At 68.1% G+C, this 56,741-nt stretch carries 49 protein-coding genes (1 of these 49 running past the window's edge); 21 read left to right on the top strand and 28 right to left on the bottom strand.

Annotated features, from left to right (window positions below):
• From rnr to rlmB, 3 genes are all read left to right on the top strand, one after another.
• Positions 1-1,734, top strand: the 3' portion of a protein-coding gene (rnr, locus tag LRM18_RS17135) for a ribonuclease R (RefSeq protein ID WP_064237995.1). The gene continues 732 nt to the left of window position 1, outside the view; the window shows 1,734 of its 2,466 coding nt (coding positions 733-2,466); the start codon falls outside the window, past its left edge; its stop codon occupies positions 1,732-1,734.
• A gap of 94 nt (positions 1,735-1,828) precedes the next feature.
• Positions 1,829-2,311, top strand: a complete 483-nt coding sequence (locus LRM18_RS17130; RefSeq protein ID WP_053463544.1) for a GFA family protein — start codon at positions 1,829-1,831, stop codon at positions 2,309-2,311.
• A gap of 159 nt (positions 2,312-2,470) precedes the next feature.
• Positions 2,471-3,214: a 23S rRNA (guanosine(2251)-2'-O)-methyltransferase RlmB gene (gene rlmB, locus LRM18_RS17125; protein WP_103282636.1), complete on the top strand. Its 744-nt coding sequence runs from the start codon at positions 2,471-2,473 to the stop codon at positions 3,212-3,214.
• Positions 3,215-3,280: 66 nt separating this feature from the next.
• On the opposite strand, the gene LRM18_RS17120 is transcribed toward rlmB, so the two are convergent.
• The 3 genes from LRM18_RS17120 to LRM18_RS17110 are packed head-to-tail and all read right to left on the bottom strand — an operon-like array spanning position 3,281 to position 7,925.
• The gene (locus tag LRM18_RS17120) at positions 3,281-4,732 is read right to left on the bottom strand and encodes a TolC family protein (RefSeq protein ID WP_270955119.1); all 1,452 of its coding nucleotides are present in this window, start codon (positions 4,730-4,732) and stop codon (positions 3,281-3,283) included.
• Complete coding sequence (locus LRM18_RS17115; protein ID WP_270955118.1) at positions 4,729-6,687, bottom strand: MacB family efflux pump subunit; 1,959 nt, start codon at positions 6,685-6,687, stop codon at positions 4,729-4,731. The genes LRM18_RS17120 and LRM18_RS17115 overlap by 4 nt, the downstream gene beginning before the upstream one ends.
• Positions 6,684-7,925, bottom strand: a complete 1,242-nt coding sequence (locus tag LRM18_RS17110; RefSeq protein WP_270955117.1) for an efflux RND transporter periplasmic adaptor subunit — start codon at positions 7,923-7,925, stop codon at positions 6,684-6,686. The genes LRM18_RS17115 and LRM18_RS17110 overlap by 4 nt, the downstream gene beginning before the upstream one ends.
• Positions 7,926-8,129: 204 nt before the next feature.
• Between LRM18_RS17110 and LRM18_RS17105 the strand changes: the two genes are divergently transcribed.
• The 3 genes from LRM18_RS17105 (at position 8,130) to LRM18_RS17095 (ending at position 13,477) form a co-directional block, all read left to right on the top strand.
• Complete coding sequence (locus LRM18_RS17105; protein ID WP_005408779.1) at positions 8,130-8,858, top strand: response regulator; 729 nt, start codon at positions 8,130-8,132, stop codon at positions 8,856-8,858.
• A 6-nt stretch (positions 8,859-8,864) separates the two neighbouring features.
• Entirely contained in the window at positions 8,865-10,274 is a 1,410-nt protein-coding gene (locus tag LRM18_RS17100) for an ATP-binding protein (RefSeq protein WP_049467003.1), read from the top strand.
• Positions 10,275-10,450: 176 nt separating this feature from the next.
• Positions 10,451-13,477, top strand: coding sequence for a ligand-binding sensor domain-containing diguanylate cyclase (locus LRM18_RS17095; RefSeq protein WP_270955116.1), 3,027 nt, complete (start codon positions 10,451-10,453; stop codon positions 13,475-13,477).
• Positions 13,478-13,794: 317 nt separating this feature from the next.
• Here the strand turns inward: LRM18_RS17095 and rnt are convergent, their stop codons facing one another.
• From rnt to pstS (LRM18_RS17040), 11 genes are all read right to left on the bottom strand, one after another.
• Complete coding sequence (rnt, locus tag LRM18_RS17090; RefSeq protein WP_005408782.1) at positions 13,795-14,379, bottom strand: ribonuclease T; 585 nt, start codon at positions 14,377-14,379, stop codon at positions 13,795-13,797.
• Positions 14,380-14,589: 210 nt separating this feature from the next.
• On the bottom strand, positions 14,590-15,111 hold the full coding sequence (locus LRM18_RS17085; protein ID WP_270955115.1) for a DoxX family protein: 522 nt from the start codon (positions 15,109-15,111) through the stop codon (positions 14,590-14,592).
• A 23-nt stretch (positions 15,112-15,134) separates the two neighbouring features.
• Positions 15,135-15,890: a putative DNA-binding domain-containing protein gene (locus tag LRM18_RS17080; protein WP_049466999.1), complete on the bottom strand. Its 756-nt coding sequence runs from the start codon at positions 15,888-15,890 to the stop codon at positions 15,135-15,137.
• Entirely contained in the window at positions 15,883-16,758 is an 876-nt protein-coding gene (locus LRM18_RS17075) for a DUF692 domain-containing protein (protein WP_270955114.1), read from the bottom strand. The genes LRM18_RS17080 and LRM18_RS17075 overlap by 8 nt, the downstream gene beginning before the upstream one ends.
• Positions 16,745-17,098: a hypothetical protein gene (locus LRM18_RS17070; protein WP_270955113.1), complete on the bottom strand. Its 354-nt coding sequence runs from the start codon at positions 17,096-17,098 to the stop codon at positions 16,745-16,747. Before LRM18_RS17070 ends, LRM18_RS17075 begins: the two co-directional genes overlap by 14 nt.
• A gap of 236 nt (positions 17,099-17,334) precedes the next feature.
• On the bottom strand, positions 17,335-18,042 hold the full coding sequence (phoU, locus tag LRM18_RS17065) for a phosphate signaling complex protein PhoU (protein WP_005408787.1): 708 nt from the start codon (positions 18,040-18,042) through the stop codon (positions 17,335-17,337).
• Positions 18,043-18,107: 65 nt separating this feature from the next.
• Entirely contained in the window at positions 18,108-18,938 is an 831-nt protein-coding gene (gene pstB, locus LRM18_RS17060) for a phosphate ABC transporter ATP-binding protein PstB (protein ID WP_005408788.1), read from the bottom strand.
• A gap of 19 nt (positions 18,939-18,957) precedes the next feature.
• Entirely contained in the window at positions 18,958-19,821 is an 864-nt protein-coding gene (pstA, locus tag LRM18_RS17055; protein WP_049466993.1) for a phosphate ABC transporter permease PstA, read from the bottom strand.
• Positions 19,821-20,789: a phosphate ABC transporter permease subunit PstC gene (gene pstC / locus LRM18_RS17050; RefSeq protein WP_049466991.1), complete on the bottom strand. Its 969-nt coding sequence runs from the start codon at positions 20,787-20,789 to the stop codon at positions 19,821-19,823. Before pstC ends, pstA begins: the two co-directional genes overlap by 1 nt.
• 82 nt (positions 20,790-20,871) lie before the next feature.
• The gene (gene pstS, locus LRM18_RS17045; RefSeq protein WP_057493509.1) at positions 20,872-21,960 is read right to left on the bottom strand and encodes a phosphate ABC transporter substrate-binding protein PstS; all 1,089 of its coding nucleotides are present in this window, start codon (positions 21,958-21,960) and stop codon (positions 20,872-20,874) included.
• A gap of 339 nt (positions 21,961-22,299) precedes the next feature.
• A complete protein-coding gene (gene pstS / locus LRM18_RS17040) occupies positions 22,300-23,316 on the bottom strand; it encodes a phosphate ABC transporter substrate-binding protein PstS (RefSeq protein ID WP_053463535.1) in 1,017 nt (338 codons plus the stop codon).
• Positions 23,317-23,739: 423 nt separating this feature from the next.
• On the opposite strand from pstS (LRM18_RS17040), the gene LRM18_RS17035 reads away from it, so the two are divergent.
• Positions 23,740-24,972 carry a porin gene (locus LRM18_RS17035; RefSeq protein WP_049466984.1) on the top strand — a complete coding sequence of 411 codons (1,233 nt, stop codon included), beginning with the start codon at positions 23,740-23,742 and terminating at the stop codon, positions 24,970-24,972.
• Positions 24,973-25,053: 81 nt separating this feature from the next.
• Here the strand turns inward: LRM18_RS17035 and nth are convergent, their stop codons facing one another.
• Genes nth through LRM18_RS17020 form a run of 3 tightly spaced genes read right to left on the bottom strand, consistent with a single transcriptional unit; the run spans position 25,054 to position 26,886 of the window.
• Positions 25,054-25,746, bottom strand: coding sequence for an endonuclease III (nth, locus tag LRM18_RS17030; protein WP_270955112.1), 693 nt, complete (start codon positions 25,744-25,746; stop codon positions 25,054-25,056).
• Complete coding sequence (locus tag LRM18_RS17025; protein WP_053505184.1) at positions 25,746-26,099, bottom strand: hypothetical protein; 354 nt, start codon at positions 26,097-26,099, stop codon at positions 25,746-25,748. The genes nth and LRM18_RS17025 overlap by 1 nt, the downstream gene beginning before the upstream one ends.
• Positions 26,100-26,103: 4 nt before the next feature.
• Positions 26,104-26,886: an enoyl-CoA hydratase-related protein gene (locus LRM18_RS17020; protein ID WP_053463532.1), complete on the bottom strand. Its 783-nt coding sequence runs from the start codon at positions 26,884-26,886 to the stop codon at positions 26,104-26,106.
• Between the two features lie 167 nt (positions 26,887-27,053).
• Here LRM18_RS17020 and LRM18_RS17015 point away from each other — a divergent pair, with 167 nt between their 5' ends.
• The 3 genes from LRM18_RS17015 (at position 27,054) to LRM18_RS17005 (ending at position 29,583) form a co-directional block, all read left to right on the top strand.
• Positions 27,054-27,755, top strand: a complete 702-nt coding sequence (locus tag LRM18_RS17015) for an FKBP-type peptidyl-prolyl cis-trans isomerase N-terminal domain-containing protein (protein ID WP_005408797.1) — start codon at positions 27,054-27,056, stop codon at positions 27,753-27,755.
• A 125-nt stretch (positions 27,756-27,880) separates the two neighbouring features.
• The gene (locus LRM18_RS17010) at positions 27,881-28,684 is read left to right on the top strand and encodes a CoA pyrophosphatase (RefSeq protein ID WP_053463531.1); all 804 of its coding nucleotides are present in this window, start codon (positions 27,881-27,883) and stop codon (positions 28,682-28,684) included.
• Positions 28,681-29,583 carry a sulfurtransferase gene (locus LRM18_RS17005; RefSeq protein ID WP_270955110.1) on the top strand — a complete coding sequence of 301 codons (903 nt, stop codon included), beginning with the start codon at positions 28,681-28,683 and terminating at the stop codon, positions 29,581-29,583. Before LRM18_RS17010 ends, LRM18_RS17005 begins: the two co-directional genes overlap by 4 nt.
• A gap of 382 nt (positions 29,584-29,965) precedes the next feature.
• Here LRM18_RS17005 and LRM18_RS17000 read toward each other — a convergent pair whose 3' ends face one another.
• Positions 29,966-30,532 carry an N-acetylmuramoyl-L-alanine amidase gene (locus tag LRM18_RS17000; protein WP_049469548.1) on the bottom strand — a complete coding sequence of 189 codons (567 nt, stop codon included), beginning with the start codon at positions 30,530-30,532 and terminating at the stop codon, positions 29,966-29,968.
• 72 nt (positions 30,533-30,604) lie between these two features.
• Here LRM18_RS17000 and LRM18_RS16995 point away from each other — a divergent pair, with 72 nt between their 5' ends.
• The gene (locus LRM18_RS16995) at positions 30,605-31,132 is read left to right on the top strand and encodes an alpha/beta hydrolase (RefSeq protein WP_024958728.1); all 528 of its coding nucleotides are present in this window, start codon (positions 30,605-30,607) and stop codon (positions 31,130-31,132) included.
• Between the two features lie 145 nt (positions 31,133-31,277).
• Entirely contained in the window at positions 31,278-33,416 is a 2,139-nt protein-coding gene (gene rlmKL / locus LRM18_RS16990) for a bifunctional 23S rRNA (guanine(2069)-N(7))-methyltransferase RlmK/23S rRNA (guanine(2445)-N(2))-methyltransferase RlmL (protein WP_270955107.1), read from the top strand.
• Positions 33,417-33,477: 61 nt separating this feature from the next.
• On the opposite strand, the gene LRM18_RS16985 is transcribed toward rlmKL, so the two are convergent.
• The 6 genes from LRM18_RS16985 to LRM18_RS16960 all read right to left on the bottom strand — a co-directional run bounded on the left by LRM18_RS16985 (position 33,478) and on the right by LRM18_RS16960 (position 39,652).
• Positions 33,478-33,807, bottom strand: coding sequence for a DUF3325 domain-containing protein (locus LRM18_RS16985; RefSeq protein WP_049469543.1), 330 nt, complete (start codon positions 33,805-33,807; stop codon positions 33,478-33,480).
• Positions 33,804-35,432: a PepSY-associated TM helix domain-containing protein gene (locus LRM18_RS16980; RefSeq protein ID WP_064238008.1), complete on the bottom strand. Its 1,629-nt coding sequence runs from the start codon at positions 35,430-35,432 to the stop codon at positions 33,804-33,806. The genes LRM18_RS16985 and LRM18_RS16980 overlap by 4 nt, the downstream gene beginning before the upstream one ends.
• Complete coding sequence (locus LRM18_RS16975) at positions 35,429-35,737, bottom strand: DUF3649 domain-containing protein (protein WP_049469538.1); 309 nt, start codon at positions 35,735-35,737, stop codon at positions 35,429-35,431. Before LRM18_RS16975 ends, LRM18_RS16980 begins: the two co-directional genes overlap by 4 nt.
• A gap of 242 nt (positions 35,738-35,979) precedes the next feature.
• Positions 35,980-37,266: a DUF445 family protein gene (locus tag LRM18_RS16970; RefSeq protein ID WP_270955106.1), complete on the bottom strand. Its 1,287-nt coding sequence runs from the start codon at positions 37,264-37,266 to the stop codon at positions 35,980-35,982.
• A gap of 65 nt (positions 37,267-37,331) precedes the next feature.
• Complete coding sequence (locus LRM18_RS16965; RefSeq protein WP_270955105.1) at positions 37,332-38,237, bottom strand: plasmid replication/partition related protein; 906 nt, start codon at positions 38,235-38,237, stop codon at positions 37,332-37,334.
• 62 nt (positions 38,238-38,299) lie between these two features.
• On the bottom strand, positions 38,300-39,652 hold the full coding sequence (locus tag LRM18_RS16960; RefSeq protein ID WP_154330348.1) for an aspartate aminotransferase family protein: 1,353 nt from the start codon (positions 39,650-39,652) through the stop codon (positions 38,300-38,302).
• A gap of 103 nt (positions 39,653-39,755) precedes the next feature.
• Here LRM18_RS16960 and LRM18_RS16955 point away from each other — a divergent pair, with 103 nt between their 5' ends.
• Positions 39,756-41,252 carry an aldehyde dehydrogenase gene (locus tag LRM18_RS16955; RefSeq protein WP_270955104.1) on the top strand — a complete coding sequence of 499 codons (1,497 nt, stop codon included), beginning with the start codon at positions 39,756-39,758 and terminating at the stop codon, positions 41,250-41,252.
• 162 nt (positions 41,253-41,414) lie between these two features.
• The gene (locus tag LRM18_RS16950) at positions 41,415-42,716 is read left to right on the top strand and encodes an MFS transporter (protein WP_049469519.1); all 1,302 of its coding nucleotides are present in this window, start codon (positions 41,415-41,417) and stop codon (positions 42,714-42,716) included.
• On the opposite strand, the gene LRM18_RS16945 is transcribed toward LRM18_RS16950, so the two are convergent.
• Positions 42,697-43,158, bottom strand: a complete 462-nt coding sequence (locus LRM18_RS16945; RefSeq protein ID WP_004151683.1) for a bacteriohemerythrin — start codon at positions 43,156-43,158, stop codon at positions 42,697-42,699. The two genes, LRM18_RS16950 and LRM18_RS16945, sit on opposite strands and share 20 nt — an antisense overlap.
• 85 nt (positions 43,159-43,243) lie before the next feature.
• The gene (locus LRM18_RS16940; RefSeq protein WP_270955136.1) at positions 43,244-44,587 is read right to left on the bottom strand and encodes a diguanylate cyclase; all 1,344 of its coding nucleotides are present in this window, start codon (positions 44,585-44,587) and stop codon (positions 43,244-43,246) included.
• Between the two features lie 438 nt (positions 44,588-45,025).
• On the opposite strand from LRM18_RS16940, the gene LRM18_RS16935 reads away from it, so the two are divergent.
• Entirely contained in the window at positions 45,026-45,484 is a 459-nt protein-coding gene (locus LRM18_RS16935; protein ID WP_210240921.1) for a hypothetical protein, read from the top strand.
• A 96-nt stretch (positions 45,485-45,580) separates the two neighbouring features.
• Here LRM18_RS16935 and LRM18_RS16930 read toward each other — a convergent pair whose 3' ends face one another.
• Entirely contained in the window at positions 45,581-47,203 is a 1,623-nt protein-coding gene (locus LRM18_RS16930) for an MASE1 domain-containing protein (protein WP_270955103.1), read from the bottom strand.
• 234 nt (positions 47,204-47,437) lie between these two features.
• Positions 47,438-48,676, bottom strand: coding sequence for an FAD-binding oxidoreductase (locus LRM18_RS16925; RefSeq protein ID WP_206150165.1), 1,239 nt, complete (start codon positions 48,674-48,676; stop codon positions 47,438-47,440).
• Positions 48,677-48,875: 199 nt separating this feature from the next.
• Here LRM18_RS16925 and LRM18_RS16920 point away from each other — a divergent pair, with 199 nt between their 5' ends.
• The 6 genes from LRM18_RS16920 (at position 48,876) to LRM18_RS16895 (ending at position 56,666) form a co-directional block, all read left to right on the top strand.
• Entirely contained in the window at positions 48,876-49,637 is a 762-nt protein-coding gene (locus LRM18_RS16920; protein WP_197638627.1) for a gamma-glutamyl-gamma-aminobutyrate hydrolase family protein, read from the top strand.
• Positions 49,634-51,031 carry a glutamine synthetase family protein gene (locus LRM18_RS16915; RefSeq protein ID WP_049469509.1) on the top strand — a complete coding sequence of 466 codons (1,398 nt, stop codon included), beginning with the start codon at positions 49,634-49,636 and terminating at the stop codon, positions 51,029-51,031. The genes LRM18_RS16920 and LRM18_RS16915 overlap by 4 nt, the downstream gene beginning before the upstream one ends.
• Positions 51,032-51,122: 91 nt before the next feature.
• Positions 51,123-52,232: a polyamine ABC transporter substrate-binding protein gene (locus tag LRM18_RS16910; protein ID WP_164688790.1), complete on the top strand. Its 1,110-nt coding sequence runs from the start codon at positions 51,123-51,125 to the stop codon at positions 52,230-52,232.
• Between the two features lie 170 nt (positions 52,233-52,402).
• The gene (locus LRM18_RS16905) at positions 52,403-53,575 is read left to right on the top strand and encodes an HlyD family secretion protein (protein WP_064238019.1); all 1,173 of its coding nucleotides are present in this window, start codon (positions 52,403-52,405) and stop codon (positions 53,573-53,575) included.
• Entirely contained in the window at positions 53,572-55,125 is a 1,554-nt protein-coding gene (locus tag LRM18_RS16900) for a DHA2 family efflux MFS transporter permease subunit (protein ID WP_057494142.1), read from the top strand. The genes LRM18_RS16905 and LRM18_RS16900 overlap by 4 nt, the downstream gene beginning before the upstream one ends.
• A gap of 41 nt (positions 55,126-55,166) precedes the next feature.
• A complete protein-coding gene (locus LRM18_RS16895; protein ID WP_270955135.1) occupies positions 55,167-56,666 on the top strand; it encodes an efflux transporter outer membrane subunit in 1,500 nt (499 codons plus the stop codon).
• Positions 56,667-56,741 lie beyond the last annotated feature (75 nt).

Raw genomic sequence — 56,741 nt, 5'->3', positions numbered from 1 at the left:
GACAAGCGCGTGCAGCGCAACGTGCAGGTGCCGCCGGACCAGACCGGCGGTGCGCGCGATGGCCAGCTGGTGGTCTGCGAACTGACCCAGGCACCGGACAGCCGCCGTCCGCCGATCGGCCGCATCATTGCCGTGCTCGGCGACAAGCTGACCGCTTCGCTGGTAGTGGAGACCGCCATCCACGGCCATGAGCTGCCGTTCGAGTTCCCGCAGGAGGTGCTGGACGAAGCCGCCTCGGTGCCGCTGGTGGTCGAGCCGGCGATGATCGGCGACCGCGTCGACCTGCGCAGCACGCCGCTGGTCACCATCGACGGTGAAGATGCCAAGGACTTCGACGACGCGGTGTACTGCGAGCCGAATGCCGATGGCTTTCGCCTGGTGGTGGCGATTGCCGATGTCTCCAATTACGTCCGCCCCGGCACGCCGCTGGACGAAGAGGCGCAGAAGCGTGCCACCTCGGTGTACTTCCCGGGCTTCGTGGTGCCGATGCTGCCGGAGACGCTGTCCAACGGCATCTGCTCGCTGATGCCGAAGGTGGACCGCATGTGTTTCGTCTGCGACATGCAGATCGACCGCGATGGCCTGGTCACGCATTCGCGCTTCTACGAAGCCGTGATGAACTCGCACGCGCGCCTGACCTACACCCAGGTGTGGAAGGCGGTGGGCGAGGACGATGCCGAGACCCAGGCCTGGATGGGGGATCTGTTGCCGCACGTGCAGCGCCTGCACCAGCTGTACAAGGTGCTGTCGAAGGCGCGCGCCAAGCGCGGCGCCATCGAGTTCGAAAGCAGCGAAGTGCGCTTCGTGCTGGACAATCGCGGTGAAGTCACCCAGGCCGGCATGCTGGTGCGCAACGACGCGCACAAGCTGATCGAGGAATGCATGATCGCGGCCAACGTCGAGGCGGCGAAGTACCTGCTGTCGCGCCACGTGCCGGCGCCGTACCGCATCCACGAGAAACCACCGGAAACCAAGTACGCCGACCTGCTCGAGTTCCTCAAGGAGTTCAAGCTGAGCCTGCCGCCGTGGTCGAAGGTGCGCCCGGGCGATTACACCAAGCTGCTGAAGAAGATCCGTGACCGCCCCGATGCCACGCTGCTGGAGTCGGTGCTGCTGCGCAGCCAGAGCCTGGCCATCTACAGCCCGGAGAACCACGGCCACTTCGGCCTGGCGCTGGAGGCGTACGCGCACTTCACTTCGCCGATCCGCCGCTACCCCGACCTGCTGGTGCACCGCGCGATCAAGCATGCGCTGTCCGGCAAGCCACTGGACAAGTTCACCTACAACGCCCGCGAGATGGCCGCGCTGGCGCTGCAGTGCTCCGAGCGCGAGCGCCGTGCCGACGAAGCCGAGCGCGAGGTCGACGAGCGTTACCGCGCGGCGTGGATGGAAAAGCACGTCGGCGGCCAGTTCGACGGCGTGATCAGCGGCGTGACCAGCTTCGGCCTGTTCGTGGAGCTGGACGAGTCGAAGGTGCAGGGCCTGGTGCATGTCACCCAGCTGCCGCAGGACTATTACAAGTTCGACGCGACCCGCAAGACGCTGACCGGCGAGCGCCGCGGCAGCAGCTACCGGCTGGGCGACCGCGTACGCATCCTGGTGCTGAAGGCCAGCATGGAAGAGCGCAAGATCGACTTCCGCCTGGTCGAACACAAGGGTGAGGACGAGGGCGAAAGCCTGCCGCCGCTGCCCGAGCGTGGCAAGCCGGCCAAGCGGAAGAAAGAGAAATATTGATGACCGTGGTAGTGCCGGCCGCTGGCCGGCATCCATGGCACCCTCGGCACCGACGGGTTGCCGGCCAGCGGCCGGCACCACCAGGAGACATCGCATGCAGGGCCAACCCGAATACAGCGGTGGCTGCCAGTGCGGCGCGATCCGCTTCCACGTGCGTGGCGCGCTGACCGACAGCTCGATCTGCCACTGCCGCATGTGCCAGAAGGCCTTCGGCGCCTACTACGCGCCGCTGGTGTCGGTGCGCGGGGTGCAGTTCAGCTGGACCCGCGGCCAGCCGCGCCATTTCCAGTCATCCAACGTGGTCCGCCGTGGCTTCTGTGGCGACTGCGGCACGCCGTTGACCTACGAGGCGCCTGATGGCGTGGCCGTGGCTGCCGGCGCATTTGACGAACCCGAGCGCCTGCCGCCGAGGATCCAGTACGGGATCGAGCGCAAGCTGCCATTCCTCGACAGCCTGGCCAGCCTGCCGGCACGGCGTACCGAGGAGGACCTCGCTGCGCTGGATTTCCTGGCCACCCTTGAGTCCCACCAGCATCCCGACCACGACACCCCGCACTGGCCGCCGCGCAGCCGATGATCCACCTGCAGGCCGAGCCCACGCTCGGCTGCTCTGGGTCCAGGCTTCATCGGCCCCCGCCAGGCGAGCAGGGGCTCGGCGCTACAGCGGGGCGGCCGGTCGCAGCGCCCGGCCTGCCGATGCTCTACCATAGCCACCCCCTTTCCGGTCCCCGCCCGCATGAGCAAGAACAGCCAGTGGATCGTCGGCGTCAACGCCGTCGCCTCCTCCATCGAGAACGACGCCGAGAACGTCCGCGAAGTGCTGGTCGAGGCCGGTGCGAAGAATCCGCGCCTGACCGAGATCGAGGAGAACGCCCGCCGCAAGGGCATCGACGTGCGCAAGGTGAACGCCCAGGCACTGGACGGTGTCGGCGGTTCGGTGCGGCACCAGGGCGTGGCCGCGCGCTATGCCGCCGCCCGCACCTACAATGAGAACGAGCTGGAAGGCCTGGTCAGCGCAGCCGAGGGCAAGGCCCTGCTGCTGGTGCTGGACGAGGTGCAGGACCCGCACAACCTCGGCGCCTGCCTGCGCTCGGCCGCGGCCGCCGGTGCCACCGCGGTGATTATCCCGAAGGACAAGTCGGCCACGGTCAATGCCACTGTGCGCAAGACTTCGGCCGGCGCCGCCGACCTCATCCCGGTGGTGGCAGTGACCAACCTGTCGCGCTGCCTGAAGGACCTGCAGAAGCAGGGCGTGTGGATCTACGGCCTGGCCGGTGAGGCCACCGCCTCGCTGTACCAGCTGGACCTGAAGGGCAACATTGCCCTGGTGCTGGGCGGCGAAGCCGACGGCCTGCGCCGGCTGACCCGCGAGAACTGCGATGGCCTGGTCAAGATCCCGATGCCTGGCGAAATCGAGAGCCTGAACGTTTCGGTCGCCGCCGGCGTCAGCCTGTTCGAGGCCGTGCGCCAGCGCGGTTGACCAGCCAGCGCGATGTGATCGGGGTCAGATTGCTTTTCCAATGGGAAAAGGAGTCTGACCCCTTTTTCATGTCCCGCGTCGACCCGCACTGCCGCCCAGTGCCTTGAACAGGGTCACGTCGTTGTTCAGCTGGCCCTGGCGCGCACGCGCCAGCGACAGCTCTGCGTCGCGCCGGGTCTGCTGCGCTTCCAGCCAGGTGCGCAGGTCGGTGGCACCCACGCGGTAACGCACTTCCTGTGCGCGCTCCACTTCCACTGCTTCGTCGTACGAAGCCTGCGAGGCCGCCACCTGGCGCGCCAGCTGTTCGCGGGCCGACAGCGCGTTGTCCACTTCCGAGAGCGCGGTGTACAGCGTCTTGCGGAAATTGGTCGCGGCGATCTGGTAGGCGGTGCCGGCGATATCGGTATCCAGCTGCGCACGCTGCAGGTTGAGGAAGGGGAGCGACAGTCCGGCCCCGAGCGTGGCGACCGGGTTGCGCAGCACATCACCCAGCGACGTCGCGCTGGAGCCCAGGCTGCCGGTCAGGCTCAGCGCCGGGTAGTACTGGGTGGCAGTGACCTTGATCGTCTTCAGGCTGTTGCGCAGGCGCAGTTCCGCTGCACGCAGGTCGGGCCGGCGGCCGAGCAGGTCGGTCGGCAGGCCTTCGGCGATGGGCGGGCTGCGTGCGCCCAGCAGGTCCTGCGGCTCGTCCTGCTGCGGCCACGGCGTGCCGTCCAGCAGCACGGTCAGCGCGTTGCGTACCTCCACCCGCTGCTGTTCCAGCGCACTCTGCGCCGAGCGCTGCGACTGCAGGTTCTGCAGCGCCTGGCGCACTTCCAGGCGCGATACCGCGCCGGCGTCGAAGCGGGCCTGCACCAGTTCCCGGGTGCGTTCCAGGCGCTCCAGGTTGGCCTGGCCGGTGGCGATCGACTGGTTGAGGTAAGCCAGGTTCCAGTACTGGGTGATGGTGTCGCCGATCACCAGCAGGGCGGTGTTCTGCCGGTCTTCCTCGCTGGCTTCGGCCTCCCAGCGGGCGATGTCGCGCTGGGTCCTCAGGCGCCCCCATAGGTCCACTTCCCAGCCCAGCGAGACGCCGGTGGAATAGCTGCGGCGCCAGTCGTCGGCTTGGTCGGTGGCGCGGCTGGCGCTGCCGCTCACGCCGGAGGACGAAGGCTGCGGCCACAACGCGTTGCTGGCCAGGCCGGCCTGCAGGCGCGAACGTTGCACGGCCAGGCCGGCGGCGGCCAGATCGCTGTTGGCGGCCAGCGCCTGCGCCACCAGGCGGTCCAGGCGTTCATCGCCGAAGCCGGTCCACCAGGTGTCCTGGCGGATGTCGCGGCCCGGTGTATCCAGGCTGCTGCGCGGGTCGTCGGCCGGCGCGTTGAGGGTGGCATCGCCACGCCCATACTGCGCCGCCACGGCCGGGTCATGCACCGGGTAGCGGCCGACCGACGCGCAGCCGGACAGGGCAAGTACAACGGCACCGGCCAGCAGCAGGTGCCGGGGAGCGGGGAAGGGCAGTCGGATCATCTTCTTCATTCGCGGGCCAGGGCCTCCACCGGATCGAGTTGCGCAGCGTTGCGTGCGGGCAGGAAGCCGAACGCCACGCCGATCAGGGTCGAGCAGGCGAACGCCGCAACGATCGAGGCCGTGGAGAACAGCACCTGGAAATCGCTGGCGAAGCGGCCGATCATCGAGCCCAGCAGCAGCGCCAGGCCGATGCCGAGCACGCCGCCGAGCAGGCACACCAGCACCGCCTCGATCAGGAACTGCTGGCGGATATCACTCTGACGCGCACCCACCGCCATGCGCACCCCGATCTCGCGGGTGCGCTCGGTGACTGACACCAGCATGATGTTCATCACGCCGATGCCACCGACCAGCAGTGCGATGGCGGCGATGGCACCGATCAGCAGGGTCATCGTGCGCGTGGTCTGCTCGATGGTTTCGCGGATTTCGGCGCTGTTGCTGAGGAAGAAGTCCTCGGTGCCATGGCGCAGGGTCAGCAGGCGGGTAATTGCCTCCTGCGCCGCATCCATCGGCGTGTCGTCGTCCACGCGCACGGTGATGCTGGACACGTGGCTCTGGCCGAGCATGCGCGACATCACCGTGGTGTACGGCACCCACACACTGAGGCTGGTGCTGCCACCGAAACCGAAGCTCTGCCGCTTGGCCACGCCCACCACGCGCGCCGGCACGTTGCCGAGCAGGATCACCTGGCCGACCGGATCGACATCCGGGAAGAACTGGGCCTGGGTGTTCTCGTCGATCACCGCCACCTGGCCCAGGCCCTTCACCGCGTCGGCATCGAAGAAGCTGCCGCTGAGCAGGGTCACGCCCTTGACCCGGAAGAACTGCTCGCCCACGCCGCTGACCTGCGCGGTGGACGACTGGTTGCGGTAGCGCGCGGTGACCGAGGTCGACACGCTGGGCGTGGCGCTGTCCACGTAGGTCTGCCTTGCCAGCGCATCGGCATCGCTGGCCTTCAGTGTCTGCACCCGTGCCGAACGCATGTCGCCGAAACCGCGACCGGGGTAGACGTCGATGGTGTTGGTGCCGAGCGCGCTGATGTTCTGCAGGATCTGCTGCTGCGAGCCGTTGCCCAGCGCCACCACCGACACCACCGAGGCGATGCCGATGATGATGCCGAGCATGGTCAGGAAGGTGCGCAGCCGATGTGCGTTCATCGCCAGCAGGGCCATGCGGAACGCTTCGGTGAAGCGGTCGCGTGCCGCCCGCCAGCTGTTGCCGTGGGCGACGCCGGTGCTGGCCTCGCGCTGTGCGCGGTAGCTCGGTGCGTTCGGATTGGCGCGGTCGGCGATGATCTCGCCGTCGCGGATCTCGATGATGCGCTGCGCGTGTTCGGCCACGTTCATGTCGTGGGTGACGATGATGATGGTGTGGCCTTCGGCATGCAGCTCGCCGAGGATGGCCATCACTTCCTCGCCGGATTTCGTGTCGAGCGCGCCGGTCGGCTCGTCGGCCAGGATCACCTCGCCACCGTTCATCAGGGCACGCGCGATCGACACGCGCTGCTGCTGGCCACCGGACAGCTGGCCCGGCTTGTGATGCATGCGATCACCCAGGCCCAGGCGCTGCAGCAGTTGCTCGGCACGCGCGTTGCGCACGGCACCGGGGCTGCCGGCATACACCGCCGGCACCTCCACGTTGCCGCGCGCATCCAGGTCGCCGAGCAGGTGGTAGCGCTGGAAGATGAAGCCGAAATGCTCGCGGCGCAGTTCGGCCAGTTCGTCCGGCTGCATCCGTCCGGTTTCGCGGCCGGCCACCTGGTAGCTGCCGCGGGTGGGGCGGTCGAGGCAGCCGAGGATGTTCATCAGCGTCGACTTGCCCGAGCCGGACTGGCCGACGATGGCCACCATCTCACCGGCGTGGATGTCCAGATTGACGTCGCGCAGTACGGCGATCACCTCGTCGCCGGCCGGGAATTCACGTCGCAGGTCGCGCAGGCGCAGCAGCGGCGCCGTCGTGCTCATCGGCGCCCCATGCCCGGGCCACCGACCCGCATCGGCATGCCGCCGCGGTTGCCGCCGCTGGCACCGGCACCGGCGGCGCTGGCTTCGCCGACCACCACGCGCTCGCCTTCCTTCAATCCGGACAGTATCTCGGCGGAGGCGCCGTTGTTGATGCCCACCGTGACCTTGCGCGGCTGCGGCTGGCCCTTGTCGTCCAGCACCCGCACCATGCGCTCGTTTCCACGGCGCTTCGGCCCCAGCGCCACCGCCGGCACCATCAGCACGCCCTTGGCCTGCTTGAGCAGTACCGAGACCTGCGCGGTCATGTCGATGCGCAGCGTGCCGTCGGGATTCTCCACGTCGAACAGCGCGTTGTAGTAGACCGCGCTGCTGGAACTGGAACTGGACGAACTGCTGGAGCTGGAGGAGCTTTCGTTGGCGATCGAGGCCGGCGCCGGATTGATCTGGCGCAGGGTGGCGTGATACTTGCGGTCCGGATCGCCCAGGGTGGTGAAGTACACCGGCATGCCGGGCTTGATCTTGACCACGTCGGCTTCGGAGATCTCGGCATTGACCGTGACCACGTCCAGCCGCGCCAGCATCACGATGGTCGGTGCGGTCTGGTTGGCGTTCACGGTGCGGCCTTCTTCGGCCACCACCGCCACCACGGTGCCATCCATCGGCGCGGTAATGCGGGTGTAGGCCAGGTTGGCGCGGGCGGTGCCCAGCTCGGTTTCGCGGCCCTTGATCTGTGCCTCATAGGACTGCAGCTGGGCGCGGGCGGTCTTCAGCTGCGCCTCGGCGGCATCGTACTCCTGGCGCGAGGTGGCCTCGGCGGCCAGCATCTGCTGCTGCCGCGCGAATTCCAGTTCGGCCTGGCGCAGGGTGGCCTGCTGCACGGCGCGCTGCGCGGTGACCTGGTCCAGCGAGGCCTGCGCGTTGAGCACCTGGTTCTGCTGGGTGGTGGCGTCGATCTCGGCGATCAGGTCGCCTTCCTTCACCGTATCGCCCAGCTGCACCTTCAGCGACTTGATCTGGCCCGAGGCCTGCGCGCCGACGCTGACCAGCTTGTAGGCATCGATCACGCCGGTCGCGTCCACGGTCTGCTCGATGTCACCGCGGCTGACCGGCGAGGTGGCCACGGCCGGGGCGGTGGGCTTGCGCAGCAGCCACCAGGCGGTGGCGGCGACGATCAGGGCAAGCAGGGCGATCAGCATCAGGCGACCCCGGCGGGTCGCGGGCAACAGGCGGAACGTCACGTGGTGGCTTCACTCTCTGGACCGCGCGGGCGGCGTTGGCAGGCATTGTGAAGACCGGACGATGGACCGCTCAATCCTCGGGGTATGTCTGTGTGTAACACTGTCGGTGAATACGCGTAACCACAGGTATCCCGTCCCCGGGTGGATACACTGGTACGCATTGCCCCGGATGCGGTTCAGCTGCCGACACGGGATGATCGCGACATGGAGACTGAAAACACGATGCATCGACTGCTGATCGTCGACGACGACAACGACATCCGCACGCTGCTGGCCGAGCAGCTCGGCCGCGCCGGCTACCAGGTGAGCACCGCCGCAGATGGCACCGCCATGCGCCAGCTGCTGGACCGCGAGCACGTGGACCTGATCGTGCTCGACCTCAACCTGCCGCGCGAGGATGGCCTGACCCTGTGCCGCGACCTGCGTGCGCGCTCGAACACGCCGGTGATCATGCTGACCGCCCGCGCCGAGCCGATCGACCGCGTGCTGGGCCTGGAAATGGGTGCCGACGACTACCTGGCCAAGCCGTTCGAGCCGCGTGAACTGCTGGCGCGCATCCGCAACGTGCTGCGCCGGACCGAGGCGCTGCCGGCCAACCTGGAACCGCTGGCGGTGCGCCGCGCGCGTTTCTCGCGCTGGGTGTTCGACCTGGAGCATCGCCACCTGGTCGACCCGGATGACCGCGTGGTGGTCCTGTCCGGTGCCGAGTTCCGCCTGCTGCGGGTGTTCATCGCCCACGCCAACAAGGTGCTGTCGCGCGAGCAGCTGGTCGCGCTCAGCAGTGGCCGCAACTATGAGGCACAGGATCGTGCGATCGACCTGCAGGTCAGCCGCCTGCGCAACAAGCTGGGCGATGACGGCGGCCCGGACGGGCTGATCAAGACCGTACGCAACGAAGGCTACGTGCTGGCCTCGTCGGTCAACCTGGAATAAGCGGCGATGAAACGCCTGCGCCATTTCCTGTCCTCGATGGTCGGGCGGTTGTTCGTGATCCTGCTGCTGGGCATGGCGGTGGCGGCGATCGGCGCGACCATGCTGGCCACGTCAAAGCGCCAGCAGGAATTCGAGCGGCAGAACCTGAACCGGATCGCCGACCGCCTGCAGGGCTACGTCAACCTGCTGGACGGCAATCCGGAGCTGCGTGAGCGCCTGCTGGCGATCGGCGGGCCAAGCGTGCGCGCGCTGCAGCCGGGCGCCCGGCTGGGACGCGCCGACACGGCGCTGATGGAAGTGCTGGAAGACCGGCCGGGGCCGGTGTCGCGCGCACATGTGCACTTCACTTCATTCCGCTCCTGCATTCCCAAGCTGCAGGACCTGCTGCCGCCACCGCCGCCGGGCCATCGGCGGCCGCCGCGCGAACGCGACCCGGCCTTCATCCCGCCCAAGTGCCGCGCGGTGGACGTGACCCTCAACGACGGCACGCTGCTGAAGCTGGCGCTGGACTCGCCGGCAGTGGCGCACAACGGCATCCTGGCCGTGGACCCGTGGTTCCTGACCCTGCTGGTGCTGGCGATCGCGGTGCTGGCCTACATCGTTGCGCGCATGGCCAGCGCGCCACTGCAGGAACTGGCCGCCGCCGCCGAAGACCTCGGCGATGACCTGCAGCGCGACCCGTTGCCCCTGCGCGGGCCGCGCGAAGTGCAGCGCGCCGCCGAAGCCTTCAACGCCATGCAGCACCGCCTGCAGCGGCACCTGGCCGAACGCACGCAGATGCTGGCGGCGATCACCCATGACCTGCAGACGCCGTTGACGCGGCTGCGCCTGCGCCTGGAGAACGTCAGCGACGAGACCCTGCGCGAGCGCCTGATCGGTGACCTGGCCGCGATGCAGGCGCTGGTGCGCGAGGGCCTGGAACTGGCCCGCAGTGCCGAGAGTGCCGAGCAGCGTGCCGCACTGGACCTGGATTCGCTGCTGGAGAGCATTGTCGAGGACACCGCCGAAGGCGGCGCCGATGTGGTCTTCGAAGGCGGCAGCGGTGCGGTGTTGATGCTGCGGCCGCTGGCCATGCACCGCCTGTTCTCCAACCTGGTGGACAACGCGGTGATGTATGCGCAGCGGGCACGGGTGCGGGTCGAGCGCAGCGGCGGTGCGATCACCGTGGTGGTGGCCGACGATGGCCCCGGCCTGGCCGAGGAGCAGTTGGAGGCGGTGTTCGATCCGTTCGTGCGGGTGGAAACCTCGCGTTCGCGCGAGACCGGCGGTGCCGGCCTGGGCCTGACCATTGCCCGCGCCCTGGCCGAAAAGGACGGGGCCCGGCTGTGGCTGCGCAACCGGGCCGAAGGGGGCCTGGAGGCGGTGGTGCAGTGGCCGGCCAGTGCCCAGGTGGTGGCGCCCGGCCGCGCCGGCTGAGCCGGGGCGCCGCACGCGGTGACGCCCGGGCCGGGGTTTGGCCTATCATCTGCGCATCTCCCCAGCCTCTCCCCGATGAGCCAGCCCGTTCCTGCCGGCATGCCAGTGCGCGCTGCCCGGTTGTTCCTGCACCCTGCCGCGTCCTGCAGCCGCACCTGGCCGCCGCCGCCGCGCTGATGGGCGGGCAGGGGGATCAGGGGCGCTGGGTGGAGCGCCGCGCATCAGCAATCCAGCGGGCACTGCGACAGGGCCTGCTATGGCTGCTGCTGGCCCTGGCGCTGCCACTGGCTGCGCAGGAGGGCGCACCGCCGCTGCGCGACTACGCCATCGACGTATGGACCTCGCGCAATGGCCTGCCGCACAACTCGCTGCGCGACATCGCACAGACGCCGGAGGGCCATCTGTGGTTCGCCACCTGGGAAGGACTGGTGCGCTACAACGGCCTGGATTTCACCGTGTTCGACCGCAGCACGCGCCCGGGCCTGCGCGACAACGGCATCGGCGCGCTGTTCGTCGACCGCCAGGGCGGGCTGTGGATCAGCGACTCGCGCGGCAATGTCAGCCACCGCGGCAGTGATGGCCAGTGGCGGGTCTGGGAGCACCAGGCGGATACGCCGCAGGTGCTGATCCAGTCCATGCAGATGGACAGCCAGGGCCGGCTGTGGCTGTTGTACGAAGGCAAGGGCATCGGCTATCTGACGCCGGACTCGGGCATCGTCTACCGGGCGCCGGCGGCCGACCTGCCGATGGCGATGAGCTTCACCAGGCTGGTGGTTGATGCGCAGGACCGGGTCTGGGTCGGCACGCTCGACGGGCTGGTGCTGCGCGACAACGACGGCGTACTCAAGCGGGCGCCTGCGGCGTGGGGGCTGGGCGCAGGCACTGGCCTGTCGTGGCCGTACCGCGCGCCGGACGGCGCGTTGTGGATCGTCGCCGGCGAGCGCCTGTACCGGGTGGAGGACGATCGGCTGGTGCTGGTGCACCGCCTGCCCGGCCAGCTGCACATGACCTCGATGCTGCAGGACCGGCACGGCGACCTGTGGCTGGGCACCGAGAACCAGGGGCTGCTGCGCATCTCCGGGCACGGCCTGGAGCGGCTGCCGGCCGGCCTGAACCTGCCGGGTGGACGCGTGGTCAGCCTGCGCGAGGATGCCGAAGGCAGCATCTGGGTGGGCGCCAATGGCGGCCTGTACCGCCTGCGCGAGACACTGTTCAGCAGCTACACCGAGCGCGACGGGCTCAGTGGCGACTACGTGCGCACGGTGTTGGAGGACCGCGACCGCCAGCTGTGGGTCGGCAGTGCCAGCGGGCTTGACCTGCAGACCGCCGATGGCCGTTTCCGGGCGATGCCGCTGCACAACCGCGGCGGCAAGGCACCGTCGGTGCTGAGCCTGGCGCAGGGGCCCGATGGTGACCTGTGGGTGGGAACATTCGGCGATGGTGTCTACCGGCTCGGCCGCGACGGCCAGCTGCGCCACAACTACGCGGCCGCCGATGGCATGCCGGGCGGCAACATCCGTGCGATCAGCGTTGATCCGCAGGGCGTGGTCTGGGCCGGCACGCAGAAGGGCGTGGTGCGCATCGACGGCGACCGCGTGCACGTTTCGGACGTGCCCGGCATGCCCGGCGGCCTGATCACCGCGCTCGAGCATGACCATCAGGGCAACCTGTGGATCGGCACCATCGAAGGCATCCGCGTGCTGCGCGGCGACCACGTGCAGTCGATCGACCTGGCGCCGCTGGGCGGCGGCCGCAGCGTGTTCGGCTTCCACCAGCTGGGCGACGCGATGTGGATCAGCAGTGATCGCGGCCTGTACCGCTGGCGCAATGGCAGGCTGGCACGGGTTGGCCTGGAGCAGGGCATGCCGGTGGATGCGGTGTTCCAGCTGGTGCCCGATCGCCTTGGCAATGTGTGGATCAGCAGCAATCGCGGTGTGCTGCGCACCGACATGGCTACCCTCAACGCGGTCGCCGACGGCCGTACGCCGCGGGTGGTGGTGGAGCGCTACAACGAGATCGACGGCATGGCCAATGCACAGGCCAACGGCAGTTCCGGTCCATCGGCGATCCTGCGCCAGGATGGCACGTTCTGGGTGGTCACCGCCGGCGGCCTGAGCACGGTCGACCCGCAGCGCCTGCAGCGCTTCCGCGAGCGCCCGTCACCGCCTGCGGCGATCGAAAGCGTGCAGGTGGATGGTGCGCCGGTGCATTGGGAGGGACCGGAGCGCAACGCCATTCCCGGCGGTCGCCGGCTGGCGGTGAGCTACGTCGGCCTGAGCTACCTGATGTCCGACCGGATCCGCTACCGCACGCGGCTGGACGGGCTCGATGGCGGCTGGGTCGAGCGCGGCCCGCAGCGCAGCGTCGAGTTCGTCGGCCTGCCGCCGGGCGACTACACCCTGCACGTGGCGGCGGCGCACCCGGGAGGCACCTGGGGCCAGCAGGAGGCAGTGTGGAGCTTCAGTGTCGAGCCGTTCTGGTGGCAGCGCCGCAGCGTGCAGGTACTGGCGGGGCTGTTGCTGCTGGGCGGCCTGGTGGCGCTGTACCGGCTGCTGCTGCAGCAGCTGCAGGCCAGCAACCTGCGCCTGGCGCGGCGAGTGGACGAAGCTACTTTCGATTTGCAGGCCAAGACCGTGCACCTGCAGGCGCTGAACCAGGAAAAGACCGAACTGGCCGAGCGCCTGGCGCGGCAGGCCGAGGCGTTCGAGCGGCAGGCCCGCGAAGACGCCCTGACCGGCCTGGCCAACCGCCGTGGCTTCGACGAGACGCTGGCGCGTGATTTCGCCCGCTCGCAGCGCAGTGGCCATCCACTGTGCCTGGTGGTGCTGGACATCGACCACTTCAAGGCCGTCAACGATCGCCACAGCCACAGCATCGGCGATGCCGTGCTGGTGCAGGTGGCGACGTTGATCGCTGCGGCCTGCCGCGACTCCGACCTGCCGGCGCGCACCGGCGGCGAAGAGTTCGCGCTGCTGCTCAACGACACCCGCCTGGAAGAGGCCGCACAGCTGTGTGCACGGCTGCGCGGGCTGTTCCATGACCACCCGGACTGGGCCGGGGTGGCAGGACTGCGCGTGACCTTCAGCGCCGGCCTGGTGGAAGTGGACGCCGACGACCGCACCCCGGCGCTGCTGTACCAGCGCGCCGACCGCGCGCTGTACCGCGCCAAGAGTGACGGCCGGGATCGGACGAGCATTGGTTGAGTTCATCCACGCATGGCGTGGCGCTACGGGTGTTGCCGTACCAACGGTCGGCATCCACCAGAGACGTGACCCACCACAGCAGTGATCGTCAGCCCCCGACGTGCGCCGCGACACGCTGCTGCTCCCGCTTTTTCTGATCTTTCCGTGGCGGCCAGCAACCTTTCGAAGGCCGGGCAGGGGGGGCGCGGGGGCATCTGCGCCATGGATGGCGCGGCTAGGCCCGCAGGGACGGGTTCACGGCGTCCCGCGCGAACCCACCCTGCTCGGCCCAACCGATGATTCGCTTCACGCCACGAGGGGCTACGCCGCTGGCCGCTTCACCGCGGCCAGGCGTTGGCGATGGTGCAGAACAGCCGCGCGGTCTGTTCGGTGTCATACACCGCGCTGTGGGCCTCGTTGGCATCCCAGCCCAGCCCGGCCGCGGTGGCCGCGCGTGCCAGCACCGTCTGCCCGTAGGCGATCCCGGCCAGGGTCACCGTGTCGAAGACGCTGAACGGATGGAACGGATTGCGCTTGTGGCCGGTCCGCGCCACGGCCGCGTTGACGAAGCCAAGGTCGAAATGCGCGTTATGGCCAACCAGGATCGCGCGCTGGCAGCCGTACTTCTTCATCGCCGCACGCACCGGAGTGAAGATGTGGTCCAGCGCCGCCTTTTCTTCCTTGGCCAGCCGGAACGGGTGGTCGAGGATGATGCCTGTCACTTCCAGCGACTTGGGGTCGATTTCCAGGCCTTCGGCCGGTACCACATGGGCGCTGGCAGTCTGGCCGGGGTACAGCAGGCCGTTCTCGTCCATCTCGATCGGCACGGCTGCGATTTCCAGCAGCGCATTGCGCTGGCTGTCGAAGCCGCCGGTTTCCACATCCACGACCACCGGCAGGAAGCCGCGGAAGCGTTGGGACATCGCGCGCTGCGCCTGGGGTACTGCGGAATCGGGAGCGGCGGCAGGTGCGGGGGTGGGGTCAGTCATGCGTGAATTCTAGCAGAGCGCCCCTGAGCGCCCGGCTGGCCCGTGGGGCCCGGGTTTCCTGCGTGGGCGAGTTTTGACCAAGGTCGACAGCTGCCGGTGCAGCGCACGCCCAGGATCCCGGGAGGTGCCAACCTGGGTTGGCATTTACCGGACCGCAGGCCGTGCCTTGGTACCTGATGGCTGCCACCGAGCCAACCATGCATCCACGCTCAGCCTGCCGGCGCCGGTGAAGACCAGCGGCAGCAGCATGGCCATGAACAGCACCGGCAGCTTGTAGTTGCCAAAGCCCTGGTCACTGATCACATAGCCCATGGCGAGGTCGCCCAGTGACTGCCAGTCCATCGGCCAATGCACTGCGTAGGTGGCCACGATGGTCAGCACCAGCAGGCTGGCGGCAGCAAAGCGGGTGCCGAAGCCCATCAGCAGGCATGCCGCACCGATCAGTTCGAACCACGTGGCAAGCTGCCAGTTCAGCGCGGCGGGCAGCTGGTTGAACGGGAACGGGAAGGCGTCCTGCAGATCGGCAAACCAGTTCTGCCCATGCAGTTTCTCGCGGCCGGATTCGAAGTATTCCCAGGCCAGCAGCAGGCGCAGGCCGAGCGGGGCCAACCAGGGGGCGAGACGGTCCAGCTGGCCGCGTGCGGCGGCCAGGAGCGGTAGCTTCATCGGTGGATCTCCGGGGAGGGGTGTCAGGGTGGGGAGGCGAGCGGACCGATCACGCCGGCCTGCACGAACTGCTGCAGCAGCGCAGCACCCGGTTCGGCCAGGGCGTCCTCTGCCAGCCCGTGCGCGCGGGCCAGCTGCCGCAGGTAGGCCTGGCCTTCCAGCCCGGGCTGTTCGCCAATGCTGGACAGCAGGTACACCGCCAACGGGCTGAGTTCGGCGAATCGCACTTCGCCGCCGGCGTCGCGGCGGACCAGCAGGCCGGTCGGTTCGGTCGGAGGCCGGGTCGGTGCATCGTCGGCACCCAGGCGGTGCACCGGCCACTGGTACAGCAGCGGCCAGGCCAGCGGCGAGCGCTGCAGCGGCACGTGCAGCGGATCGGCAGCGCCGGGTGCGGGAAGGGGATCGGCCTGCAGCTGGTACAGCGCGGTTTCCACCCACTCGTAATGGGCCAGTTCGGCCAGCGCCGGGTGCGGCAGCTGCGGCTGCACCTGCAGCCACTGCACGAATTCGGCGGCCAGTTCGGTGAACAGCGGCGTCTGGCAGCGATGGTTGGCGAAGTAGTGGCGCACCAGTGCGCTCCAGGCCGGTTCGCCGAGCAGGCGCACGCAGACCGGGAAGCCATTGCTCAGCAGGCCCAGCAGGTTGTTGAACAGCAGGTGCTGGTAGACCGCCACGCGGCGGGGATCCAGTCCGGCCGGTGCGGGGACTGCCTGGGGGTCGCGCAGGTGCGCGGTGAACGCGTGCTGCTGCGCGCGCAGGGTGTCGGTGGCGTCAGCCATGTGCAGCCCCGGCGTGGGTGGCCTGCAGACGGCGGATGGTCTGCAGTTCGCCCCGCAGTTCCGCATAGGGCGGGAAATTGAAATCGCGTTCGAGCAGGGTGGGGCGCGGGCCGATGCGTGCATAGGTACGCGCCAGCAGCTCCCAGACCGGATCGATCACCGCGCTGCCATGGGTGTCGATCTTCAGGTCCGGTGCCTCGTCCAGGTGCCCGGCCACGTGCAGGCAGACGATGCGCTGCGCGGGCAGGCCGGCGATGAACGCATCGGCATCGTAGCCGTGGTTGCAGGCGTTGACGTAGACGTTGTTGACGTCCAGCAGCAGGTCGCAGTCGGCTTCGGCGAGCACCGCATTGGTGAACGCCAGTTCGTCCATCGCCGGTTCCGGCGCCAGGTAGTAGGACACGTTCTCCACCGCGATACGGCGGCCGAGCAGCTCCTGCACCCTGCGGATGCGCGCGGCGGTGTGGCGTACGGCTTCATCGGTGAACGGAATCGGCAGCAGGTCGTACAGGTGGCCGTCGTCGCTGCAGTAGCTCAGGTGCTCGCTGTACAGCGATACCCGGTGTGTTTCCAGGAACTGCCCGACCTGTTCCAGCAGTTGGGTGTCCAGCGGCGCACTGCCGCCCAGCGACAGCGATAGGCCGTGGCAGCTCAGTGGATGGCGCTGCGCCAGTTCGGCCAGCGCATCACCGGCAGCTCCGCCGACATGGATCCAGTTCTCCGGCGCGCATTCGAGGAAGTCGAAGTCGCCTGCCGGGGCATCACGCAGATCCTGCAGCAGCGCCCGGCGCAGGCCCAGCCCTGCAGCCGCCGCACGAAGCGGCGACTGCGGGTGGACGAGGCGGGCGCCGACGTCAGTGCTTGCCACCGCACTTGCCTTCGCCACACTTGCCTTCGGCCGACTTCGCGTCGCCGGTCTTGGCCTTGGCACCGGCTGCACCTGCGGCCTTGCCCTTGTCGGCACCACACTTGCCTTCGCCGCTCTTGCCGTCGGCGCCACACTTGCCTTCGGCATGCTTGGTTGCGTCGGCGGCCATCTTGGTATCGGCGGCCTTGGCGTCGGTGCTGGCCTTGGCTGCCTGTCCGGCCACCAGGTAACCCTGGGCGAGGTCGCTCATGCTCAGGGCCGAGGCACTGGCGGTCATGCCCAGGCCGGCGGCCAGGGCGGTCGCGGTCAGCAGGGACAGGGTCTTGTTCGAACTGCTCATCGGTATTACTCCTGGGTGGTGGGCGGGTGCCCGGGGTGATTCGATGCTGCAGCGATCCTACTCAACGAATCCTCGCCGAGACCTCAAATTTTCGTGAGATCTGTTACAGAAGCCTCCGGCAGGTCCGCACCAGGCAAGCCCGACGCCGACAAACCTGGGGAACACCGCAAAGAAAAAGGCCGCTGTCACCAGGACAGCGGCCACCTTGGAGTCGACTCCGGTGTTGCAGTGCAGCGTCAGGGCTGGCCGGTGCTGGAGGTCTCGTCGCGCTTCTCGCGCGGCGGCAGCGGCTGCTCACCGTGCACCAGGAACCACACGTTCTCGGCGATGTTGGTGGCGTGGTCGCCCACGCGCTCCAGATTCTTGGCCATGAACAGCAGGTGCGTGCACGGGGTGATGTTGCGCGGGTCTTCCATCATGTAGGTCAGCAGCTCGCGGAACAGCGCGGTGTACTGCGCGTCCAGGCGGGCGTCGTCCTCGCGCAGTTCCAGCGCGGCGTCGGCGTCATTGTCGCGGTAGGCGGCAATGGCGCGGCGCACCTGCTGCGCGGCCAGGCGGCCCAGCGCACGCAGGCCCTGGATCTGCGGCAGCGGCGGCACCTTGCCCAGCGCGATCGAACGCTTGGCAACATTGGCCGCGTAGTCGCCGATGCGCTCGATGTCGGCCGGAATGCGCAGGCCGGCGAGGATCTCGCGCAGGTCGCGCGCCATCGGGCCGCGCAGGGCCAGGCGCATCACGTCATGGCTGATCTGCTGCTCCAGCGCATCGATGGCTTCGTCGTTGGCGATGATGCGATGGGCGGCATTCTCGTCGCGCTTCTCGATCACGTCCATCGACGCCTCGAGCTGGGCGACCGCCATCTCGCCCATGCGCACGATTTCGGCCACCAGCCGCTGCTGCTCTTCGTCGTAGCTCTTGACGATGTGGTCGTTGGGAAGGTTCATGGTCTGCAATCCGGGTAGAGCCAGGCCGTGCCTGGCTGTGACATGTGACGAAGGATCAGCGTCGATCAGCCGAAACGACCGGTGATGTAGTCCTCGGTCTGCCGCTGCGACGGCTGCGAGAAGATCACTTCGGTGCGGTCGTGCTCGATCAGGTCGCCCAGGTACATGAAGGCGGTGTAGTCGGACACGCGCGCGGCCTGCTGCATGTTGTGGGTGACGATCACGATCGTGTACTCGTGCTTGAGCTCTTCCACCAGCTGCTCGATGCGGCTGGTCGAGATCGGGTCCAGCGCCGAGGTCGGCTCGTCAAGCAGCAGCACCGACGGGCGCAGCGCCACGGCACGGGCGATGCACAGGCGCTGCTGCTGGCCGCCGGACAGGCCCAGTGCGCTCTGCCCCAGCTTGTCCTTCACCTCGTCCCACAGCGCGCCCTGGCGCAGCGCCTGCTCGACGCGGTCGGCCATGTCGGCCTTGCTCAGCTTCTCGTGGTGGCGGATGCCGTAGGCCACGTTCTCGAAGATGGTCATCGGGAACGGCACCGGCTTCTGGAACACCATGCCGACCTTGCTGCGCAGGCGGTTCATGGGGTACTTCGGCGACAGGATGTTCTCGCCGTCCAGCAGCACTTCGCCGCGCGCCTCCAGCTTCGGGTACAGCGCGTAGATGCGGTTGAAGATGCGCAGCAGGGTCGACTTGCCGCAACCGGAGGGACCGATCAGCGCGGTGACGCGCTTTTCCGGGATCTCCAGGTTGATGCCCTTCAGGGCGTGGAACTTGTCGTAGTAGAAGTCCAGTCCACGCGCAGCCAGCTTCACCGGCGACGGCGTGTGCAGGCTCTCGTGCGAGGACGGCACGGCGATGCGCTGCATCGGCACGGCGTTGGAAAGGTCGTTCATGGCGTTATCCACGGAAAGGTCAGTCATGGGAGATACGGTTGCGCAGCAGGATGCCGCGGGCGGCAAGGCTGACCAGCAACACGAAGACAGTCAGCACCAGGGCACCGGCCCAGGCCAGCACCTGCCAGGATTCATACGGGCTGCCGGCGAACTGGTTCATCACCACCGGCACCGAGGCCATCGGCTGGAAGATGTTGTTGTTCCAGTACTGGTTGCCGAAGGCGGTGAACAGCAGCGGTGCGGTTTCGCCGGAGATGCGGGCCAGCGCCAGCAGGATGCCGGTGATGATGCCGGCCGAGGCACTGCGGTACAGCACCTGCACGATCACCTTCCACTGCGGGATGCCCAGCGACAGGGCCGCTTCGCGCATCTGCGAGGGCACCAGCCGCAGCATCTCGTCGGTGGTGCGCACCACCACCGGCAGCACGATGAAGGCCAGCGACAGGGCACCGGCGAACGCCGAGAAGTTGCCACCGGTCTGCATCACGTACAGGGTGTAGACGAACAGGCCGAGCACGATCGATGGGGCCGACAACAGGATGTCGTTGACGAAGCGGACCACGGTGCCGGCCTTGCGGGCGTTGCCGTACTCGGCCAGCCAGGTGCCGGCCAGCACGCCCAGCGGGGTCCCGATGCCGATCGCCAGCGCGCACATCACCGCGCTGCCGAAGAAGGCGTTGGCGAGGCCGCCTTCCTGCATCGGCGGCGGCGTCATCTTGGTGAACAGATCCAGGTTGATGCCGGCCAGGCCCTTGGAGGCCAGGGTGAACAGGATCCAGCCCAGGAAGAACAGGCCGAACAGGGCGGTGGCGCAGGACGCGGTGATGGCGATGACATTGCCGATGCGGCGGCGCAGGTACAGCGAATCAGCGGTGGTGGACATCAGTTGCCCTCCTTGCGGGACAGGCGCATCAGCATCAGGCGGGCGATGGCCAGCACCACGAAGGTGACGATGAAGAGGACGAAGCCGAGCAGCAGCAGGGCCGAGCGGTAGGTTTCGGTGGCCTCGCCGAAATCGTTGGCGATCAGCGCGGCGATGGTGGTGCCCGGTTCCAGCAGCGACGGCGACAGGCGCACGCTGTTGCCGATCACAAAGGCCACCGCCATCGTCTCGCCCAGGGCACGGCCGAGGCCGAGGAAGATGCCGCCGATCACCGCCGAGCGGGTGTAGGGCAGCACGATGTCCCAGCTCACTTCCCACTTGGTGGAACCCAGCGCATAGGCCGATTCCTTCAGGCGGGTCGGTACGGTCAGGAACACTTCGCGCATCACCGAGGAAATGAACGGAATGACCATGATGGCCAGCACGAAACCGGCGGTGAGCATGCCGATGCCCAGCGGCGGGCCCTGGAACAGCGGACCGATGACCGGCCATTCGCCCAGGGTTTCGTTGAGGAACGGGGTGACGTACTCGGTCATCACCGGCACCAGCACGAACAGGCCCCACATGCCGTAGATGATGGAGGGAATGCCCGCCAGCAGCTCGATGGCGGTACCGACCGGGCCACGCAGCCAGCGCGGCGCGACTTCGGTGAGGAAGAACGCGATGCCGAAGCTGACCGGCACGGCAATGACCATCGCGATGACGGCGGTGACCAGGGTGCCGTAGATCGGCGCGAGCGCGCCGAACTTGTTTTCGACCGGGTTCCAGTCGGCCGAGAAGAAGAAGCTCAGGCCCTGCATCTGCAGGGCATGGCGGCCGCCCCACAGCATCGACAGCGCGGCGCAGGCCAGGGCGATCAGGACGAAGATGACGGTGCCGACCAGCACCCATCGGAACAGTTTGTCGTTGCGGGCATCACGCGCATCGCGCGTGGACGGGGCGGCTACAGGCTGGGCGATGGCATTCATGGGGACGGCAGGGCCAGGAAGGGGCGGGGCGGCATGGCGTGGAAGAAGCGGTGCCCGCGCGGGGCGGGCACCGTCGGGTCCATCACTTCAGGTCGGTCGCCCAGTAGGCCTCGATCTGCTTGACCAGTTCGGCCGGCAGCGGCACGTAGTGCAGCTCGTTGGCCTGGGCCTGGCCGTTCTCGAAGGCCCACTTGAAGAAGGCCAGGGTGTCCTGGTTGCGCTTGGCGTCCTTCGGCTTCTTCTGCATCAGCATGAAGTTGGTGGCGGTGATCGGCCACGCCTGCTCGCCCGGTGCGTTGGTGATGACCAGGTTGAAGTCCTTGGCGCTGGCCCAGTCGGCGCTGGCGGCCGCTGCGGCAAAGGTTTCCGCGCTCGGCTCGACCCAGTTGCCGGCGGCGTTCTGCATGGCGGTGTACGGCATGCCGTTCTGCAGCGCGTAGGCCAGCTCGACATAGCCGATCGAGCCCTTGATCTGCTTCACGTAGGACGCGACGCCTTCATTGCCCTTGCCACCGACGCCGTCCGGCCACTGCACCGAGGTGCCTTCGCCGACCTTGCTCTTCCACTCCGGGCTGACCTTGGACAGGTAGTTGGAGAAGTTGAAGGTGGTGCCCGAACCGTCCGAACGGTGGACCAGGGTGATCTTGCCATCCGGCAGCTTCACGCCCGGGTTGGCAGCGACGATGGCCGGGTCGTTCCAGGTCTTGACCTTGCCCAGGAAGATGTCGGCCAGCAGGGCGCCGCTCAGGCGCAGCTTGCCGCCTTCCAGGCCGTCGATGTTGACCACCGGCACCACGCCGCCGATGGCCGACGGGAACTGCGCCAGGCCGGCCTGGGCCAGCTCTTCGCTGCTCAGCGGCTTGTCGGAGGAACCGAAGTCGACGGTGCCGGCCTTGATCTGGGCGATGCCGCCGCCGGAGCCGATCGACTGGTAGTTGATCTTGGCGCCGGTGCTGGCGTTGTAGTCGGCCGACCACTTGGAGACCAGCGGGAAGATGAAGGAGGCGCCCGCACCGGACACTTCGGCGGTCACCTTGGCACCGGCGGCGGCCGGGGCCGCGGCACCGTCGGCCGCCGGCTGCTGCGCGGCCTGCTTGTCGCCACCGCAGGCCGACAGGCCCAGGGCGATGGCCAGGGAAAGGGCGGCAAGGCCGGCCGAGTGCAGTTTCATGGTCACTCCATAGCGGGGTAGAGCCGACGGCGTCGGCGGATGCGGCTATGAAATGATGTTTTTGTTACAGCCGTATTACGCGCATGACAGAGGTGTCCTGGATCACGTTCCGACAAGGGTTTCACAGGGTGGGCGCCGATCCGGCAGGGGCCCGGTGCCCCCGGATCTGCGCACCGATAGCACCGGCCGGTGCAAGGTAGCGCCGAGCGTGGGTTCGGCGCTACAGAGGCAGACACCCCCGGAAACAAGAAGAGCGCGAGATCTCGAGGATCTCGCGCCCGGTTGGGGCCGGCGGGGGAGAGAGGACCCGCCGGCCCCGTTCCTGCGGGGGGAACGTGCTTACTTCAGGTTCTGCGACCAGTAGGTCTCGATCTGGCGGACCAGGCTGTCCGGCAGCGGCACGTAGTCCAGCTGGCGGGCCTGGGCGTCGCCGCTCTTGTAGACCCAGCGGAAGAACTCCTGGGTGGCCTTGCCGTTGGCAGCATTCTTCGGCTTCTTGTGCACCAGGATGAAGTTGGTGGCGGTGATCGGCCAGGACTCGGCGCCCGGGGCGTTGGTCATCACCAGGTAGAAGTCCTTGGCGTTGGCCCAGTCGGCGCTGGCGGCGGCGGCAGCGAACGACGCGTCGCTCGGCTGCACGAACCTGCCAGCGGCGTTCTTCATCGCGGTGTACGACAGCTTGTTCTGCAGCGCGTAGGACAGTTCGACGTAGCCGATGCCGCCCTTGATCTGCTTCACGTAGGCAGCAACGCCTTCGTTGCCCTTGCCACCGATGCCGGCCGGCCACTGGACCGAGGTGCCTTCACCGACCGAGGTCTTCCATTCCGGGCTGACCTTGGACAGGTAGTTGACGAAGTTGAAGGTGGTGCCCGAACCATCCGAGCGGTGCACGACGGTGATCTTCGCGCTCGGCAGGGTCACGCCCGGGTTCAGCGCGGCGATGGCCGGGTCGTTCCAGGTCTTGATCTTGCCCAGGAAGATGTTGGCCAGCACGGTGCCGTCCAGCTTCAGTGCGCCCGGGGCGATGCCGGCCACGTTGACCACCGGCACCACGCCGCCGATCACCGACGGGAACTGTGCCAGGCCCGAAGCGGCCAGCTCTTCTGGCTTCAGCGGCGCGTCGGAGGAGCCGAAATCAACGGTCTTGGCCTTGATCTGCGCAATGCCGCCGCCGGAACCGATCGACTGGTAGTTGACCTTGTTGCTGGTGGCGGCGTTGTAGTCGGCCGACCACTTCGACATCACCGGGTAGATGAACGAGGCGCCCGCGCCGGTGATTTCAGCGGCGTTGGCGGCGAACACGGACGACGCTGCGAAGACGGCAACGGCAACGCGCGACTTGAAGGCGTGGATCACGGGGTGGCTCCTGGGTTGATTGGGATGCGGGGTTACCCGCCCGGCGCACATTCCATAACGGTTCGATGACAGCGCCGGGACCGTTGTATGACGCATCCGTTACAGCGCGTCCCGGCAGCCCTGCGCCGCCGCGCAGCGTGCAGCGGTTCAACCTCATTCCCTGGCTCCAGGGAACGCGTGCCGGGGGGGCTGGCCGGGCGGGCGCGTGCACTGCCATGGGTTCATCACGCCCGCGGCCGCAGCCGATCGACCCGCAGGGAAAGGCAAATGAGTCGTACGCATGACCGCAGGAAGAAATCTGTGGTTGGTGCGCACTCTGTCATTCGGTTGTCATGGTTTTAACGGAACGTTCGCAAAACGCTTGACCGGCCTGCCGGCGTGGCGTTCTGCCCAAGCCATTCCAACCCTCTGGAGAAATCCAAAATGCGTTCCCATTTGCTCGCCGCCGCGGTCGTTGCAAGCCTCGGTCTGGTTTCCGCCGACGCCTTCGCAGCCCCTGCCAGCACGGGCGTATCCCAGGCACAGCTGCAGCAGCTGCAGGCACAGATCGCCGCGCTGCAGGCCCAGGTCCAGCAGTTGCAGAACGATTCGCAGGCGCTGCAGGCGCAGTCCGACGCGCAGTCTGAAGTGAACATCACCCAGGCACAGGCCCTGGAGGGTGCGCAGAAGACCCAGACCAGCGTCGACAAGCTGGCCAAGCTGGTCAATGACAACAAGATCGGCGGTCGCATGTTCTTCGACCTGACCAACATCGACAAGACCAGCAACGGCAAGGACACCGCCGCCAGCGGCACCGGCCTGGACGTCAAGCGCTTCTACCTGACCGTCGACCACAAGTTCAACGACATCTGGTCGGCCAACCTGACCACCGACTTCCAGTACAGCTCGGCCATCGGCAACACCGAACTGTTCGTCAAGAAGGCCTACGTGCAGGGCAGCTTCGACCCGGCCTTCAACCTGCGCGTCGGTGCCGCCGACATGCCGTGGATCCCGTACGTCGAGAAGTTCTACGGCATGCGTTATGTCGAGAACACGCTGACCGACCGCCTGAAGTACGGCAACTCGTCCGACTGGGGCCTGCATGGCTTCGGCAACCTGGGCAACAACTTCAACTACGCCGTGTCGGTCGTGTCCGGCGCCGGCTACAAGAACCCGACCCGCAGCAAGGGCATGGACGTGGAAGGCCGCGTGGCCTACACCCCGAACGAGAACTTCGTGGTGGCCGTGGGTGGCTACAGCGGCAAGCTGGGCAAGGAAACCGACATCCAGAGCGCCGAGAACACCTACACCCGCGCCAACGCGATGGTGGCCTATGCCGACAGCGACTTCCGCGTCGGCGGCGAGTACTTCCAGGCCAAGAACCTCAACAACGTGATGACCGTTGCCACCGACAAGTCCAGCGGCTGGTCGGTGTGGGGCAGCGTGCGCGTCACCGACGGCGGTATCAACGTGTTCGGTCGTTACGATGACACCGACGTCAGCAAGACCCTGGACCCGACCCTGAGCGACAAGTACTGGAATGTGGGCGTCGAGTTCCCGGTCATGAAGAACCTCAAGCTGTCGACCGTGTACAAGTACACGCACCTGGCCAACGCCGGCGACAAGAAGAACGACAAGACCAAGGAATTCGGCGTGTGGGGCGATCTGTCGTTCTGATCTCCTGAAGCACGCTTGTCCATACACGCGGACGGCGGGCCTTGTGCCCGCCGTCTTCGTTTCGTCACAACACAATCCGGGTCACGCTTCGGCCGGCGTCTTTTCCTTGAACCGGCACAGGTCGGCGATCACGCAGCCCGGGCAATCCGGCTTGCGCGCCTTGCACACATAACGGCCGTGCAGGATCAGCCAGTGATGCGCGTCGAGCAGGAACTCGGCGGGGATCACCTTCACCAGCGTGTCTTCCACTTCGCGCACATTCTTGCCCGGAGCCAGGCCGGTACGGTTGGAGACGCGGAAGATATGCGTATCCACCGCCATCACCGGCTCGCCGAACGCGGTGTTGAGGACCACGTTGGCGGTCTTGCGGCCGACACCGGGCAGCGCTTCCAGCGCTTCGCGGTCGCGCGGCACTTCGCCGCCGTACTTCTGCAGCAGGATCGCGCAGGTGGCGATCACGTTCTTAGCCTTGGCGTTGAACAAGCCGATGGTGGAGATGTACGGCTTCAGGCCATCCTCGCCGAGCGCCAGGATCGTCGCCGGGGTGTTGGCGACCGGGAACAGACGACGCGTGGCCTTGTTTACGCCGACGTCGGTCGCCTGCGCCGACAGCGCCACGGCCACCAGCAGCTCGAACGGCGAGCTGTACTCCAGTTCGGTTCTGGGGTGCGGGTTGAGCTCGCGCAGGCGGGTGAACATTTCCACCACGTCGGCGCGCGGCATGCGGCCGCCGCGCCGCGCCGGTGCGCGGGCCGTCTTCTTCACGGTGGCCATTACGGCTCCTTGCCGGTGGCGCGGGCCTTGGCCCGGGCGAGAATCGCGGCGGCCGCAGCGGGCAGGGCGGGCTTCACGTCCGGCGCCGGGGCCGGGGTGCGACGCGCATCGCGCTCGGCCTCGCGCCGGGCCAGGCGCACCGCGCGGGCGCGGTAGCGTTCGCGTGCGGCCCAGGCCGCCTGCAGCTGCTGCTGGGCCAGGCACAGGCGCTGCGGAAGGTCCGGATGACCGGGGAGCAGTTGCTCGTCGCCGGCACGGGCGACATAGTCCATCAGCCCGGCCTGCAGGGCGCCGTCGAGATCGTCTGCCTGGACCCGGGCGAACAGCTGCGCGGGGTTGGGTCGGGATGCCATGGCGTCAGCGGTTCTGGAACGCCGGCGGACGGCGCTGCAGGAACGCGCTGGTGCCTTCGCGCATGTCCTCGGTGGCAAACAGCAGGCCGAACTGCGCGCTTTCATACTCCAACCCGGCTTCCAGGCTGCATTCGCCGCCCACGTGCACCGCATCGAGCAGCCCACGCAGGGCCAGCGGCGCCGAGCGTGCCAGCTGTCGGGCAATGTCCTGCACGCGGTTGTCCAGCGCGTCGGCGGGCACGACTTCGTTGACGATGCCCAGTTCCAGCGCACGCGCGGCGTCGATCGGCGCCCCCAGCAGGCACAGCTCCAGGGTGGCGGCGCGGCCGCACAGGCGCAGCAGGCGCTGGCTGCCGCCGAAGCCGGGGATCAGGCCGAGGTTGATTTCCGGTTGGCCGACCTTGGCGGTATCGGCGGCGATGCGCAGGTGGCAGGCCATCGCCAGTTCCAGGCCGCCGCCCAGCGCAAACCCGTTCACGCGCGCGATGACCGGCTTGGGCATCCGCTCGATCTGGCGCATCAGGGCCTGGCCCAGCAGTGAGAAATCACGTCCCTGAACGGCGCTGAGGGTGTTCATCTCGGCGATGTCCGCCCCGGCCACGAAGGCCTTCGGGCCGGCCCCGGTCAACACCACCACGCGCACCTGTGGATCGGCAGCGGCCTCGCCGAAGGCGTCGGCCAGGGCCTGCAGGGTGGCGGCGTTGAGGGCGTTGAGCTTGTCCGGGCGCTGGACGGTCACGGTGCGGATGGCGCCGTCGTCGGTGACAGCGATCAGGGCATCGGCCACGGGGAAACTCCTGGAACGTTAAAAAAAAGTGATATTGAACTCTGCAAACGCAGACGGGTCATAGCCTGCATCGTGAGTGGCGGTTACACGTTGCGCCCGTTATCCTAACCCGTCGCCTCAGGGCGGCGCAGAACGTCCCTGAGTTACCACCCCTGGAGAACTGTTTGATGAAGTTGCGTTCTATCGCGGTCGCCGTCGCGGCCCTGGCCCTGACGGGCAATGCCTTCGCCCAGGACGTCTCGTCCGAAAAGGGCAAGCTGAGCTACTACTTCGGTTACGACTACGGCAACAACCTGGCGGAGCTGACCGGTCGTGGTGAGCAGCTGGACATCAACTCGGTGGTGAAGGGCCTGCAGGATGCCTACGCCAAGAAGCAGCCGGCGATCACCGCCGAGCAGCTGAAGCCGGCCGTTGAAGCGTTCCAGAAGCGCGAGCAGGGCCGTGCCCAGGCTGCCAAGGCCGAGTACGAAAAGGCGGCTGCCGAAAACAAGACCAAGAGCGATCAGTTCATCGCGGCGAACAAGGCCAAGGCCGGCGTGCAGTCCCTGCCGAGCGGCGTCCAGTACCGCGTGATCGAAGCCGGCAAGGGTGCCAAGCCGACCCAGGCCAGCACCGTGCAGCTGGAAGTGGCCGGTCCGTTCCCGTACGGCCAGCGCCCGACCGAAGCCCGCCCGGCCCAGCAGATCCCGTCGATCAAGGTCAGCGAAGTCGAAATGAAGGCCATGCGCGAGACCCTGCTGCAGATGCCGGCCGGTTCGAAGTGGGAAGTCACCCTGCCGCCGGACCAGGCCTACGGTGCCGACCCGCGCACCCCGTTCCCGCCGAACGTGGCTGTGCAGTTCGAGATCAAGCTGGTCAGCGTCAAGTAAATCAAAGCAGCAGACGAAACGCGCCGGTGATTCCACCGGCGCGTTTCTGTTTGCGCAGTGCGCTGCGTGCCGCATCATCGCGCGCAAATTCAGCCCGATCGCGCTACTGTTGCCGGGTGCAAACAATGGAAGAATCGGCGCGTGTTGTCGCAAGTCCCTGCATCGGAGTGTGCACGCTGGATCCGCACCGGCAATGCACCGGCTGCGCGCGGCATATCGATGAGATCGCGCGGTGGTCGTCGATGAGCAACGAGGAACGCAGTCGCATCCTGCATCGCGTGCAGCCCCTGCGCCAGCAACTGCAGCAGTCGCTGCGCGGTTCGCTGGCCGACCACGAACGGCTGATGCGCGCGCTGCACCCGCTGGCCGAGCCGCCGGTCGGCGACGGCTGGAACCGCAGCGAGCTGATCGACCTGCTGCCGCCCGGGCCGCCAGTGGAAGCGGCAGTGCTGGCCGGCATCGTGCCGCGTGCCAACGGCGCGCAGGTGATCCTCACCCGTCGCACCGAAACCCTGCGCACGCACGGGGGCCAGGTCGGATTCCCCGGCGGCCGCACCGAGCCTGACGACCGCGACGCGCTGGCGGCCGCACTGCGCGAGAGCCAGGAAGAAATCGCACTGGCGCCCGGCCAGGTGCAGGCGCTGGGGTATCTCGATCCTTTCGTGACGATCACCGGCTACCGGGTCACGCCGGTGGTGGCGGTGGTCGATCCGGATTTCGTGCCGGTGCCGCAGCCCAGTGAGGTGGCCGAGGTGTTCGAGGTGCCACTGGATTATCTGATGGCGCCCGACAGCCTGCGCCAGGTCGAAATCACGCATCGCGGCCGGGTTCGACACGTCCTGGAGTATGGCTGGCCGGGCCAGCGCATCTGGGGCGCGACCGCCGCCATTCTCTACAACCTGCGTCGCCGCCTGGAGCAAGTGCAATGAAGCCGATCGATCCGCCGTGGACCACCCTGGTCGATGTCGCCACCCTGGCCGCCACGCTGGGTGACGGCGTGCGCGTGGTCGATGCGCGCGCCACCGCCAGCACTGCCGTGCGCGTGGTGGATGCGCGTGCTTCGCTGGCCGACCCGCAGGCGGGAAGCAGCCAGTATCTGGCCGGCCATATCCCGGGTGCGGTGCATGCCGATCTGAATCGTGATTTGTCCGATCTGTCGCGCGTCGGCCACGGTCGCCATCCACTGCCGGACAGCGATGCCTTCGCCGCGAAGCTCGGCCAGTGGGGTATCGGTCCTGACACCCAGGTGGTGGTCTACGACGGCAGCGATGGCAGCATGGCCGCCGCGCGCCTGTGGTGGCTGCTGCGCCTGATCGGGCACACCCGGGTGGCCGTGCTCGATGGCGGCATGGCCGCCTGGCAGGCCGCCGGTCACGCGCTGGCGAGCGGGCCGGCTGAAGTGACGGCGTTACCTGCCTACCCGGGCCGTTTCGACACCACCCAGGTCGCCAACGCCGATGAAATCAGTGCACGGCTGAAGCACGCGCCGGGCTGGCTGGTCGACGCCCGCGCGGGCGAACGCTTCCGCGGCGAAGTCGAGCCGCTGGACCCGGTCGCCGGCCATGTACCCGGCGCGGTCAACCGTCCGTTTGCGTTGAACGTCGCCGACGGCCGCCTGCGCGACCCACAGGCGCTGCGCGCCGAACTGCAGGGCGTGATCGGCAATCGCGATCCGCAGCAGGTGGTGCTGATGTGTGGCTCGGGCGTGACCGCCTGCCACCTGCTGCTGGCGATGGAAACGGCCGGCCTGTCCGGCGCACGCATCTATGCCGATTCCTGGAGCGGCTGGGTGAGCGACAGCAGCCGCCCGGTGGCGACCGGCGCCTGAGCCGCGCGGGGTCGGATCCGTTTTCCAACGGAGAACGGTTCTGACCCCATCAACCGAAAATCGGGTCAGAGCCCGTTGCGTAGCAACGGGATCCGACCCCGTGTCGATTCGAAGGATCGCGGAGAACTGTCGAAGGCGGGGTGGGGCCGGTTGCGGGGGCGTGAGCCGCATGGATGCAGCGACCGAGCTTACATGGGTGAGGGCGCTTTGCTTGCGAAGCACTGCTTCGCAAGCGCCCGAACGCCCAGCCGCCAGCGGCTGGGCCGGGCCCCGGAGGGGGACTTGCAGCGGCCCCCGCAACCGGAGCCACCCCGCCATCCCTCGGAATGCCAGCTCTTGACGTTGACGTTGCTTCTGCGGGTGCAGGGCGCAGCCCTGCCACTTACCCAACCGGCTGCAGCGGCACCTTCGCCAGCACCCGCGCCCACGGGAACAGCGGCCCCGGGTCGCGCTTGCGCGCCACCGTCAGTGCCGCATCATCGCTGGCCGGCACCTGCTCCAGGTCCAGCTGGTCATGCCCGGCAATCCGCTGCAGCGACGGATAGCGCACCACCAGCGCCTGCAGCAGCCGCTCCAGCGCTTCCAGCTGCGCCTCGGTGTAGGCCTCGTCCATCGCCTGGTGACGGCTGTCGAACCAGTGCGGGTAGCGCCCGGTATTGACCAGCTCGATGCCCAGCGTATGCGCGTTCATGCCGCGCACGTGGTGGGCCACGCGTTCGGGCGCAACGTACTGCACCACGCTGCCATCGCGGTCGATGTAGAAGTGCCCGCTGTTGCCGGCACCGCTGTCATACAGCACGCGCTCGCCGTACTCGCGGGCGGTCGCCAGATCGGGCAGCTCGGTGCAGTGGATCACCACCATCTCCAGCGTGGCCGGATCGCGCAGCGGCAGTCGGTCGTGGTAGGGCAGGGGCTGCAGCTGCAGGCCGGGCAGGAGCGGGTTGGGCATCCGGCGATGCTAGCATTGCGGCATGAACCTGCCTTCTCTTTCCTGGTTGGCGCGCGCCCACGGAGCGCGCGCATGAGCCGCGGTCACTGCATCCTGTCCCATGGCTTCGAGAGCGGTCCGGAGGCAACCAAGGTCACCGCGCTGGCCGAGGTGGCGCAACGCCTGGGCTGGACCCACGAGCGCCCCGACTACACCGACCTGGACGCGATGAGCGAGGTCAGCCGGGTGGGCGACGTGCCGACCCGCCTGCGCCGCCTGGTTGAACGCGCCGCCATCGCTGCCCGGCAGGGGCCGGTGGTGCTGGCCGGCTCCAGCCTGGGCGCCTACATCTCCGCCATCGCCTCGTTGCAGGTACCGGTCGCCGGCCTGTTCCTGATGGTGCCGCCGACCACGATGGGCCCGATGCCGGCGCTGGACGCTGCCGCCGTGCCGACCACCGTGGTCCAGGCCTGGCATGACGATGTGGTCCCGGCCGCCGGAGTGATCGCCTGGGCGCAGGCGCGTTCGGCGCAGCTGCTGCTGGTCGACGATGGGCACCGCCTCGAGCGCCACGTGGAGGCCTCCGCGCAGGCCTTCGAGCGCCTGCTGCGGCAACTGTGAAGCCCGGGCGCACGGCGCGCCCGCCCGCATTGACTACAATGGCAGCCCCGCCGCCCCCGGCGCGGGCCTGCCGGCCGTGCCTACGGCCCTCCTTTCCGACCGGCCCGGCCCCTGTGCCGCGCCCGACCACCTGCGAACCGATCCCGTGAAATTCTTCGTCTCCTGCGCCAAGGGCCTGGAATACCTGCTTGCCGATGAACTGTCGGCCCTGGGCCTTGGCAAGGCCACCGCCACCATTGCCGGCGTCAACGCCGAGGGCGAACTGGCGCAGGCGCTGCGGATCGTGATGTGGTCGCGCCTGGCCAGCCGCGTGCTGTGGCCGATCGACGAGTTCGAGTGCCCGGACGAGCAGGCCCTGTATGACGGCGTGCGCGCGCTGCCGTGGCACGAGCACATCACGCCGGAGATGACCCTGGCGGTGGACGCGCATGTGTCCGGCGACAAGATCACCCACGCGCGCTTTGCCGCGCAGCGGATCAAGGATGCCATCGTCGACCGCATGCGCGATGAAGGCCTGGAGCGGCCCTCGGTCAACACCGACCTGCCCGACGTGCGCGTCAACCTCTCGCTGCGCAAGGGCCGCGCCTCGCTGTCGATCGACCTCGGTGGCGGCCCGCTGCATCGCCGGGGCTGGCGCGGTGCCGCCCACGAGGCGCCGCTGAAGGAAAACCTGGCCGCTGCGCTGCTGCTGCGCGCGCAATGGCCGCGCCTGCATGCCGCCGGTGGTGGCCTGCTGGACCCGATGTGTGGCAGCGGCACGCTGCTGATCGAAGGCGCACTGATGGCCGCCGATGTTGCCCCTGGCCTGATGCGCCATGGCAGCTTGCCGCCCAGCCGCTGGCTGGGCTTCGACAAGGCGGCCTGGAAGTCCATCCAGAGCGAAGCACGTGAGCGTGAAGCGGCCGGCCTGGCCGCGCTGAAGCCGGTCATCCACGGCAGCGACATCGACCCGGCCGCGATCCAGGCGGCCCGTGAGAATGCAGAGGTCGCCGGCGTCGCCCACGCGATCCGCTTCACCCGCGCCGATGTCGCCGACCTGGCCGCGCCGGAACAGGAGATCGGTGCGGTGGTCTGCAACCCACCGTACGACGAGCGCCTGGCCGCCGATCCGGCGTTGTACCGCGCACTGGGCAATGCCTTGCAGAAAGCGGTGCCGCAGTGGCGCGCCAGCCTGCTGTGTGGCAACGACGAACTGGCCTTTGCGACCGGCCTGCGCGCCAGCAAGAAGTACCAGATGTTCAACGGTGCGCTGGAATGCGCGCTGATTGTCTGCGATCCGATTGCCGTGCCGGGCCGTGATCCGGCCCAGCCGCGCGAGCTGAGCGAAGGCGCGCAGATGGTGGCCAACCGGCTGCGCAAGAACCTGAAGAAGTTCAAGAGCTGGCGTGCCCGCGAGGACATCACCTGCTTCCGCGCCTACGACGCCGACCTGCCGGAGTACGCGGCGGCCATCGATGTCTACGAGGAAGACGGGGGCAGGCGCCGCACCTTCCTGCATGTGCAGGAATACGCGGCACCGGCGGCGATTCCCGAGAACGACGTGCGCCGCCGCCGCAACGAGTTGCTGGCCGCTGCGCGCGAAGTGTTCGGCGTGCCGCCGGAGCAGGTCTCGATGAAGTCGCGCGAGCGCGGCAAGGGCGGCAGCAAGTACGGCCGCTTCGAGCAGCGCGACGAATTCATCGTGGTGCGCGAAAACAACGCGCTGCTGCAGGTGAACCTGTTCGACTACCTGGATACCGGCCTGTTCCTCGACCACCGCCCGCTGCGCCGGATGATGGCCGAGCAGGTGCGTGGCAAGCGTTTCCTCAACCTGTTCTGCTACACCGGCGTGGCCAGCGTGCAGGCCGCCGTGGCCGGTGCCGCCAGCACCACCAGCGTCGACCTGTCGGCGACCTACCTGCAGTGGTGCTACGACAACCTGGCGCTGAACGGGCAGGGCGGCAACCAGCACCTGCTGGTGCAGGCCGATGCGATGGCCTGGCTGGAGGGCGACCGTGGCCAGTACGACGTGATCTTCTGTGATCCGCCGACCTTCTCCAACTCCGCCCGCGCCGACGATTTCGACGTGCAGCGCGAACAGGTGAAGCTGCTGCGGGCGGCCGTGGCGCGGCTGGCACCGGGTGGCGTGCTGTACTTCTCCAACAACTTCCGCCGCTTCAAGCTGGAAGAAAATGCGATCGCCGAATTCGCCCAGTGCCGCGAGATCACCGCACGCACCCTCGGCCCGGATTTCGAACGCAACGCGCGCATCCACCGCGCGTGGGAACTGAAGCGGTTGGGGTAACGCGACGCCCGGGGTCCGAGCCCTTGCGCTGCACGCAAGGGATCCGACCCTGGTGGCTCTGCTACAGCACCGCCACCAGCAGCCCGGCCACCGGCAGCACGATCGCCAGCGGCGCGATCCAGTTCGGCCGGTACGGGTACAGCCCGAACGACAGCGCCACGCCGCCCAGTGTCATCGTGCCCAGCCACAGCACCGGGCCCATCGCCCAGCCGTGGTCGGCCACGCACACCGCGAACGCCGCCGTCAGCAGCGTCCAGCCCAGCAGCCGCCATTGCGTGCGCCGTGCCAGCGTGGCCGCGGCCTTGCCGTGCAGGTCGTGCTGGTGCCTTTCCATCGCCAGCGACAGGGCGGTGAACGCCGAGAACGACAGGGTCAGCGCCAGCAGCATCATGCGCGGGCTCCCGCTTCCGTCGCGTCCACGGGTGCCTTCGACACAGCGGCGGTGGCCGCGCGCTTCTTCTTCTCGGCCGCACTCAACGGTGGCGTCCAGCGCTGCATGCGCCAGCCACACAGGGCCAGCATCGCGCCGAACGCGAGCATCGACAGATCAACGCCGGCCAGTGCCCAGTCGCCGTTGCGCAGGGTCACGCCGAGGTGGGCGTGCGTGGTCATTGCATTGATGACCGGCACCAGCGCGAATGCGGCCGCACCCAGGTACAGCTGCCAGGCCCACATCATCCGCTTCGGCCAGAGGAAGGCGGCCAGCAGCGCGCCGCCCCAGGCGCAGAAGAACACGTTGGCCTCCGCGCTGGAGCGTTCGGCAATGTCCAGCGGCAGCAGGCGATTGCCCCAGAAATAGGCCGCGAACGCGATCGGCAGGCCCGCCACGGTGCCGATGTTCAGCGCATCGACCAGGCGCAGGCCAAAGCCGGTGCGTCCACTCTTGGCGTGCTTCGGCCGTTCCTTCACCGCCCACAGCACCACGCCACTGGCCACCATCAGGCAGCCGACCAGGCCGGACAGGAAGAACAGGGCACGCAGGCCCCAATCGGCGAAGCGCGCCAGGTGCAGGCCGTACAGCACGCCGCGGGTCGCCGTGGCACCGCCGGAAGGCGGCGTTTCCGCCAGCAGCGTGCCGTTGACCATGTCGTAGCGCACGGCCGGGGTATCGGTGGACAGGCGCTTGCCGTCGCGTTGGCGGATGTCGATCACCGCATTGGCCGCCCCCGGGTTGGACACGGTGAAGCCGGCCACTTCCACGCCACGCCAGTGCGCACGTGCGCTGTCCAGCAACTGTGCGATCGGCAGCGGCGCGGCGCGTCCTTCGGCCGGTGCAGTCACCTCCGGCATGCCACCGAAGGCCTCGCTGAAGAACGCGTCCTCGTCCTGCGGGTAGGCCACCTTCACCCCCCACGGCAGGTACATGACCATCAGGGTGACGATGCCGGTATAGGTGATCATGGCGTGGTAAGGCAGCGCCATCACCGCACTGACGTTGTGGAAATCCAGCCAGGAACGCAGGCCCTTGTCCTTGCGGAAGGTGAAGAAGTCCTTGAAGATTTTCTTGTGGGTGATGACGCCGGTGATGATCGCCACCAGCATGAACATCGCGCAGAAGCCGACCAGGTAGCGCGCCCACAGCACGGGGATGTAGTGCAGGTCGAAGTGCAGGCGGTAGAAGAAGTCACCGCCGCGGGTTTCGCGGGCTTTCAGCGCCTGGCCACTGTTCGGGTCCAGCGTGGCTTCGCCGAAACCACCGCGACGGCCACGACTGGGGTCGGCCTGCTCCGGCGGCAGCCGCCAGAACATCTGCATGGCCGGGTTGCGCGGCTGCGGCAGGGTAACGAACCAGTTCCCGGCCTGGGCCGCGTTGACCTGCAGGTAGTCGACGGCGCGCTGCGCGGCGACGTCGATGCTGACGTTGCTGGAGGGCAGCTCCGGGCGCATCCAGCGGCTGATTTCCTCGCGGTAGTAACTGGCGGTGCCGGCCATGAAGATCAGCAGCAGCAACCAGCCGACCAGCAGGCCGGTCCAGGTGTGCAGCCAGGCCATCGATTGGCGGAATCCGTTCTTCATGCCCAGGCCCCCAGCAGCCGGGCGACGGCCGCCATCAGCAACGCCGGCGCCAGGATGCCGGCCCAGGCGCGCAGCGCGCTGCGGGTGGCAAACGCCCACAGCGCCGCGCAGGCGGCCACCAGGATGGCCAGCAGCATGCCGGTCAGCACGGCCTGGCCGCGGGGGCCGGGCAGTGCCACCGCGCAGAACACGCTGGTGGCCGAAGCCAGTGCGTAACCGCCGAAGATCGCGGCCAGCGAGCGTGACAGCACGCCCCAGCGGGGATTGGAGAACAAGGGGCGGGCGGTTGCGGGCGAGCGGTCCACGGCGTTCCTGAAGATGGAAGGGAGGAGGGAACGCGTCCGCGGCCCCCGTGCGCCCCTGCGCATGTTGCCGAGCGAGGTTCCGTCAACGAAGCACTGCCCGCGCCGGCGGGCAGTCTGGGCGGGAGGCAGGCGGGCAAGGGACGCGTCTTCCGCACCCGTCGCCCAAGCGCACGACCCATCAGGAAATGATAGGCATTCGCATTTCTTGAATCAAGCATGACGCCGCCAGTGGGCGGTGGTGGCTAGAACCTGAAGACGACGGTTGCCGCATGCAGCAGCAGGCCGATCAGACCGCCGACCAGGGTGCCATTGAAGCGGATGAACTGCAGGTCGCGACCCACGCTCAGTTCCAGCTGCTCGACCAGATGGCGCTCGTCCCAGCCCTTCACGGTCTGCGCGATATGCGTGGTCACTCCTTCGCGCAGGCGGCCGGTCAAGCGCTGCGCCCCTTCCAGCAGGTGCTGGTTCAGCGCCTCGCGCAGCGCCGGGTCGGCCTGCAGGCTGCTGCCCAGCGACGCCAGGCTGCGCTGCAGGTGACCGACCAGCGCCGAGTCTTCGCGCTGCAGGTCGGCGCGCAGGCTGGCGTGGATCCGTGCCCACAACCCATGCACGTAGTCCTGCAGGGCGGGGTGGTCGATCATGTCCTGCTTGAGCTGTTCGATGCGTTCGGCCAGCGCCGGGTCCGCGCGCAGGCGCTGTACGTAATTCTGCAGCCAGGCCTCGTAGTCCTGGCGCAGCGGATGCTGCGGCTCGGCCAGCACCTGCTGCAGTTCCTCCAGCACCGCGCGTGCCAGGCGCTCGGCCAGGCTGTCGCCGATCTCGTCGATCGGCTTGACCCAGTTCACCGTGCTCGACAGGGTTGGCCATTCGCGCTGGATGTAGCCCACGATCAGCTGCGAGGCGCGCTCTTTCACCTGCGGTTGTTCCAGCCAACGGCCGAGCCGCTGCAGGCCCTCGTCCAGCACCCGCTGGTGGCGTCCGTCGGCGGTCAGCAGCGCCAGCAGTTCACCGGCGGTGGCCGCGGCATTCCACTGCCGCAGCTGCTGCACCACGAAGGCATGCAACTGGCGGCGCACCGCGGTTTCATCGAAGAAATCCAGTGCTTGCAGGGCCCAGCCGCGGGCCATGTCGGCCAGCATCCGTGAGCGCGCCGGATCGGCCAGCCAACTGCCGAGGCGGCTGGCCGGGTCGAACACCTGCAGCTTGGCCAGCAGCACGCCCGGCTCCAGGAACTGGTCGCGCACGAACAGCGCCAGGCTGTCGCCGATGCGCTCCTTGCTGCGCGGGATGATCGCGGTGTGCGGAATCGGCAGGCCCATCGGCCGCCGGAACAGCGCGACGACCGCGAACCAGTCGGCCAATGCGCCCACGGCTGCCGCTTCGCAGAAGGCCGAGACCCAGGCCCAGATGCCGCGCTCGCCCTGCCAGTGGCTGACCGCGAAACCTGCCAGCATCAACAGCAGCAGGCCCAGTGCGAGGGCTTTCAGGCGCCGCAGCTGGGCGCGGCGCGGATCGTGGACAGGCGTCATGCCGGAAGTCTAACCGGCACGGCATGAGCATCTGGTAGTGCCGGCCGCTGGCCGGCATCTTCAGTTCACCCGATACCTTCATGGGGTTGCCGGCCAGCGGCCGGCACTACCTGCTTGCGCAGCGCGGCCAGCTGCGCGCGCAGGGTATCGTTCTCGCGGGTCAGCGCGACCACGCGACGGCGCAGTGCCGCTGCATCCTCGCCCAGCAGCTCCAGCGCCGACAGGACCTCGGCGTCGCGGCTGGCGATCTCGTCCTCGCTGGGCTCTTCGACATCCATCTCGGCCGCGTCCGGCTTCGGTGCGCGCGGCTTGCGCTTGGATTCACGCACGCGCTTGGCAGCCTGCTTCAACTCGTCCTTGCCACCGGCCGCGGCCGCGCGCTGCTCGTCCTCGGGCAGGTCGGCCACGGCGGCGGCGGCGCTGATCGAGATCACGCCGGCCTTCACCGCTTCGACCACTTCGGGCGCGGCCTGGGCGTGGATGCGCTCGATCATGCCGACCTGGCTGGTGCTCAGCTTGGCCTCGCGGGCCAGCTCGGCGCGGCTGATCTTCGGTGCCGGCTCCCACGGCGGGCTGTCTTCGCCCTCGTCGGCAACGTCAGCGGTGCCATCGCTCTCGCGCTGCAGCTTCGCCTGCTCGACCTGCTTGCGGGCGGCCAGGATGTCGCGCTTGCGCAGCGCCAGCACGCCGCGCTGGAAGTCGGACACGCTGCGCCGGCCCAGGTGCTGCTCGATCATCCACAGATGCACGTCTTCCATGCTCTGGAAGCGGGTGTTCTGCACGGTGTTGAAGGGCAGGCCATGCTTCTGGCAGATGCCGAAACGGTTGTGGCCGTCGACCAGTACGTTGCCCCACAGCACCAGTGCGTCACGGCAGCCTTCGGCCAGGATGCTGCGCTCCAGCGCGTCATGTTCGTCCGCGGTCAGCGGGTCGATGTAGGCCTTGAGTTCTTCTTTGACGACGATATCCATGGGCACGGCAGCGAGCAGGAGCGGAACCGCCCATTGTACCTGCTCGCCACCGCCGGCCCGGCTCAGGCAGTGGCCCGGATCATCTCGCCCAGGGTGCCGGTGATCTGGTCGATCTGCGCCTTGTCCACGATCAGCGGCGGCGACAGCGCGATGATGTCGCCGGTGCAGCGCACCAGCAGCCGGCCGTCGTGGAAGCAGCGCCGGTAGACCTCGTAGCCCCGGCTGCCGGGCGCATCGCGGCGCGGCGCCAGCTCGACCGCGCCGACCAGGCCGAAGTTGCGGATGTCGATCACGTTGGGCAGGCCCTGCAGCGCATGCAGCCGTTGCTGCCAGTACTCGCCCAGCTCGATGGCGCGCTCGAACAGGCGTTCCTCGGCGTAGACGTCCAGTGTCGCCAGCGCCGCGGCGCAGGCCAGCGGGTGCCCGGACCAGGTGTAGCCGTGGAACAGCTCGATGGCTTGCGGCGGCGCCTGCATCAGCCCGGCATGCACCGCATCGGCCACCAGGACGCCGCCCAGTGGCACAGCGCCATTGCTGACCGCCTTGGCGAACGTCAGCAGGTCCGGGGTGACCCCGAAACGCTGCGCGGCGAAGGGCATGCCGACACGGCCGAAACCGGTGATGACCTCGTCGAACACCAGCAGGATGCCGTGCTGGTCGCACAGCTCGCGCAGGCGTTGCAGGTAGCCGGGCGCGGGCAGGATCACCCCGGCCGAACCGGCAATGGGTTCGACGAACACTGCGGCGATGGTGGAGGCGTCATGCAGTGCGATCAGTCGTTCCAGGTCGTCGGCCAGCTCCGCGCCCTGGCGTGGCAGGCCCTTGCTGAAGGCATTGCGCTGCAGATCCAGGGTGTGCCGCAGGTAGTCCACACCGCCCAGTTGCAGGGCGAACGACCTGCGGTTGTTGGGCAGCCCGCCCAGCGCCATGCCGCCGAAGCCGACGCCGTGGTAGGCCTTCTCGCGGCTGATGAAACGGGTGCGCTGGCCTTCGCCACGCTGGCGATGGTAAGCCAGCACGATCTTCATCGCGGTATCCACCGCCTCGGAGCCGGAGCTGGTGAAGAACACATGGTTGAGCGGCCCCGGCGCCAGCGCGGCCAACCGCTGCGCCAGTGCGAACGCGGGCGGCGAGCCCATCTGGAACGCGGGTGAGTAGTCCAGCGTGCGCGCCTGCTCGACGATGGCCTCGACGATGCGCGGGCGGGCATGGCCGGCATTGCAGCACCACAGGCCGGCGGTGCCGTCGAGGATCTGGCGGCCGTCGACATCCTCGTAGTGCATGCCCTCGGCACGTACCAGCACACGTGGGGCGGCCTTGTACTGGCGGTTGGCGGTGAACGGCATCCAGTACGCCTCCAGTGATTCCGGGCGCTGGGTAGCCAGGTCGTGCAGGTCGCTCGCGGGATGCTTCATGCCGGCTCCGTCGGGTCCGATGGGGTGAATGTAGCGCAGCCACGTCACGGTGGAGTCGCGGCCACGCCGGTATAACCGCGGCGACTGTTCCGAGGAGCCCGACATGGCCGACTTTCCCGACCGCAGCCACTGGCAGGTGCTGTCGCAGCAGCTTTCGATGCCCGGGCAGGCCTTCATCGATGGCCGCTACACCGACGCCGCCAGCGGCGCCCGCTTCGACTGCATCAGCCCGATCGATGGCCGCGTACTGGGAGCGGTTGCCGACTGCGATGCGCAGGACGTGGAGCGTGCGGTGCTGGCGGCGCGGCGTGCCTTCGAGGCCGGCCACTGGTCGCAGGCCAGCCCGGCCCACCGCAAGCGGGTGCTGCTGGCCTTGGCGGCCCTGGTGGAGAAACACGCGGACGCGCTGGCGCTGCTGGAAACCCTGGACATGGGCAAGCCGGTGCGCGACGCGCGCCGCATCGATCTGCCCGCTGTGGTGCGCTGCCTGGGCTGGACCGCCGAAGCGGTGGACAAGCTGTACGGCGAAATCGCACCCACCGGCCTGCATGAGCTGGGGCTGGTCACGCGCGAGCCTGCCGGCGTGGTGGCGGCGATCGTGCCGTGGAATTTCCCGCTGCTGATGGCCTGCTGGAAGATCGCACCGGCGCTGGCCATGGGCAATTCGGTGGTGCTCAAGCCTTCGGAGCGGTCGCCCCTGACAGCGCTGCGGTTGGCTGCGCTGGCCGCCGAGGCGGGCCTGCCGGACGGGGTGCTGAACGTGCTGCCCGGCCAGGGCGCGCGGGTCGGCGAGCCGCTGGCCCTGCACATGGACGTGGACGTGCTGGCCTTCACCGGTTCCACAGCCACGGGCGCGAAGCTGCTGCAGTATTCAGGGCGATCCAACCTCAAGCGGGTCTGGCTGGAGTGCGGTGGCAAGAGCCCGCACGTGGTGTTCGCCGACGCTCCCGATCTGGACGCCGCCGCCAAGTCGGTGGCCCAGGGCATCTTCTTCAACCAGGGCGAAGTCTGCACCGCCGGCTCGCGGCTGCTGGTACAGCGCTCGATCCGCGAGGATTTCGTGCACCAGGTGGTTGCCTACGGCCAGCGCATGCAGCCCCGCCATCCACTGGACGCTGATGCACCGATGGGGGCGCTGGTCGACGCCGCGCACGTGGACAAGGTGCTGGCCGATATCGCGCGCGCCGAAGGCGAGGGCGCTCGCCTGCTGCTGGGCGGCCGTCGGGCCGACGTGGAAGCCGGAGGCTGCTATGTGCAGCCCACGGTGTTCGACCGGGTGCGTCCGGACCACGCGTTGGCACGCGAGGAGGTGTTCGGGCCGGTGCTGGCCGTACTGGGCTTCGAGGATGAGGCTGAAGCCGTGCGCGTGGCCAACGACAGCCGCTACGGCCTGGCGGCGGGCCTGTGGACGCGGGACCTGGGCCGTGCCCACCGCGTCGCGCGCCAGCTGCGTGCCGGCAGCGTGTGGGTGAACGGCTGGGATGGTGGTGACATGACCGCCCCGTTCGGTGGCTACAAGCAGTCCGGTAATGGGCGCGACAAATCCCTGCATGCGTTCGACAAGTACAGCGAGATCAAGGCCACCTGGATCCAGTTGTAACGACGCCTGGCATTGCGCTCACCTGCAGGGCGGAGACCTGCTCGACGCTACGGAGGATGGCGCCTGGTCCCCTTGCTGGCATCGGTGTCGGCTGAAACCATCGTCCCGTGCGGCCGCCAGCCCGTGGCAGAATCGGGCGATCCGCCGTTACCCGTGTTGCCGATGTCGACGATCACCGCTGCCGCACCGCCCGTGAATTCTCCCAGTCGTGTCCTGCTGGCCAGCCTGATCGGCACCACCATCGAGTTCTTCGATTTCTACATCTACGCCACGGCGGCCGTGCTGGTGTTCCCGCACCTGTTCTTCCCGGACAGCAGCGAGCAGGCGGCCCTGCTGCAGTCACTGGCGACCTTCGCCGTGGCGTTCATCGCGCGCCCGGTCGGCTCTGCGGTGTTCGGCCATTTCGGTGACCGCATCGGCCGCAAGGCGACGCTGGTCGCGGCGTTGCTGACCATGGGCCTGTCCACGGTGCTGATCGGCCTGCTGCCGACGCACGCACAGATCGGCCTGTGGGCGCCGGCGCTGCTGGCGCTGTGCCGCTTCGGCCAGGGCCTGGGGCTGGGCGGCGAGTGGGGTGGGGCGGTGCTGCTGGCCACCGAGAACGCGCCGCCGGGCAAGCGTGCCTGGTACGGCATGTTCCCGCAGCTGGGCGCGCCGATCGGCTTCCTGTTGTCGGCGGGCATTTTCCTGGTGCTTGGCCGCTGCCTGAGCCAGGATGATTTCCTGCAGTGGGGCTGGCGTATCCCGTTCGTCGCCAGCGCGCTGCTGGTCGGCCTGGGTCTGTGGGTGCGCCTGAACATCCATGAGACGCCCGACTTCAAGCAGGCACTGGAGCGCAAGGCGCCAGTGCGGCTGCCGATGTGGACCGTGCTGCGTGACCATCCGGTGCCGATGCTGCTGGGCACGCTGGGGGCGTTCGCCACCTTCGTGCTGTTCTACCTGATGACGGTGTTCAGCCTTGGCCACGGCACCGCGGTGCTGGGCTACAGCCGCGAGCAGTTCCTGCTGATGCAGATGGCCGGCATGGTGTTCTTCGCACTGGGCATCCCATTGTCGGCACGCTATGGCGACCGCTGGGGCACGCGTCGCACCATGATCGTCGCCAGCGTGCTGATCATCGGCTTCGGCGTACTGTTCGCGCCGTTGTTCCAGCCGCACAGCCCGTGGCTGGTCACCGCGTTCCTGTGCCTGGGCCTGTTTCTGATGGGCCTGACCTACGGCCCCTGCGGCACCTTCCTGGCCGAGATCTACCCGGTGGAAGTGCGCTACACCGGCGCGTCGCTGTCATTCAACCTGGCCGGCATCCTCGGCGCGGCGCCGGCGCCCTATCTGGCCACCTGGCTGGCCGAGCGTTTCGGCCTGGTCGCGGTCGGCTACTACCTGTGCCTCACTGCGGTGGCCACGCTGTGCGCGCTGGTGGCCCTGCACCGGCGCGCGCTGCGGCTCAGCCAAAGAAGCGCTTGAGCGTGCGCCCCAGCCAGCCACCGCCCTGGTGTTCGCGGGCGAACTGGTTCAGGTGTGCCTTGACCTGTTCGGCATACGCCTGGTCGTCGCCACGGATGTGGTTGAACAGCCAGCGCGAGAGCATGGTGCGCAGCTCGTCGCTGATGTCCTCGCCGGCCTGGAAGCGCATGCGGTACTCCGATACCCGCTTGATGAAGACCTCGTGCACGCGCTTGTGCGCGGCACAGAACGGATAGCCCGCTTCCTCCATCAGTTCTTCCTCGAACGCGAAGTGCGACATGGTGTAGTCCACCACTTCGTCGATCACTTCGCCCACTGCCGCACGCTGCATGCTGGCCTGGGCCACGTGCAGGTGGTTGAGCATCTCGATGATGCGGCGGTGTTGTTGGTCGATCACATCGATGCCGATGTTCAGATCGTCCTGCCAGACCAGTAGTGCCATCCCCGGCTCCCCTTCATGCGTATGTCGGGGCTGACTGTAGAGCTGCCGCGGCGGCGCGGCGTTGATCTGGATCAAGGCTGCCCGGTCAGGTCAGCGCGGGCTCGCGCGGGCGCAGCGGGCTGGCCACCGTGGTGCAGCTGACCCGGTTGCGGCCGCCGGCCTTGGCCAGGTACAGCTGGCGGTCGGCTTCGGAGATCAGCCGGTGCAGTGCATCGCGCTGCGGGCGCAGGCAGCACAGGCCGATGCTCACCGTCATGCGCAGGCTGGCGGTGCCGATGTCCACTTCCAGCGCGGCGATGCGCTGGCGCAGTTCCTCGAAGTACAGCAGGGCCTCGTCCTGCTCCATGTCCGGCACCAGCAGGCAGAACTCCTCGCCGCCGAACCGGGCGGTCAGGTCGTGGCTGCGGGCATGCGCGGCCACCGCTCCGGCCACCGCACGCAGCGCGTCATCGCCAGCTTCGTGACCGTAAGTGTCGTTGATGTGCTTGAAGTGGTCGATGTCGATCATTGCCACCGCCACGCACTGGCCATGCAGCTGCAGCTGCGGCAGCTGGCGCTGGCTCTGTTCCAGGAAGCAGCGGCGGTTCGGCAGGCCGGTGAGGAAGTCGCGTGTGGCCAGGTCCTGCAGGGTGCCGATCAGCTCCAGCTGATCCACGTTCTGCGAGACCCGGCAGAAGAACTCCTCGCGCGAGAACGGCTTGCGCAGGAAGTCGTTGGCGCCGTTCTTCAGGAAGCGCGGAATCAGCGAGGCATCGGTATTGCCGGAAATGCCGATCACCGCCACCTTGTCGCGCGAGCGCAGGGTGCGCAGGCGGCGGGTGAACTCCACGCCCTGCATGCCCGGCATTTCCTGGTCGACCACGGCGAGGCGGATCGCAGGATGCGCTTCGATCGCAGCCAGCCCCTCATTGCCATCGGCTGCTTCGTGCACCTCATGGCCATACATGCGCAGCAGGGCGGCGGCATAGCCGCGGGCCGAAGGCGAATCGTCCACCACCAGCGCCGCAATGCGCCGGTTGCGCTCCAGGCGCTGCACCAGCCACACCAGGTAGTCGATGCTGCCCGGCGTGTTCTTCAGCACGTAGTCGATGATCTGCTGCTGCAGTACGCGCTTGCGCAGGTCCTCGTCGTAGACGCTGCTGACCACCACGGTGGGCAGGCCGCGCCTGAGGAAGAACTCGACCACCGCGTCGCGGTCGCCGTCGGCCAGCACCAGCCCGGTCAGTACCAGGAACCAGCCGCGCTCTTCACTGAGCAGGCGGTCGGCCTCGGCCAGGGTGGAGGCGATCACCACCGGCAGCTCCAGGCGCTGCTCGATGGCCTCGCGCAGCATGCCGGTGAAGGCACGGGAGTTTTCGACCAGCAGGATCCGCTGCGGCAGCGGATCGGCCAGGTCGCCATCGACGGCGGCCTGCGGCAGGACGGGCATGATGCGGTGGCTCACGAGGGAGGGACTCGGCACGGATAGCGGCAGTTTCGGGTGTAACTTTAGCGGGGCGCGCCCGATGTGCGTGCAAGAGGCCCGCCGGTCGGATAGACCCCGTAGGTTCACGTGCGTGCTTCAACCGATCCAAGTGAAGTTACGCGCTGTCGGTGACGTCCATCCGCAATAGCAGGCGGGCTCTGGCCATGGAGGGCACTCGGTGCAATCCGTGCGGGCGTATCGCGCGTTGCGGGCAGTTTCCAGTTCCCCACCGCCAATGTCGTGCAGCGGACACGATTATCCAGATCCTTCGCGATTGTGTGCCGCTCTGTATCAACGGAGTCAGTAGACATATAGTGGTTGCCGCACGTCCGACAGATGCAGCGACGTTATGCGGGGTGCGTCGAGGGCGGCCTCCGGCCACCACTGGAGAATAGTTTCATCGTGCTCACCATTTTCTTTGCCGAGGAGGCAACAGTGCGAATAGTTAACGTTGGAGTGGCGTTGGGAGTGTTCGTGGCCGCAGGTCTGCCGATGTCGGCATTGGCCCAATCCGATGATCACGGCATCAGCATGAGTGGGCAGGGCCTGGGCAAGGCATACCCCGCGGCAACCAATCTGAGCCAGGATCCTGCCTGGCTGGTCTACGGATTCCAGCGTGATGGCATTTCCTACTACCAGGTCAACGATCTTGCTGGCCGGGTAGAAATGATCATCGGCAATGCCGACGGTACATTCTGGGCGTTGCCGGCCGGTGAGACGCAGGTGCCGGTATCGCTGCCCAGCCAGCCGCTGCCGGTACCGGCCAAGGCGACCCGTTCGCTCATCTATCGTGGCAACGGCTTCGCACTGGTGCGATACAGCACGGGTTCCCGCGTGCTCTGGGCGATCGAAACGCAGTAACCAACGATCAGCAGGTGACAGCCGTCGCCTGCTGGTCGGCTGTCTGCGGAACGGGCGCGTGCGACCACGTCGTGCGGTACGCAGGGCAGGCCGGGGTCAGGCCTGTGCCTGCTGACCATCCCAGCTGTGGGATGCGATGCTGGTGCCCGACACGGCGCTCTCGGCGGATTCGCGTCGCAGTGGCGCGGCCGATTCCACCAGCACCATGATGATGCGGTTCTGGCGGCAACGCACCGAACCTCCGAATGCCAGCGTACGGCCGGCCAGTCTGTCCCTGACAAGACGTGTGGTGGCGTCGGACAGTGAGCGATGCCGGTCCAGCAACGAGGCAGTCATGACGATCCCGCGCTGGCGCTTCAGGCCAATGCAGCGCGCCCGCACGATCACCTGGCCGGGCTCGCTCTTCAGCAGCAGGGACACGGCGTCAATGAGCGTCCGGTAAGCAGCCAACTGCAGATCCAGGCTGAGCCGACACGGGTCACCGGCCAGGCGGGGCTCGGCCACACGGTGCGTGTTGACCCACGCTGCGCGTACGCCACCGGCCTGCAACGCGACATACAGTCCCAGCTGCTCAAGCGCGGTCGGGTAGACCATGCTGGCCTGCTCGCGGAACAACCGGGAATGGACGTTGGCCGTGTGGGTCAGGCTGTTGGCGATGGCCGAGTGACCGTGGCTGTTGAGCCAGTTGATGACTTCCGACAGCGAAAGATCGATGCCATCGCCCAGTTTGCGCAGGTGGATGGCACGTTCGCGAAGGTCGGATTCACTGGCCATGTGTGAACTGCGCGCGAGGTTGATGGCGTTCTTCTCGCCGACCTCACGGAGTTGATAGCGCCGATGATAATGGCTGATGCGGGAACCGAGCAGCAGCAGTGCCACTCCGGTAATGGCCATGATCTGCTGGGTCGTGAACGCCGAAGCATCGAAGGCTGCGGCATAGGGTTTCGGCGTGGTCAGGCCGATGATCAGATTCAACGCCGGCACGCCGACGGCCGCGCCACGCCAGCCATGCAGGCACGTCAGCGCGATGGCCGGCAAGCCCATCAGCAACTGCAGCGATGTCCTCAGCGCGCTGGCCTCGGAGGGAATCAAGGTCGCGGTTACGCCAAGCAGCGTCATCACCGACAGTGCGACGGCAGTGGGACCGGTGAAGATGGTTTTCCAGCCCTGTTCGACGTTGCGTCTGGCCCAGAGCAGTGCAAGTGGTGCCACGGTGAGGATGGCGATGAAGTCTCCGACGCTGAAACGTACGGCACGGGACAGGAACGCGAGCACGGAATCCGCAGGCGGCGTCGGCCAGAGCAACTGCGACAGGCTCACGTTCAGGAGCGTGACCAGCACGGAGGACAGCAATGCGATGGCCAGCAGGCGCGCGTTGACCGAGTTTGCCAGGACCTTGCGGCAGCCATGGGTGATGAGCATCACTGCGGGCATCAACGAAGCCGATGCAAGGACCGCCCAGGCCATCCCGTACTTCTCGATCATCGGGTAGCGCATCTGTGCGAAATAGGCATATTCGCCCAGCAACAGGTACGGCCAGAACCGAGGAGGGCAAAGCAATACCGCCGCCACGCGTATTCCCGCGGGCAGATAGAACTGATCCAGTGACAACTGCCGGGTCGCCCAGCAAGCGACCGCATAGAACACCGCCAGGACCAGGCCTGCCGGATGGATGCGCAACTTCAGCTGCAGGCCTTCATTCCACCAGTTCAATCGCACTTCTCCCTCGAGTACGTTCCCTGTCAGCATCCATTCGCCGCGGGACCCGGTTCCAAGGGACGGTATCGAGATGAATTGGATAATGCAATTGCAGATTTGATCTTTCGGTCAAATGAGAATTCCATCACGCGGGTCTGAATGTGCGGTCTTCACACCGTCGCACCTCGGGACACGCCACCAGGGGCACGCCCGCCGGTGAAAATGCCGTACGCGGGCTGCGGTCGGCACGCGGCTTCACCACAGCGCATCCCGCAGCTTGTACCAGGACATCGCCGCCACCAGCAGCGGCGTGCGCAGCAGCCGGCCGCCGGGGAAGGGCGCATGCCGCAGGCGCTGGAACACGTCCAGGCGCTCGCTCTGGCCGGCGATGGCGGCCGCGATGACCTCGCCGGCCAGCCCGGCGGCGGCCACCCCATGGCCGGAGAAGCCCTGCGCAAAATACAGGTTGCCGTCCAGCCGGCCCCAGTGCGGGGCGCGGTTGCGGGTAATGTCCACATAACCGCCCCAGACCTGGTCCAGGGCCACGTCGGCCAGCTGCGGGAACACCTGGTGCATGCGCCGCTGCATCACCCTGCGCAGACCGGGCGGTGGCAGCGCCGAATAACTGGCACGGCCACCGAACAGCAGCCGGTGGTCGTGGCTGAGGCGGAAGTAGTCCAGTGCCCAGGCGGTGTCGGCTACCGCCATGTTGTTGCCGATCAGCGCCCGGGCACGCTCGGCCCCGATCGGCTCACTGGCACCGATATAGGTGCCGACCGGCATGATCCGGCGTTCCAGCTCGGGCAGCAGGCCCTGCAGCCACGCATTGCCGGCAATCACCAGGTGTGCAGCGTGCACGCTGCCCAGTGTGGTGTGCAGGACAGGCTGCGGCCCACGCTGGACGCGGGTTACCGCTGAATGCTCGTGGATCACCACGCCGGCCGCGCGCGCGGCGTCGGCCAGGCCACGCGCATAGGCCAGCGGATGCAGGTGCGCGCTGAGCGGATCGAACATCGCGGCACGGTAGCGCGGGCTGTCCAGCTGCGCGCGCAGGGCGTTGCGGTCCCACCACTGCATCGGGTAGTCGTAGTGGCGCTGAAGGTGCTCGCAGTTGGCGTGCAGGTCGCGCTCATGGCGTTCGCGTATGGCAACGCTGGCATGGCCTTCGACCCAGTGGCAGTCGATGCCGTGGCGATCGATGCGCGTGCGCATGGCCTGCACCGCATCGCGTGACCAGTCGAACAGGTGGCGCGCATCGTCACGACCGAGCTGCCGCTCCAGTTCGTCCACCTCGCAGCCGTAGCCGACCAGCGCCTGGCCGCCGTTGCGGCCGGACGCGCCCCAGCCGATCCGCTGCGCTTCCAGCACCACCACGCGCTGGCCACGCGCGGCCAGTTCCAGTGCGGCGGTCAGGCCGGTATAGCCGGCGCCCAGCACCGCAACGTCGGCCTGCACCCGCCCCTGCAACGAGGGCAGTGCGGGCGGTTCGGGCAGGCTGGCGGCATACCAGCTGGGCGGAAAGGCGGCGCTCACTGCAGGCCTCGCGGCTGCAGTGGGACAGGGAAGAGCGGGGAAGGACGATCAGCATTCACCCGCCTAGTTTCGCCGATGCATGAGGGCGTGGCGTGATGGCACCGGCTTGCCGCGTGCGGTGAGCGACGGGTAACGTGTCGGCACGCCAAGGAGTGTCCCCATGCGCCGCCTGCCCTGGGTGGGCCTGCCCACCGACAGCACCGTGCTCGGCCATCACCGTTTCGCGGTGGCCGGCGAGAAGTACGTGCGTGCGCTGGCCGAGGCGGCCGAGGTGACCCCGGTGGTGTTGCCCAGCCTGCAGCCACCGTTGCCGGCCAGTGACTGGCTGCTGGGGCTCGATGGCCTGCTGTTGACCGGCGCGGTCAGCAATATCGAACCGCAGCACTACGAGGGCGGCCGCAGCTGGCCGGGCAATCCGCATGATCCGGCCCGGGATGCCAATGCCTTCGCGCTGCTGCGCGAGGCGCTGTCGTTGGACCTGCCTGTCCTGGCGATCTGCCGCGGCTTCCAGGAACTGAACGTCGCACTGGGCGGCAGCCTGCATCCGCAGCTGCACGCGGTGCCTGGGCTGGCCGACCATCGCGAAGACCCGCAGGCACCGGTGGAGGTGCAGTATGGAGCGGCGCATGCGGTCACCCTGGCGGCCGATGGCTGGCTGGCACAGTGGCACGGCAGCGACCGGGTGCAGGTCAATTCGGTGCACGGGCAGGGCATTGCCCGCCTGGCGCAGGGCCTGCAGGTCGAGGCCCGTGCCGATGACGGACTGGTCGAAGCGGCGCGCAGCCTGCACCATGGATTCGTGCTCGGCGTACAGTGGCACCCGGAGTGGCGCGTCATGCAGGCGCCGTTCTATCACGCTATTTTCCGTGCATTCGGCCAAGCTTGCCGGCAGCACCAACAGAACCGACTGGATTCCCGATGAGTTCCCGAACGCGCCCGCGCAAGACGGCCACGCCGCCCGCACCGCAGGAAAGCACCCTGCTGCGCTGGCTGAAGGAGCGGCGCATCACCGAAGTTGAATGCCTGGTGCCGGACATCACCGGCAACGCCCGCGGCAAGATCATTCCCGCCGACAAGTTTTCGCACGACTACGGCACGCGCCTGCCCGAGGGCATCTTCGCCACCACCGTCACCGGCGAGTTCCCCGACGACTACTACGAGCTGACCTCGCCGTCGGACTCGGACATGATGCTGCGGCCCGATCCGGACACCGTCCGCATGGTGCCATGGGCGGCCGATGCCACTGCGCAGGTCATCCACGATTGCTACACCAAGAACGGCGAGCCGCATGAGCTGGCGCCGCGCAACGTGCTGCGCCGCGTGCTGGCCGCCTACGCCGAACTGGGCCTGCGCCCGGTGGTGGCACCGGAGCTGGAGTTCTTCCTGGTGCAGAAGAACACCGACCCGGACTTCCCGCTGCTGCCCCCGGCCGGCCGTTCCGGGCGCCCGGAAACCGCGCGGCAGTCTTACTCGATCGATGCGGTCAACGAGTTCGACCCGATCCTCGACCTGATGTACGACTACGCCGATGCAATGAAGCTGGACGTGGACACGCTGATCCACGAATCGGGCGCGGCGCAACTGGAAGTCAACTTCACCCACGCCGATGCGATGGACCTGGCCGACCAGGTGTTCCTGTTCAAGCGCACCATGCGCGAGGCGGCGATGCGCCACGGCGTCTATGCCACGTTCCTGGCCAAGCCGATGGAAAACGAGCCGGGCAGTGCCATGCACATCCACCAGAGCCTGGTGCGGGTGAGCGATGGCAGCAACGTGTTCGCCGGCGATACCGACGCCGAGGGCGAGTTCAGCCCGGTGTTCGGCCACTACCTGGGCGGCCTGCAGAAGTACGCGCCGCAGGCGATGGCGTTCTTCGCGCCGAACGTGAACTCCTACCGCCGGCTGGTGTTTGGCGAAGTCTCGCCCAGCAACGTGCACTGGGGCTTCGACAACCGCACCTGCGGCCTGCGCGTGCCGCTGGATACGCCGGAAAACATGCGGGTGGAGAGCCGGTTCGCCGGGTCCGATGCCAACCCCTACCTGGCGATGGCCGCGACCCTGGCCTGCGGCCTGCTCGGCATCCGCGAGCGGCTGGCACCGGATGCACCGGTGACCGGCAGCGCCAAGGAACTGGGCTACAACCTGCCGCGTTCACTGGGCGAGGCGCTGGACGGGCTGGAGCGGTGCAGCGAGCTGCAGGCGCTGCTGGGCGAGCGCTTCTGCCGGGCCTACATCTCGGTCAAACGCAAGGAATACGAGACCTTTTTCCGCGTCATCAGCTCGTGGGAGCGCGAGTTCCTGCTGCTGAACGTCTGAGCCTGCGGAATAGAAAAATCCGCCGCCGGGGGGTAGGCTGGCAGCCGTCGCCGGCCCCGCCGGCCCCCCTTCCCGCATTCTGGAGCACCCGATGAAGCTGCGTATCCTCACGCTCGGCCTGGCCTCCGCCATGCTCGCCGCCTGTGGCGGTGGCAACGGCGGCGCGCAGGACAGCCAGGTCCTGAACGTCTACAACTACAGCGATTACATCGCCGAGGACACCATTCCGACCTTCGAGAAGGAGAGCGGCATCAGGGTGACCTACGATGTGTTTGACAGTGACGAGATGGTCGAGACCAAGCTGCTGGCCGGCAACAGCGGCTACGACGTGGTGGTGCCGACCCTGAACTTCTTCGGTCGCCAGATCCAGGCCGGCGTGTTCCTGCCGCTGGACAAGAGCAAGATTCCGAACCTGGCCAATCTCGATCCGGCGGTGATGAAGCGCATCGCCACCCAGGATCCGGACAACCAGTACGGCGTGCCGTACATGATCGGCACCACCGGCATCGGCTACAACGTGGACATGCTGAAGCAGCGCTTCGGTGGCAGCACCGACATCGCCAACAGCTGGGACCTGGTGTTCAAGCCGGAGAACATCAGCAAGATGAAGGACTGCGGCGTGACCATCCTGGACACGCCGGCCGACATGATCCCGATCGCGCTGCATTACCTGGGCCTGGACCCGCACAGCGGCGACCCGGCCGAGCTGCAGAAGGCGGCCGACCTGCTGAAGTCGATCCGCCCGTACGTGCAGAATTTCCACTCTTCGCAGTACGTCGGCTCGCTGGCCAACGGCGGCACCTGCCTGGTGGTCGGCTGGTCCGGTGACATCATCCAGGCACGCGACCGCGCCGAGGAAGCCAGCAATGGCGTGCACGTGGCCTATTCGATCCCGAAGGAAGGTGCGCCGCAGTGGTTCGACATGCTGGCGATCCCGAAGGACGCCAAGCACCCGGAAGCGGCGTACCGGTTCATCAACTACCTGCTGGAACCGAAGGTCGCCGCGGCCAACACCAACTTCATCCACTACGCCAACCCGGTGCCGACCGCCACCCCGCTGGTGGACGAGGCGATCCGTACCGACCCGACCATCTATCCGCCGGCCGACGTGGCCGCGAAGATGTTCACCTACTCGATCAACACGCCGGAGACCGACAAGCTCTACACCCGGCTGTGGACCGAGGTGAAGACCGGGCGTTGAATCCGCCTGCGCGGCGCCGGGCATGACCGGCGCCCACCGCCAGGCGCATGTCGAAGGAGGCCGCAGGGCCTCCTTCGGCATATGTGCAGTCCGCGTCGCGGCGGCTTTCACTTTCCCTCGGCGCTGCATCCCCTACCGTCCCGTATGGCACTGACCACCGCCACGAGACGATGACCGAACAGCCCGCGCGCAACGACAGCGCCCACGACGACGACCGGCAGCAGAAGGAACAGGACACGCCCTCTCCGCTGAAGAATCCCAGGGTGCGCTGGACGCTGGCGATCATCGGGCTGCTGGTCGCGGTGGCCCTGGTTGCCTGGCTGGTCTATCACCTCCTGGTCGGGCGCTACCTGCAGGAGACCAACAACGCCTACCTGCAGGCCGACGCTGTTGCCGTGGCGCCGCGCATAAACGGCTACGTCACCGAGGTGCTGGTCAAGGACAACCAATGGGTAAAGGTGGGCGAGCCGCTGCTGCGCATCGACCCGCGCACCTACCGTGCCACCCTGGACCAGGCCGAAGCAGTGATCGCCGTCCGCGAAGCAGATATCGCGGCGGCAACCGCCGGCGTGCAGGGCCAGCAGTCCAGCCTGCTGCAGGCGCGCACCCAACTCACGGCCGCGACCGCCTCACTGCGCTTCGCAAGATCCGAGCTGGCCCGTTTCACCCCCCTGGCCGCCAGCGGCGCAGACACCCACGAGCATGTGGAGAGCCTGCGCCACGACGTAGAGCGGGCGCAGGCCCAGTACGACGCCGCCAGGGCGCAGATCCAGGGCGTGCAGAGCCAGATCGACGCCAGCCAGGCGCAGCTGGAACAGGCACAGGCCGGCCTCAAGCAGGCACAGGCCGATGCCGCGCAGGCCCGGGTCGCATTCGAGGACACCGAACTGCGCGCGCGCATCGATGGCCGCATCGGCAACAAGACCGTGCAGGTCGGCCAGTTCGTCGCCGCGGGTACCCGCACGATGACCGTTGTCCCGGTCGCCTCGCTGTACCTGAGCGCCAACTTCAAGGAAACCCAGGTAGGCCTGATGCGGGCCGGGCAGCCGGCGGAGATCAAGGTCGATGCCCTGCCGGGTACCACCCTGCACGGTACGGTCGAGAGCATTTCGCCAGGCACCGGATCGCAGTTCGCGCTGCTGCCGCCGCAGAATGCCACCGGCAACTTCACCAAGGTGGTGCAGCGGGTGCCGGTGCGCATCCGGGTCGATGCCGGTGCCGAAGCGCGCAAGGTGCTGGTGCCGGGCATGTCGGTGGAAGTGACCGTGGACACCCGCAGCGCCAAGGACGCGCGCAGGCGCACCCGCGATGAGGCCGAGGCCACGGCCGCACCCGTGCGATGAACGCCGCCGCCGCCCCTGCCGCCGCCGCCGAAGGCAAGGCCGACGCTGGCGCGTGGTTGGCCGTTGCCGCGGGCACGATCGGTTCGTTCATGGCCACGCTGGACATCTCCATCGTCAACGCGGCCCTGCCCACCATCCAGGGCGAGGTCGGCGCCAGCGGCACCGAAGGCACCTGGATTTCCACCGCCTTCCTGGTGTCGGAGATCGTGATGATCCCGCTCACCGGCTGGTTCGTGCGCACCCTGGGCCTGCGCACCTTCCTGCTGATCTGCGCGACGCTGTTCACCGCCTTCTCGGTGATGTGCGGGTTGGCCGACTCGCTGCCGATGATGATTGCCGGGCGGGTGGGGCAGGGATTCGCCGGTGGGGCCCTGATCCCCACGGCGTTGACCATCGTCGGCACGCGCCTGCCACCGAAGCAGCAGCCGCTGGGCACCGCGCTGTTCGGCATGACCGTCATCCTCGGGCCGGTGATCGGCCCGCTGCTGGGCGGCTGGCTGACCGAGAACGTGAGCTGGCATTACGCCTTCTTCATCAACGTGCCGATCTGCGCCGGGCTGGTGGCGCTGCTGCTGCTGGGACTCCCGCATGAAAGATCGGACTGGGGAGGCCTGCTGCGCGCTGACTGGCTGGGCATCCTCGGCATGACCGCCGGCCTGTCCGCGCTTACCGTGGTGCTGGAAGACGGGCAGCGCGAGCGCTGGTTCGAATCCACGCTGATCGTGGTGCTCACCGTGGTCTCGGTGGTGGGGTTCGCCCTGCTGGCGCTTTCGCAGTTCACCAGCAAGACCCCGGTGATCCGTCTCAACATCCTGTTCCAGCGCAGTTTCGGCGCGGTGTTCGTGATGGTGATGGCGGTGGGCATGATCCTGTTCGGGGTCATGTACATGATCCCGCAGTTCCTGGCGATCATCGCTGGCTACAACACCGAGCAGGCCGGCTACGTGCTGCTGCTGGCCGGACTTCCAACCATCCTGCTGATGCCGTTGATGCCGAAGATGCTGGAAACGGTGGACGTACGCATCATGGTGTTCGGCGGCATGCTGTGCTTTGCAGCGGCCTGCTTCGTCAACCTCGGTCTCACGCCGGACAGTGTCGGCCCGCATTTCATCGTCGGCCAGCTGCTGCAGGGCTGCGGGTTGGCGCTGGCAATGATGGCGCTGAACCAGGCGGCCATCACGTCGGTACCGCGCGAGTACACCAGTGATGCCTCGGGCCTGTTCAATGCCGCGCGCAACCTCGGCGGCTCGATCGGCCTGGCGATCATCTCGACCTTCCAGGAACGTCGCACGATCCTGCATGTCGATGCGATCGGCAGCAGTGTCACCGCGAATTCGCCGCTGGCCCAGGATGCGCTGCACGCCTATGGCCAGCAGCTGGGCGACGCGACCCAGGCGGCGGCGGTGCTGGCGCAGACGGTCCAGATGCAGGCGATGGTGATGGCCTACAACGACCTGTTCTGGATCTTCGGCCTGATCGTGGTACTGACCTTCCCGCTGGTTTTCCTGCTCAAGCCCCTGCCCAAGGGCGTTCCATTGGCGATGCACTGATGACTTCGACGACTCCGCCCCCGTTCGTTCGCGCGTGCCGGATGTGGCCGGCCGTGGTACCGCTGCTCCTGGCCGGCTGCACGCTCGGGCCGGATTACGTGCGGCCCGACCTTGCCGGCGGCGCTACCGCGCAGGCGGCGTTGCCACGTGCAGCGCAGGCCGGCGTGCAGCCTGCGGCGCCACCGAGCCAATGGTGGCGCGCGCTGAACGATCCGTTGCTGGACCAGCTGGTGGACGAGGCCCTGCGCAACAGCCCCAACCTGCGCGCTGCCCAGGCCAAGCTGCTGGCCTCGCGCTCACTGCAGCGCCAGCGCCGTGCCGAACAGCTGCCCAGCGTGGGCGCTGCGGCCGGCTACGCCAACATCAAGGCGCCGGATTCGATCGGGAACCGTGTGCGCAGCATCGGCGAGAACGTCGCCGGCGTTGCCGAGGCCAACGGTCGCCCGCAGGAAGCGGCGCAGCTGCGCCAGCAGTTCGCCGATACCGATCTGGATACCGAGTTGTACGTGGCCGGTTTCGATGCCAGCTGGGAGCTGGACCTGTTCGGCCGACGCCGCCGCGCAGTGGAGCAGGCCAGTGCCGAGGCCGAGGCCAACGCTGCGGCGCTGGCCGACGCACAGGTGCAGCTGGCCGCCGAGCTGGCCCAGGTCTACCTGGGGTATCGCAGCAGCCGTGAGCGCATCGCCCTGGCCGAGGACAACCTGCGGGCGGCCCAGGAGAGCCTGCAGCTGACGCGCCAGCGCCGCCAGCGTGGCGCCGACTCGGACCTGCAGGTGGAACGCGCGCAGGCCGAGCTTGAGCAGCAGCAGGCGGCGCTGCCCACGCTGCAGGCCCAGGCCGACGAGGCGCGCGACCTGCTGGCGCTGATGGTGGGGCGCGAGCCGGGTGCGCTGGACGCGCGGCTGGCGGCGGATCAGCCGCTGCCGCAGCTGCCGGCCAGGGTGCCGGTGGATGATGCGCGCGCCCTGATCCAGCGCAGGCCCGATGTGCGCAAGGCCGAGCGCGAACTGGCCGCGTCGTCGGCACAGATCGGGCAGGCCCTCTCCGCCTACTTTCCGCAGGTGACGCTGCTGGGCAGCATCGGCGCCGGCGCCACCTCGGTATCCGATCTGGGACGGGATTCGGCGGCTACCGTCATCGCTCCGTTCCTGCGCTGGTCGCTGTTCGACTTCGGCGTGAACAAGGCACGGGTGGCGCAGGCCCGGGCGGGAAACCAGGCGCGCCTGGCCGCCTACGAGGGCACGGCACTGGCAGCGCTGCAGGATGCCAATACCGCGCTGGCGCGGTTCGGCGCCGCGCGGCAGCAGCTGCAGGCCAGCGGCCGTGCCGAGGCCTCTGCAGAGCGCGCGCTGGCCCTGATGCGGCAGCGACGCCAGGCCGGGGCCACCTCGCAGATCGACCTGCTGGACGTGCAGCGCCAGCGCCTGCGGGCCCAGGATGCCGCCGCCCAGGCCCGCCTGCAGGTGCTGGTGCGCTACGTGGCGCTGCAGAAGAGCCTGGGCTTGGGCTGGCAGGACGCGCCACCGGTGGCCGTGCGCTGAGACCCTTCGCCGGGGTCACCCTGCAGCGGCGGGCCCGACCCGGCGGGCGCCGCGGCACGGTGCGCGCCGCCACAG

Source organism: Stenotrophomonas sp. PI_27, assembly GCF_027854495.1.
GTDB classification, from domain to species: Bacteria; Pseudomonadota; Gammaproteobacteria; order Xanthomonadales; family Xanthomonadaceae; genus Stenotrophomonas; species Stenotrophomonas pavanii.
This window is presented reverse-complemented; position numbering and strand designations above follow the sequence as displayed.

Bases quoted from the DNA above. Each gene is read 5' to 3' on its own strand.
- LRM18_RS17130 (WP_053463544.1), top strand. From the start codon at position 1,829: ATGCAGGGCCAACCCGAATACAGCGGTGGCTGCCAGTGCGGCGCGATC.
- rlmB (WP_103282636.1), top strand. From the start codon at position 2,471: ATGAGCAAGAACAGCCAGTGGATCGTCGGCGTCAACGCCGTCGCCTCC.
- LRM18_RS17120 (WP_270955119.1), bottom strand. From the start codon at position 4,732: ATGAAGAAGATGATCCGACTGCCCTTCCCCGCTCCCCGGCACCTGCTG.
- LRM18_RS17115 (WP_270955118.1), bottom strand. From the start codon at position 6,687: ATGAGCACGACGGCGCCGCTGCTGCGCCTGCGCGACCTGCGACGTGAA.
- LRM18_RS17105 (WP_005408779.1), top strand. From the start codon at position 8,130: ATGGAGACTGAAAACACGATGCATCGACTGCTGATCGTCGACGACGAC.
- LRM18_RS17100 (WP_049467003.1), top strand. From the start codon at position 8,865: ATGAAACGCCTGCGCCATTTCCTGTCCTCGATGGTCGGGCGGTTGTTC.
- LRM18_RS17095 (WP_270955116.1), top strand. From the start codon at position 10,451: ATGGGCGGGCAGGGGGATCAGGGGCGCTGGGTGGAGCGCCGCGCATCA.
- rnt (WP_005408782.1), bottom strand. From the start codon at position 14,379: ATGTCCCAACGCTTCCGCGGCTTCCTGCCGGTGGTCGTGGATGTGGAA.
- LRM18_RS17085 (WP_270955115.1), bottom strand. From the start codon at position 15,111: ATGAAGCTACCGCTCCTGGCCGCCGCACGCGGCCAGCTGGACCGTCTC.
- LRM18_RS17080 (WP_049466999.1), bottom strand. From the start codon at position 15,890: ATGGCTGACGCCACCGACACCCTGCGCGCGCAGCAGCACGCGTTCACC.
- LRM18_RS17070 (WP_270955113.1), bottom strand. From the start codon at position 17,098: ATGAGCAGTTCGAACAAGACCCTGTCCCTGCTGACCGCGACCGCCCTG.
- phoU (WP_005408787.1), bottom strand. From the start codon at position 18,042: ATGAACCTTCCCAACGACCACATCGTCAAGAGCTACGACGAAGAGCAG.
- pstB (WP_005408788.1), bottom strand. From the start codon at position 18,938: ATGAACGACCTTTCCAACGCCGTGCCGATGCAGCGCATCGCCGTGCCG.
- pstA (WP_049466993.1), bottom strand. From the start codon at position 19,821: ATGTCCACCACCGCTGATTCGCTGTACCTGCGCCGCCGCATCGGCAAT.
- pstC (WP_049466991.1), bottom strand. From the start codon at position 20,789: ATGAATGCCATCGCCCAGCCTGTAGCCGCCCCGTCCACGCGCGATGCG.
- pstS (WP_057493509.1), bottom strand. From the start codon at position 21,960: ATGAAACTGCACTCGGCCGGCCTTGCCGCCCTTTCCCTGGCCATCGCC.
- LRM18_RS17035 (WP_049466984.1), top strand. From the start codon at position 23,740: ATGCGTTCCCATTTGCTCGCCGCCGCGGTCGTTGCAAGCCTCGGTCTG.
- nth (WP_270955112.1), bottom strand. From the start codon at position 25,746: ATGGCCACCGTGAAGAAGACGGCCCGCGCACCGGCGCGGCGCGGCGGC.
- LRM18_RS17025 (WP_053505184.1), bottom strand. From the start codon at position 26,099: ATGGCATCCCGACCCAACCCCGCGCAGCTGTTCGCCCGGGTCCAGGCA.
- LRM18_RS17015 (WP_005408797.1), top strand. From the start codon at position 27,054: ATGAAGTTGCGTTCTATCGCGGTCGCCGTCGCGGCCCTGGCCCTGACG.
- LRM18_RS17010 (WP_053463531.1), top strand. From the start codon at position 27,881: ATGGAAGAATCGGCGCGTGTTGTCGCAAGTCCCTGCATCGGAGTGTGC.
- LRM18_RS17005 (WP_270955110.1), top strand. From the start codon at position 28,681: ATGAAGCCGATCGATCCGCCGTGGACCACCCTGGTCGATGTCGCCACC.
- LRM18_RS17000 (WP_049469548.1), bottom strand. From the start codon at position 30,532: ATGCCCAACCCGCTCCTGCCCGGCCTGCAGCTGCAGCCCCTGCCCTAC.
- LRM18_RS16995 (WP_024958728.1), top strand. From the start codon at position 30,605: ATGAGCCGCGGTCACTGCATCCTGTCCCATGGCTTCGAGAGCGGTCCG.
- LRM18_RS16985 (WP_049469543.1), bottom strand. From the start codon at position 33,807: ATGATGCTGCTGGCGCTGACCCTGTCGTTCTCGGCGTTCACCGCCCTG.
- LRM18_RS16980 (WP_064238008.1), bottom strand. From the start codon at position 35,432: ATGAAGAACGGATTCCGCCAATCGATGGCCTGGCTGCACACCTGGACC.
- LRM18_RS16970 (WP_270955106.1), bottom strand. From the start codon at position 37,266: ATGACGCCTGTCCACGATCCGCGCCGCGCCCAGCTGCGGCGCCTGAAA.
- LRM18_RS16965 (WP_270955105.1), bottom strand. From the start codon at position 38,237: ATGGATATCGTCGTCAAAGAAGAACTCAAGGCCTACATCGACCCGCTG.
- LRM18_RS16960 (WP_154330348.1), bottom strand. From the start codon at position 39,652: ATGAAGCATCCCGCGAGCGACCTGCACGACCTGGCTACCCAGCGCCCG.
- LRM18_RS16955 (WP_270955104.1), top strand. From the start codon at position 39,756: ATGGCCGACTTTCCCGACCGCAGCCACTGGCAGGTGCTGTCGCAGCAG.
- LRM18_RS16950 (WP_049469519.1), top strand. From the start codon at position 41,415: ATGTCGACGATCACCGCTGCCGCACCGCCCGTGAATTCTCCCAGTCGT.
- LRM18_RS16945 (WP_004151683.1), bottom strand. From the start codon at position 43,158: ATGGCACTACTGGTCTGGCAGGACGATCTGAACATCGGCATCGATGTG.
- LRM18_RS16940 (WP_270955136.1), bottom strand. From the start codon at position 44,587: ATGCCCGTCCTGCCGCAGGCCGCCGTCGATGGCGACCTGGCCGATCCG.
- LRM18_RS16920 (WP_197638627.1), top strand. From the start codon at position 48,876: ATGCGCCGCCTGCCCTGGGTGGGCCTGCCCACCGACAGCACCGTGCTC.
- LRM18_RS16915 (WP_049469509.1), top strand. From the start codon at position 49,634: ATGAGTTCCCGAACGCGCCCGCGCAAGACGGCCACGCCGCCCGCACCG.
- LRM18_RS16910 (WP_164688790.1), top strand. From the start codon at position 51,123: ATGAAGCTGCGTATCCTCACGCTCGGCCTGGCCTCCGCCATGCTCGCC.
- LRM18_RS16905 (WP_064238019.1), top strand. From the start codon at position 52,403: ATGACCGAACAGCCCGCGCGCAACGACAGCGCCCACGACGACGACCGG.
- LRM18_RS16900 (WP_057494142.1), top strand. From the start codon at position 53,572: ATGAACGCCGCCGCCGCCCCTGCCGCCGCCGCCGAAGGCAAGGCCGAC.
- LRM18_RS16895 (WP_270955135.1), top strand. From the start codon at position 55,167: ATGTGGCCGGCCGTGGTACCGCTGCTCCTGGCCGGCTGCACGCTCGGG.